We start from the raw sequence: 45,774 nt of genomic DNA, 5'->3' as shown, positions 1-45,774 counted from the left end.
CGACGACATCCACGAAGCCTTCCTCGGCCTCGCCATCTGCCTGATCACCCACCGCCACGTCCAACGGCTTTGTTAGGGCCTCTTAGTGCGGTGTGCCCATAGGGTCGTCCCATTCTGTTTCCGGCGGAGAGGTCCGTATGAGCGCTGAGTTGGGTTCCGCCGTCGTTCTGATCACTGGCGTCGGGGAAATCCACCGTCGCGAGCATGCTGGCCGCGCGGCTGCCTCGGGCGGCGCATGTGCGTGGTGACGCCTTCCGCCGGATGATCGTGTCCGGCAGGCAGGAGCTGCTGCCCGAGACAACTGCCGAAGCCACGGCCCAACTGCGGCTTCGTTACCGGTTGTCCGCAATGGTGGCCGACGAATACGCGCGCGACGGATGGACCGCCGTTGTGCAGGACGTCATCCTCGGGACGGACCTGGACGAGTACGTCACCGCCGTGAACACTCGCCCGCTGTATGTCATCGTTCTCGCCCCAACCCCGGCAGCCGTGCAGACCAGGGAACGCCTGCGGCCGAAGACTGGATACGGCGCCTGGACCATCGAAGCCCTCGACCAAGCCCTCCGCGAGGAGACGCCGCGCATCGGGCTCTGGCTGGACAGCTCGGAGCAGACTCCGGAACAAACAGTTGCGGCGATCCTCGACAACCTTCCCGCCGCCCGGATCCGGATCGCGCCGTGAAGAAACCGCGCCGCCGGTTGCCGCGCACGTCGGAACCACGGGTGGGCAGTGGCGCGTCGGAGAACGAAGGAGGCGGCCATCAAGAAGAGGACCCCAGCGACAGCCGACGTCGGCCCAGGCACAGCCCGCAGTACAACAGCCCCTTCCGAAGGGAGAACTGGAGGAGGGACGCGAACGGGCAAACGACATGGACACGCGGGCGCCTTCCCGGAATCTGCGCGCTGCTGTCCGCGTCCGTCCTGTTGTTCCCTTCCGCCGTGCCCAACTCCCTCGGCAACCTGGGCAGCCTGATCGAGAACTTCCTTCCCTGGCTCGGACTTGCGATCCCGATTCTGCTACCCCTCGGCGTCCTGCGCCGATCGGCAACCGCGCTGCTCGCGCTCCTGGCGGCCGCAGCGGTCTGGGCGGCCCAATACGGCCCCTCCCTGCTGCCCCAGGGATCCGTGGAACACGACCTGACAGTGGTGCAGCACAACGTGAGCGACGAGAACGACAACCCGTCAGCGACCGCACGCACCATCATCGACGCCGGACCGGACCTCATAGCCCTCGAAGAACTGACCGGTCCCGCCGTCGCGGTCTACAAGGCCACGTTCAGGAGCCGATACCCGCACCACGCGGTCATGGGCACCGTCGGGCTCTGGTCGCGGTATCCGCTGGTGGAAACCGAGGTGATGGACATCAGGCCCAGGGCGATACAGCGCGACTGGAGCCGTGGCCTGCGGGCAACCGTACGCATCGATCCGCGGCGCGACATCGCCGTATACGTGGCGCATCTGCCCTCGGTCCGCATCAGGCCGAGCAACGGATTCGACGCACAATGGCGCGACGAGAGCGCGGCGCTGCTGGGCGACGCGATCACGGCGGACAAGACGGCCCATGTGCTCCTGATGGGCGATCTCAACGGAACGACCAAGGACCGTGGCCTGTCGCCCATCACCTCACAACTGAGCTCCTCGGACGAAGAGTTCGAGTTCAGCTGGCCCAGAGCCTTCCCCGTCGCCAGAATCGACCAGGTCATGGGCCGCGGGACCACTGTCACCGAGGTATGGACACTCCCGGCGACCGGCAGCGATCACCTGCCTCTCGCCGCACACATCAAGCTCCCGGGGCTGTCTGATGAGCCTGCGGTCACTCAGCGGTGAGCTTCGAGACGTCGGGGGCGTAGACGGTCATCCAGTGCGGGCGCAGCCGGTAGAAAACGACCTCGTTGTCCCAGTCGAAGGCGTCGTCGCCGTAGAAGTCCTTGAAGTACGCGAGCAGGTCCGGCCAGTCGACGGTCGGCTCGCCGTCCTCGGGGTTGAGGGTCTCCACCGTGCCGTGCGTGAACACGCCCAAGTCCTCGCCACGCATGTGCGCAACGCTGGCGGCCGGGCGGGCGGCGAGGTGGCGGGCCTTGGCGGCGCTGCGCGCCGTGCCGAAGTACCACTTGCCGTGCAGGAAATGCCCGTCCACGCCGCTGATCCGCGGCTCGCCCTTCGCCGTCACGGTGGACAGGGCGAGCGTGCACATGCCGGTCAGGATCCGGGTGAGCTGCTCCGCGGTCAGCGTGCGCTCGGTGACGATCGAGCGGAGGTGGCTGGTGGAGCGGGACAGCGAGGCGTCGAGCAGGGCCTGGAGCTCGTTGAGTTCTTCGGGCGTTTCACGCATCGGGCAACTGTATCCAGAGCCAGGCCGGCCCGGGCGGGGAGAGCTTTCGGACCTGAGCGCCAAGGCGGACACGAGAGGTGACATCGGCCGGCAGGTGACATCGGCGGCTGGTGACACGAGGCCGGCCCCGGGCGGCCTGACCAGCAAGATTCATCTGGCAGGGGAACTGCCTCGCGGAGCGCTGTCAAGACGTTGATCGAGTGGTGGCGCCGACGACACGGGCGTACCGTCGAACGGTGGACTCAGCGGTGGACGGAGCGTCCACCGCCCCCTCCCGAGGGTTCGACCCCCGAGAGTGCGACACGCCATGAGCAGCCCGCAGCCGTCCTCAGCACCGCAGAGCACCGCCCGGGAAGCGGGCGGTGACGGAAACGCGATGGCGCTGCTGGTCATCGCGTCGTGCCAGCTCATGGTGGTCCTGGACATCACCATCGTGAACATCGCGCTGCCGCACATTCAGCGCTCCCTGGAGTTCTCCACCACCAGCCTGTCCTGGGTGGTCAACGCGTACACCCTCACCTTCGGCGGCCTGCTGCTGCTCGGCGGACGGGCCGGCGACATCCTCGGCAGACGGCGCGTCTTCGTCTTCGGGATTCTGCTCTTCGTGCTCGCCTCCCTACTCGGGGGACTCGCCCAAAGCTCCGGCCAACTCCTCGCCGCACGCGCCCTCCAGGGCGTCGGCGGCGCCATCGCGTCCCCGACGGCCCTCGCCCTGATCAGTACGACCTTCCGGGAGGGCCCGGAGCGCAACCGGGCCTTCGGGGTCTTTGCCGCCGTCTCGGCGGGCGGCGGTGCGATCGGGCTGCTCGCGGGCGGAATTCTCGTGGAGTGGCTGAACTGGCGGTGGGTGCTCTTCGTCAACGTCCCGATCGGGCTGCTCATCGCCTTCGCCACGCCCCGCTGGATCAAGGAGTCCGAACGCCACCCGGGCCGTTTCGACGTCACCGGCGCACTGACCTCCACCGTGGGCATGGTGCTGCTGGTGTACGGATTCATCAGGGCCGCGCAGGACGGCTGGCGGGACGCGCTCACGCTGGCCTCGTTCGCAGCGGCCGTCTTCGTACTCGCGGTGTTCATCCTGGTCGAGAGGGGGTCCAGGCAGCCGATCACGCCGCTCCACATGTTCGCCGACCGCAACCGTGCGGGCACCTACGGGATCATGCTGTGCCTCGCCGCCGCGATCTTCGGCATGTTCTTCTTCCTCACGCTCTTCGTGCAGAACGTGCTGGACTTCAGCCCGCTGCAGGCCGGGCTCGCCTTCTTGCCGGTCAGCGCGGTCATCGCGATCGGCGCAGGGCTGGCCTCGCGATTCCTGCCCATGTACGGCCCCAAGCCCTTCATGGTGGTGGGCGCCATCCTGGCGGCGGCGGGCCTGGCCTGGCTGACCCTGACCGATGTGCACTCCACCTATGCCGGCAGCGTCCTGGGCCCGATGCTCGTCTTCAGTTTGGGCATGGGGATGGAGTTCGTCTCGCTCACCCTGATGGCGCTCTCCAACGTTTCCGTCCAAGAGACGGGCGCGGCCTCCGGACTCCTCAACGCCACCCAGCAGGTGGGTGGTTCGCTCGGACTGTCCATCCTGGTCACGGTGTTCGGCACGGCCAGCGCCAACGAGGCGGAGGAGCAAATCCCGCGCTTCCTGGCGCAGGCGACCCCGGCCGAGCGGCTGAGGTTCGAACGCACCGGGGAGCTCCCGCGGCCTTGGGCCGACGAGGTGCTCACCTCCGGTGTCTCGGCCGCCTTCATCATGGCGGCGATCTTCACGGTGATCGCCGCTCTGATCGCCGTCCTGGTCATCCAGGTCCGCCCCTCCGACCTGGAACGCCTCAAGGGCGGGATGGGCCCCGGGTCGGTCTGACTTGTCGCCCTCCCCTCCGAGCCGCGCTCAGAGCAGGGTGCTGGGCTTGTGTCGGACCGCCGAGCCAACCATCGAGCCCACCGGCACCGGTGGGTAGTTGGCTGCAAGGCACGAGCCCACGCCGGACGTGCCGCGCTCAGCCGGCCATGTCGAACCGGGGTTCCCCGGTCCGGGTGCGCTTGACCTCGTAGAAGCCCGGAACTGTGGCCATCAGCAGAATTCCGTCCCACAACTGTCCGGCCGTCTCGCCGGTGGGGGTGGGGGAGACGACCGGACCGAAGAAGCCGACCCGTTCGCCGCCGAGCCCGGCGAACGACACGACCGGGGTGCCGATGTCGCCGCCGGCCAGGGCAACAGCCCGTGCGTGCGAGGACCGGATCGCCTCGTCGTACGCGGTGGACTCGGCGACCTCCGCGGTCTCTTCCGGCAGCCCGGCATCCGCCAGGGCCGCCGTGAGGTTCCCCCAGTCGCCCTGGAGATGGAAGCGGGTGCCCATCGCCGTGAAGAGGTCACCGAGCGCCCGCTGACCGAACCGCTCCTCCACCGCGGCACACACCCGCACCGGTGCCCACATGTAGTCCTCCCACTCACCCTCCGGGTTGTCGTCCCGGTGCTCGTTGAGCACCGACAGACTCATCACCTGCCAGTGGACGGTCACCGGCCGTACCTTGGTGACCTCCAGCATCCACCGCGATGTGATCCACGTGTACGGGCAGACGGGGTCGAACCAGAAGTCGACGGTGCGCTGTTCGGTCATCTGATCGGCTCCTCAGGCAGGGGGCAACGCGCCCCGGGCAGGGGCGCCCGGGGCGTGTGATGCTGCGGCCGCGGGGGCACCGGCGGTCTCGGCCAGGCACCCTGGTTACGCGAACTGGCCGGGCTGGTAGTCACCGGCGGGCTGCTGGACGATGACGTTCCCGCGGTTGAAGGCGTTGATGAGAGCGATGGCGCACACGAGGGCGGCGAGTTGCTCCTCGTCGTAGTGCTTGGCGGCATTCGCCCAGGCCTCGTCCGTGACGCCACCGGCCGCGTCGGCGATGCGGGTGCCCTGCTCCGTCAGCTCCAGGGCAGCGCGCTCGGCATCGGTGAACACCGTGGCCTCCCGCCAGGCCGCGACCAGGTTGAGGCGCGTCGAGGTCTCCCCGGCGTGCGCGGCATCCTTGGTGTGCATGTCGACGCAGAAACCGCAGCCGTTGATCTGGCTGGCGCGGATGTTCACCAGTTCGCGCGTCGCGGCCGGCAGCGTCGAGTCCTCGAGCACCTTGCCCGCCGCGACGATGTGCTTCCCGAACTTGGCTGCGACCGGGCTGGCCATGAGGTTCAACCGAGCGTCCATGGTGCACTCCTGAGTCGTCGTGTTGGTGGTTACACCCCTTCGACGGAACAGCTCCCGCAAGTTGTGACACGAGCGCATGTGACCTGCGTCTCCCCTCCCGCGCCGCGGCAGGAACCACCCATGACGACCTCCAGGTCCTCCTTCAGTGACACGATCAAACTTTGATGGCACAGGACACCATGCCGCCTGCCAATCGTCAGGCGTCACCGCTCCGCACGACATTGCATCAGTTCGGGTTAAATTTGCAGGTTAAAACTGAGGCTAAAGACTGCTAGTGTTTCGGGTGGAGGTAGACAGAAATGGCAACAGAGGAAGAGCTGTTCGCGTCTGTCGACGCCCTGCTGGAGGAGGAGCCGCAGCTCCCGCCCCCGGCGGAGCGGGCGAGGCTGCGCGAGGCCGCCGGCATCACCCAGGCCCGCCTGGCTCAGGCTCTCAAAAGCACGCTGCAGACGGTGAAGAACTGGGAGAACGGGCGCTCCGAGCCGCGGCCGCCGCGTCTGCAGGCGTACCAGCGGCTGCTGGAGGGCTGGGCAGCGAAGTACCCGAAGCCCAGTACCGCCGCGGCCGCCGCCACGCCTGCGCCTGTGCCGGAGGCCGTGCCGGCTCCGGAGACGTCCACCGGTCCCACGCAGGAGCAGACCGCCGCAGCGTCCGAGGTACCCGCCGCAGCAGAGCCGGCAGCCCAGGCCGCGTGGGAGCCCGCAGCCCAGGCCGCACCGGACCCCGCAGCCCAGCCCATGCCGCAGCCCGCCGCCCAAGCCGCCCCCCACCCGCCGCGCCCCGCCGCGCCCCGGCTCCCCTCGTCGCGCCGCCCCGCCCGCAAGCGCGTCGTACCGAACATCGCAGCCGCCCCGTACCAGCACGGGCCGCTGGCCGTCCTGGACGGCGACGGGCAGGCGTACGGCGTCGAGGGCATCGTCCTGGACTGCACGGCCACCACCATCCCGGAGCTGGCGGAGTGGACCCTGCACGAGTCGGGCCTCGGCGCGCCGAAGCTGCACCGCAACGGCCGCGACTCCGACCCGCTGATCGTGCTCACCCCACAGGCCGCCGTGAAGCTCGGACTCCCGGAGCGCCTGGACGGCCACGAGCAGCGCCGCAGCCTGCGCCTGGAGGACGGCCACCCGGTCCTCAAGCAGATCACCCGAGCGAAGTGGAAACTGACTCAGCGCGGCTTCGGCCCGTGGGCCAGGGTCTATCGTCCGGCGCAGGGCAGCCGGCGCCAGTGCGTGCAGCTCGCCGTGTTGTCCTGGGGCGCGCTGGACGCCCGGGCCTGGCCCGGTGTCAGCGAGATGGAGCCGGCCGACATCGCCCGCGTCCTGGGCGTGTATGCCCAGCGTGTCATCACCCCGCGCGGTTCCACCGCGGTGTCCGGGCTGGAGCTGATGACCGCTCTGCGCCCGCCGACCCGCGCGGTGAAGGACGACGCCACCGGTCAGTGGGGCTCCGGGCACAACCCGGGTTCCCTTGGCACCGAGCCCGTCGACCCCGCCCCGCCGGAGGCGCCTGCCGAGCACCCCGTTGCGCAGGGCTGGACCGGCGGTTTCCTCGACGAGGAGGCCTACCAGTGGGTGCGCGATGTGCAGCTCCTCTCCGATGAGGAGTGCCTGCTGCCCTTCGCGATCGGCCTGGACATCAACACGGCCTTCCTCGCCGCGGCCGCGCGGCTGGTGGTCGGACTGTCCGGCCCCGAACGCGTGCAGCGGCCGGTGTTCGACAAGAAGATCCCCGGCTCCTGGTACGTGGACCTCTCCCACATCGAGCTGGACCCGCGCCTTCCTTCCCCGTTCACCCCAACCGGCGAGCGCCCGACGGGGCCGGCCTGGTACCAGACCCACACCGTCGCCTACGCCGTCGAACTCGGCTACAACGTCGCCCCGATCGAGGCATACCTGCGGCGGGAGACCGGCGCGTACCTGGACCCGTGGCACGACCGCCTCAAGGCCGCGTACGTCGACACCATGGCCGACCTGGGTGTCAGCAAGGAGTTGGACGACCACGCGTTCCTCGCCGCGATGGAACGGCACAAGGACGTCGACCCGGGCCGGGCGGCCGCCCTCGCCGCCATCAAGGCCACGGTCAAGGGCGGTGTGGGCAAGCTCAGGGAGCGGCCGCAGGGGCGCCACTACCGCGACGGCGAGCGCTGGCCGGCGCTGGAGCGCCCGACCTGGCGCCCTGACATCCGCGCCGCCGTCATCTCCAAGGCGCGCGTCAACATGCACCGTAAGATGCTCAACACCGCGAAGGCGACCGGCCTTTACCCGCTCGCGGTGCTGTCCGACTGCGTCGTCTACCCGAGCGGGGGCCCCTCGCCGCTGGACTTCCTGCCCTACACCACCTCCGGCAAGCCGCTGCCCGGCTCTTTCCGCCTCGGTCTCTCCCCTGGATTGGCGAAGGTCGAAGGCGTCCAGGAGATGGCCTGGGCGGTCGACCTGATGGAGCAGGGCTACAACCCGGCCCGCCACATCAAGGGCGGCGACGCCGTCATGGACGAAGGAGAGTGAGACGGTGGGCGACATCGACGACGCCCTGGACCGTGCCGATCAGGAGGCGTTCACCCGCGAGCCCCCCAAGAGCCTCAAGGCCCGCATCAACTTCCTGCTCAAACAGTTGAAGACAACCAAGGCCGTAGCCCAGGAACTCGGCGTCACCCAGCGGTCGGTGGAGCGCTACCGCACGGGGGAGCGCAAGCACCCGCCCAAGGCCATCGCTGACCGGATCGACGCCGCCGTACGGGCCCGTTGGCAACCGCAAGTCCGCAGGCGGCGCCAGAAACAGGCCGCCACCAGCACGGGCATCACCGTGGAGACCCGCGCCCGCTTCGGGTACACGGCGCCGATCGGCACGACCGACGACGGCCGCATGCGTCGCCTGACCGTGCACCTTCCCCCGGAGTACGCCCGCCGTCTCTTCGACGCCCAGCGGCAAGGCGTCGGCGACCAGCAGTTGCGCGAGATCGTGGCCGAAGGACTTCAAGAGGTCTATTTCAAGGACAACGGACGCCGTGCCCAAGACCTCGAGGTCGCCTTCACCGACATCGACTATTTCGACGTCTCCTTCTGACCAACGAAACGGCGACGTCGACCCTGCCCTCTCCTTGACGAGATGGTGGGGCCGCACCCGGCGAGGTGGAGCTCCAGCGGGTCGTCGTCACCGGCTTCCGGTGGGAATGTGGGGGGCGATCCGGCGGCGCAGCCGTGCGGGCATGACCTTTCGACGGTGATCAGGTGCTGAGGTGGTCAGCGCGCGTGCTGTCTTCGGAATGACGCCGACATTGCCCTGAGAAGCGGACACATCCTGACCTCTTTCCCTGCGACTGTCGTTTTGTGCCAGACAACGAGAACGACCAGAGCGACCAGGAGGACCCGATCACTGTGACCGCCACGACCACGCCCCGCTCCACCCTCGACACTGTCGACGACGAGCGGGGGGCGGCCTGCTCCCCGCGCTCACGGTCGCGCGACTGGCCATCATCGGCCCCCGCGCCATGGAGCAGCCTGGAGGATCTCCTGGCCGGTGCCGCGACCACTCGACGACGAGGTCCTCAACCGGATCGACCAGTTCGCGGCGCCCGGAATCGAGCTCGACCCGCTCGATGCGTGTTGCGCCCCGCCGGCCGTCACCCGCGCGTAGCTACGCCGGCGATCGGCCGACGAGCGCGCCGCGACGTGACACGATGACCGTTCTCGACACCCGGGCGCTCAACCGCGCGACGCTCGCCCGGCAGTTGCTGCTCGATCGCGCCGACGTACCGGTCCTCGACGCTGTCGCGCACCTCGGCGGTCTGCAGGCGCAGGAGCCGCAAGAACCGTTTGTCGGACTCTGGTCGCGGCTGCGCGCGTTCGACCCGGCGGTGCTCTCGAACCTGCTGACCGAGCGGCGCCTGGTGCGGACCCACCTCATGCGCCGCACCGTCCACCTCGTCACCGCCGCCGACATTCTGGCCTGGCGAGCCCGCCACGACAGCATGCTGCGCCAACGGGTACTCGGGGTCTACCGCCGCGAGCTCGACGGGATAGACCTCGACGAACTCGCCGCAGCAGGCCGGGCGGTCATGGCCGACGACGAGCCCCGCTCGATGACCGAACTCGCGCGGGCGCTGACTGAGCGCTGGCCGACGCCGGGACCGCGGGCACTGGGTGAAATGCTGATCGCCCTCATCCCAGTGGCCCAACTGCCGCCGCGCGGGCTCTGGCGGACGAGGGCAGGAGTGCGCAACCTCCTGCTCTCGTCATGGCTGGGGCGCGAGATCGACCCGCCGGCCTCCGACGGATCCGATCCGGTGGGCCAGGCGCTGGTACGGCGTTATCTGGCCGCTTTCGGCCCCGCCGCCTCGGCCGACCTGCGCGCCTGGTGCGGCCTCGCGGGACTGCCGGCCGCGGTCGCCGCGATACGCGAGGAACTGGTCACCTTCCGCGACGAGCGAGGCCGGGAACTGCTGGACCTTCCCGACGCGCCGCGCCCCGACCCGGACACACCCGCCCCGGTGCGGTTCCTGCCGGCGTTCGACAACGCACTCCTCGGTTACCACGACCGCAGCCGGATCATCGACGACGCCCACCGCGGCCTGTCGGTCGCCGGCGCTCGCGTCGTCCTGGTCGACGGTCGAGTCGCCGCGACCTGGAGCGTCACGGCCGACGCCGTGATGGTCACCCCGCTGCGCCGCTTCTCCCGAGCCGACCGCACCACCGTCGCCGAGCAAGGGCGGGCACTGGCGTCGTTCCTCTCCGACAACGACCGCCACCGCGTACAGATCGCCGCGTCTCCTCGCTGAACGGCACAGTCGAAGGGCCTACACCGTCTGCCCTCGGGATCAGCGAACGGTGCAGCCTGCCGGGCGTCCACTGACCGGCAGGCTGCGACATGGGCATGGCCATGGGCCCGGGTACGACCACGGTCAAGCGCTGACCGGCATGCCTCATGCCGCATGCACGGGCATGGGTCACGCGCTGCTGCCCGCGGTGAACGGCCCGAACTCCCAGCTGCGGTTTCCGAAGACCGGCGAGTCCTCGACGCTGATCCGCACATCGTCGACCTTGAGGTCGTGCTGCGTCGGGGTCATTCCCTCGGCGCAGTCGACCTCCACCGGCGCGAAGTTCACGAAGAAGCCCGGCCCCAGATCGTTCGTCTCAGTGGTGCGGTACTGGTACAGCAAGTACCCGGTCATGGGGGTGTAGTAATAGGAGGACATGCGCCGCTGCTCCTCCACCTTGAAGGCGGTGTCCCAGTCGAAGACGCCGTTTTCGTACATGCAGCCGAAGGTGCGGGACGTTTCGACGGTAGCCCGGAAGTAGGAGTTGTCCTCCAGGCCCTCGATGTAGCCGGGCTGTTCGCGCACATGGCTCAGCTTGGTGTAGATGGAGAAGCCGCCGCAGCCGGCTGTGGGCCAGTAGTCCCGGACGTACAGCTGGCACTTGTACGGCCCGAAGTAGGCGTCGGGATCGGGCGTGTAGGGCTGCGGGACGATCGCGTTGAACAGCTCCACTTCCATCTCGACGCGCGGGTCGTCCTCGGCGGCATTGCTCCCCTGGCTTGCGGCCTGCGCCACGGCCGGCCCCGCGAACACCAGCGCCATCCCCGCTAATAACGTGATCAGCGGTCTGAGCACCCTCGATTTCCGCATGAGTGTCTCCCCCTGTGTCCTTGTACGACACCGTCCATGTTGGGCGGTGTCGTGATACGACATGACATACGACTGACGGTGCGCTCGGATGGTTGCCCTGCCCTGCCGGCCTTCCCAGGCTGCTGCACGCTGCGGGCGGTCGAGCAGTGAACGTTCAGCGCGCCGAGGGCCTGACGGAGCCGACTGGCGTGAGCTCGAGGCGGGCGAGGTGGCGGTCGTGTACCCGGCTGAGGAGCAGCAGCGAGCCGGTGGCGCCGATCAGTGCGCAGAACATGTCCCACTGGGTGTCCCACACATCGCCCTGGGTGGCCAGGAACGCGTCGGCGGCGTGCCCTCCCGTCACGGCTGCGGCCCACTCCAGCATCTCGAAGACCGCGCTGAAGGCGAGGCAGGCGCAGACGGTCAGCGGGGCCAGCCAGCGGCTGCCCCGCAGCGGTGAGGTCCGGGTGAGGATCTCCCGTACCAGGACGGCCGGTACGAATCCCTGCATGAGGTGGCCGAAGCGGTCGTAGGGGTTGCGCTCCAGGTCGAACCAGTCGCGCACCCAGTCACCTGCGGGAACTTCCGCGTAGGTGTAGTGCCCGCCCACGATGAGGACCAGGGCGTGTACGGCCAGCAGGCAGCACAGCAGGTTGCTGAGCGGGAATCGCTTGCGCAGCAGGATGGCCAGCGGCACACCGACCAGCACCCACACGGTCTCCAGCAGCCAGGTGGTCGGATCCTTGGGATGCCATGCCGAAACGGCGAGCGCGACGGCGACGACGGCGACCAGTGCGGTGGGAAGCCGACGGCCTGTGCGACGATCGCTCGACTCATGGGCGACAGGGGCCGCTTGCGCCGACGGGCCGGTGGCGGTCGTGATGGCGGACATGACGGTCTCCTCGTGTCAGGGTGCCCATCATCCTGGGGCGACACCCGAACCGTCGGCATGAGTACCCCTACTCATCTGTCTCGGGAAGACAGGGCCCTGGACACCGTGACGAAGACGAACAGCGTTGTCCATCCTCAGGTTGAGCTGGCCAGATGCAGGCAGACGACGGTGGACGAGGCCCGTGATGCGGGTGGTCGAGCGACGGAGCTTGATGTAGCGGTAGGCGGTGGCGGTGCCGACGCCGAACTCGGCCGCGAGCTGCGCATACGGATGACCGTTGCGGAGATGGGCGAGGACGAGCAGGGCCTGCCGACCTGCGCTCAGGCGCCGCCATCGGGTGCCGAGACCACGGCGGTGCTCGACTACGACGTCGCTCACCGGCAACTCGGCGGCCTTTCGCCCTCGCGTGGCCCACCTGCCCGGTCAGTCCCGTGCGCGGCGCGGTAAGTGGTCCAGGCGAGGGTGAGCACCGCCGGCGCGGACGCCAGCAGCAGCAACTCCGGCGGCGGCAGCGCGCGCTCCAACACGGCCAGTAGATACGGCGCGCCGAATCCGAGGTAGGCGAAGGCCTGGAAGACAGCGGTCAGCCTGCCCAAGTTCTCGGCGCTCGCCAGGCGCTGCACCTCCATCAGGCCGCACACCAGGCAGCAGCCGTAACCCGCGCCGAGCACCAGCGCGGCGATGGCGATGAGCCACCATTGCGCGCTCGCCGCGGCCACCGCGCTGAGTACCAGTCCGCCCACGACGATGCCCAGTGCGGTGGCGATCAGGTGGGGCTTCTCCGGGTGGTGGACACGACGCGCCAGCGGCTGCACCAGGATGCCCGCGACCATGGTCAGCGTGGTCACCAGCGCACTGAACATCAAAGCCCTGTCACCGAGTTGGTCCCGCACCAGGCCGGGCAGGTAGGCCAACGCGATGGAGGACGCGCCGAACACCCACGGGGCCAGCGGCGCGACGACGGTCCAGAACCGGCGCCTGCTCGCTTCGGGCAACCGCAACCGCAACCGCAACCGGAACGTGGTGTCCTCGTCGGCTTTGTGGGTCTCCGGTGTGTGCAGCACGAACGGCAGGGCCGCCAAGGTGAGTGCCACATGCGGAATGTAGGAGGTGAGGATCGGGTTCGGTGCGGCCTGCGCCATGAGACCGGCGATCAGCGGGCCGACGGCGAAGCCCGTGGTCATGCCGATTGTCGCGCGTCGGGCACCGGCGTGCTCATCCCGACAGGAACCGCTGACGGTGAGTTCCTTGATCCAAGCGGTGCCCGAGCTGAACGCTGCTCCGCTGGCGGCACCGGCGACCAGCCGCCCGATGAACAGCCAGCCCAGCCCCGAACCCGCCAGCATGAGGAACCCGCTGGCGAGCGCCGAAGTGATCAGCGCGGGCACCAGTACCCGACGGCGGCCGTACCGATCGGAGTACGGGCCACCCAGCAGCAGCCCGGGGACCAGCCCGACGGCGTAGAGGGCGTAGGTCGCCTGCACCGTCGTCGTCGAGACGCCCAGTTCGGAGCGGTACAGCAACAACAGGGGCGCGAATTGGTTCGCCCCCCAGCCGACGGCCGCCACGCCCAGCGCGATCGCAAGCCAAGCACGGCTGCCACCGGAAAGCTGATCGTCTCCCTTCGGGGTCCTTCGGCACGTACGCGCAGTCGGGTTGGTCATGACTACGACACTGACCGGCGACCAACAATCGCCGCAACGGGCCGAAATGCCACCGTGCGTACAATTTAGGCCATGACCTCCGTCGCGCTCGCCGTCACTGACGGGATGCCTCTGTTCGAACTGGCCATTCCGTGCACGATCTTCGGCCCCGGCAATCCAGAGGCTGCCGAGGCCGGTTACGAACTAAGGATCTGCGCGGCCCCCGGGGCAAGTGTCGGGGGATGGCTGCGCTCCGAGACACCGCGCAGGCTGGACGACCTGGCAGAGGCCGACACGGTAATCGTCCCCGCCTGCGACGACGCCCTGGACCACCCGCCTGCCGAACTGGTGGAAGCCGTACGCGCGGCGCACCAACGGGGCGCGCGGGTCGCCTCCATCTGCACCGGAGCGTTCGTGCTGGCTGCTGCCGGGCTGCTCGACGGACGCCGCGCGACCACCCACTGGATGCACACCCGAAAGCTGGCCGAGTCCTATCCGGAGGTCGAGGTGGATCCCGGCGTGCTGTACATCGACGACGGTGACGTGCTCACCTCGGCGGGGCAGGCCGCCGGGATCGACCTCTGCCTGCACATGGTCCGCAGCGACCACGGCGTGATCCTGGCCAACACGCTGGCAAGGCGGCTCGTCGTGGCTCCGCATCGCGCGGGCGGGCAGGCGCAGTTCATCGCCGACCCTTTGCCCGGCGGCGACAGCGGAGATCGCGGTGAGGGGCGGTACGGTCTGTCCGGCCTGCTCGACGAGACGAGGCAACGGCTCGACGAGCCGGTCACGGTCGCCGAACTCGCTCGCCGAGCGAACATGAGCCTGCGCCATTTCAGCCGACGGTTCATGGCGGTCACCGGCACCAGTCCACTGCAGTGGCTGCTCACCCAGCGAATCCGTCGTGCACAGGAACTGCTCGAAACGACCGACAACAGCATCGAGAAAATCGCCGAGCAGGTTGGAATGGGCACAGCCACGACCTTGCGTCGCCACTTCAACCGCATAGTCGGCATTTCGCCAACCGCCTATCGGCGCGCATTCACCGAGTCCCGTGGCCTTGGCCGTTCTCGGCCGGGGCTCGCACAGACGTCAGACCGGCCCTGATCCATCGCGTCACTTACGCTCAAACCGCCCGCGATGGGGAAAGGCTCAATCGCCGATGTCCGGTCAGCGGGCGGGGCTTTCCCAGGTCAGCGAGTACCGGCGGAGCACATGCCGGCGGTAGCGCACACCGGGCAGCAGATGTCGCGCCGCAGCCCGCACCTGCCCGTAGCTCATCTGCGGGTCGGCGATCGGCATGCCCTCCGGGCCATGCGCGCGGCGCAGCGCCTTCGTGATCCGCACGACCGGAGCAGCCGCGATCGTAGCCGCCCACTCCGGCACGCTCGCCTCGCGGGCCAGACCGACTACCACCAGCGTGCCGCCAGGCCGAAGCAGTTCGCGCATGCGGGTGAGGGCCCGTTCGAAGTCCATGTGATGGATCGTGGTCACCGAGCAGATGAAGTCGTAGCCCGCGGCAGGGAGTTCGGAGGTGAGGAAATCGCCCTCGATGAAGCTGAGATCCTGACAGCCGACGGCGAGCCGACGCGCGCAGGCGATCATTTCCGGCGACTTGTCGATCCCGGTGACGCCCTTCGCCCGCCCAACAAGCTTCCGTGCCAGGAGCCCGTCCCCGCATCCGACGTCCAGCGCATCGCCGCAACCCGCCGGAACCGCGCGCAAGATGCCCGGGTGCCGGGCAACGTTGGTGTTCCAGTAGGGCTCCGGGGCGGGCTGGCGCATCGGATCATCGTAGGGGCGTGGCGAGGTTCTCCAAATGCACACCTCCTGGGCCGACGCACCGCGCCGTACGAGGCGCGCCGCCGCTTCGCGTGGAGGTCGTCCGTCCAGAGCGGACGAGAAAAAGGCAAAGGCAAGGAGGTTACCCGCTCCTTGCCACTCTCAACTTATAGCGCACTGGGGGGCTTGCCGCAAGGCCCCGGTCATGCCGCAGAATCTCCGGCCGAGGCCAGAATCTGCGGAAATGGAGTCGCAAAGTGCGTGTGTTGTTGTCGACGTATGGGTCGCGCGGGGATGTCGAACCACTGGTGGGACTCGCGGTGCGGTTACGGGAACTCGGCGCGGAGGTGCGGGTGTGCGCGCCGCCGGACGAGGACTTCGCGCAGCGGTTGGCCGGCGTCGGCGTCCCGCTGGTGCCGGTCGGCCCTTCGGCGCGTGCGCTGACGAAGGCGGCGCCGCCGCCGTCATCCCTGCCGCAGCGCGCGGCCGCGGTGATCGCCAGCCAGCTCAGCGCGGTCACCGCGGCGGCCGAGGGGTGCGACGCCCTGGTGGTGACCGGCATGATGTCGGCCGCGGCCGGTGCGCTGTCGGTGGCCGAGAAACTGGGCATCCCTTCCGTGTCGGTGACCTTCCAACAGCTCACCCTGCCCTCGCCGCAGCGCCCGCCGCTGGCGTATCCGGGCCGGCCGCTCCCGCCGGAGGTGACCGACAACAGCGTGCTGTGGGACTTGGACGCCCAGAGCATCAACGCGCTGTTCGGTGAGGCGCTCAACACGAACCGGGCGTCGATCGGCCTGCCGCCTGTGGACAACGTTCGCGACTACGTCATCGGCGACCAGCCGTGGCTGGCGACGGACCCGATCCTGGACCCGTTGCAGGAGATGCCGGACTTCGACGTCGTCCAGACCGGCGCGTGGATCCCGCTCGACGAACGGCCGCTCCCGGCCGAGTTGGTGGCGTTCCTGGAGGCCGGCGAGCCACCGGTGTACGTGGGCTTCGGCAGTATGCCCATGCACGCTTCGGCGGACGTCGCCCAGGTGGCCGTCGAGGCGGTCCGTGCGCAGGGTCGCCGCGCGCTCGTCTCCCAGGGCTGGGCCGACCTGGCCCTGATCGACGACCTGGACGACTGCTTCGCCGTCGGCGAGGCCAACCACCAGGCGCTGTTCGGCCGGGTGGCCGCCGTCGTGCACCACGGCGGCGCGGGCACCACGATGACGGCCACCCGGGCCGGCGCGCCTCAGGTGGTGGTACCCCAGTTGGCGGACCAGCCGTACTGGGCCGGCCGGGTGGCCGAGCTGGGCATCGGCGCGGCACACGACGGTCCGACTCCGACCTTCGAGTCCCTGTCCGCCGCGCTCAGGACGGCCCTGACCCCCGAGACCCGCGCACGGGCGAGGGCGGTGGCCGGCACGATCCGCACGGACGGGGCGACGGTGGCCGCAAAGCTGCTGCTCGACGCCGTGAGCTGAGCGGGGCCGCCACTGTCCACGTGAACCACGTGGCCTGGAGAATGGCCTCTGCATCCTGTTGCTGGCTCTGACAGGTCCATGCGGCTCACGACCTGCACCTTTCGGCCTCCCGGTCCGACGAGACCTGCGCCCGGAACCCGTCCCACTTGAGTCGTGCGCTGTTGAGCTGTCCACGGACTATCGTCCAGCGCATGTCGATCACGGGTTGGCGGGTCCACTTCACCCGCCGGGACCCTGCGTGGCCACGCGAGACGGGCCCGTTTATACGGGCGTTCAGCGCGCTGTTCGCCGGTCTCGATGAGCGACTGGACGACCTTGGCGTGCCTGATGGCCAGCCGTTCCTGGTCAGTCCGGAGGGCCGATACGACGTGGCGTTGAACCGCTACTTCTCCATGTGGTTGGCGTCGTCGCTGTGGAACACCCAGGCCGCGCATGCCCGGGATCTGCGCACGTACTTCGACTTCTTGTGGTTCGGGCGAGGCCAACGCGACTGGCGCGATGCTTCCGTGGACGATCGGGCGGCGCGGAACGCGGCGTACGCCGACTCGATGGTCCGCACGGGGCTCCGGCTGTGTGAGCACTCAGCGCTGACAGTGTTCGAGCTGCCGGCGCCAGGGTCCGGGATCGTCAACGCGCGAGCGATGGTGCCGCACTCAATCTCCAAGGGGCACTCGGGGTGGGCGGTGTACTGGCCGGTCTCGGTGCTGCGGGATGTACGTGACTACATGGAATGGGACCGGGCCGGGGACGGCGGTAGAGGCCCTCGTCGACGGTGCAGGGGTGCGCGACCTGCCCGCCGAGCTCGGTCCCCCCGGCGCCCGCATGAGCGTCGTACGCGCGCCGTGGTCGCCTTGTCACCGCGTAGGGAGCGGGGGCTCAAGAGGCGCTCCAGAGGGGGTCTCGGCCGAGGTAACGCAGGAGGACCGCCACGTCGTCGTCGCCCTCGTCGGGGGCCAGGGCGGCGGTGTACGCGCCGCGGGGGCGCAGCGGCTCGACGATCTCCCTGGCGACCTTGAGGAGGGGGCGGGCCAACTCGGGCGTGAGCGGCGACGGCCGGCCCGTCGCCCGGGCGATGTCCCAGGCGTGGACCGCTGCGTCCAGCCCGCACGCTGCCGAGCCGGACCACGGGGACAACTTGTGCGGCGGTGGCGGCACGGGCACCTCGGCGGCGTCCCGGTCGGCCCCCGCCCACGCCTTCGCCGCGCGTGCCAGGGCGTCCTCCAGGAACGCCGCCGGGTCCACCCCTTCCATGTCGCCCGATGGGGCGAAGGGGTTGAAGTCGGGGCCGGGTTCGCCGGTCAGCGCGGCGGCGTAGCCGATCTGGTCGCCGACGGCGTGCTGGAAGACCTGGGCGACGGTCCAGTCCGCGCAGGGCGTCGGTAGGTGCCAGCCGTCGGCGGGGACGGAGCGGACCGCCGTGCGCAGTGCTTCGTGGGAGGCGTCCAGGACGTCCCAGCCGCTGGAGATCACGTCATCGCTCATCGGAGAGCCCCCATTCGTGGTGCCCTCACAGTGAAGAAGGTTGTTGTCATGCGTCCACTCTCGGCTTGTGGCGACAGGAGAACCAGTGCCCTCTGCGACGGGAGGACTGCCAGTACCAGGCACAACGAGGTGCCGGGCCTGCGCCGGGGCCGGCCGGTCACGGCCGCAGTCGATCCGCAAGCAGGCCGCGGCGAAGAACCGGCCGGCGGACCTGATCAGCTCGCCTTACCGGACCGAGCACATCAACCGGTTCGGCGAGTACTCCACCCACGAGTTCGGCATCCAGCCCGAGGCGTACGGCCCGAAGCCCGGCGTCGACTTCACCCCGCTGACTGAACAGGACCTGACCACCGTCGGGTTCGGCCGGGCCGTTTGAGGCGAGCTGGAGGGCTGCGGAAGTTCTGCACGCGTACCGGCGGGCCGTGCTCAAGCCCTCGGTATGACGATCGTTATAGGTCGATGCAGCCTACCACTATAGCAGTCGTTATAGGAGGTAGTCGTGACTGTCATCACCGTGAACACTTCGAAGGGCTGTCTGAGCCTGGAGCAGCGCCGCAAGCTGGCCGAGACACTGACCGACGCGGTGCTCGTGCCCGAGGTGGGGCAGTTTGCCCCGCCCACGCGGGTCGGGTTCCAGGTGCACTTCGTGGAGCACGAGCCGGACATGATGGCGATCTGCGCCCGCCTCGGCGCCTGAGGGGACTCACACCAAAGCCCCCGGCGATCAACGGCCGGGGACTCGGGTGTTGGTGCCTGCCCTTTATGTGGCGGCGGTGATGAGCTTCTTGAAGTCGGCGTACATCTCGTCGGCCGCCGCGTCCACGGAGGGGATGAAGGTGTCGAAGGGAGGAAGACGTGAATCAGCCCGGGGGTAGCGGTGCAGGAGTACCGTCACCCCGGCCGCGCGAAGGACCTCGGCATGAGTTCGCCACTCTGAGCCCTCGTCCGTGCCGGGCACGCCCCGAATTCAGGGGTGGATCACCAGGCCATCTCACCGTGACGGTCGCGGAAGGTTCCGGTCGGCCCGTCCGGCCCGATGGTGGCGAGTTCGACGATCGCGTCGGTGCCCTCGGTCACCGTCTGCGGGCCGCTGTGCCCGTTGAAGTCGGTCGCCGTGTAGCCCGGGTCGGCCGCGTTCACTTTCACATCCGGCCAGGACTTCGCGTACTGCGTGGTCAGCATGGTCACCGCGGCCTTCGACGCCGTGTAGAGCGGCGCGAGGTTCCTCGACTCGACGCGCTCGGCGTCGTGGGTGGCCGCGAACGACCCCATGCCGCTCGACACATTGACGATGACCGGGTGCGCGGACTTGCGCAGCAGCGGCAGGAACGCGTGCGTGACCCGGACGATCCCCACGACATTGACTTCGAACACCCCGCTGGCATCAGCGGCTGTGATCTGGTCGGCGGGGTTGTGCGTCCCGAAAATACCTGCGTTGTTGATCAGGACGTCGATGCCGCCCTCGCGGGCCTCGATATGGGCGGCGGCAGCGGCCACCGATGCGTCGTCGGTCACGTCGATCTGGACGAAACGGGCCCCGAGTGCGTCGGCGGCCGCCTGGCCGCGCTCCGGATCACGAGCGCCGATGAGGACGGTGTGGCCGGCCTTGATCAAGCGGCGGGCGGTCTCGTACCCGAGGGACTTGTTGGCTCCTGTGATGAATGTGGTCGTCATGCGTCCACTCTCGGCCCGTGGCGAGAGGCCAGCCAGTGCTCTCCGTGACGGTAGGACAGCCAGTACCAGGCACGACGACGGCCCGGCGGACACAATGGCCGAGTGGACGAGACCCTGGGCACGGCACTGCACCGCTGGCGCGACCGCCTTTCTCCCGCCGACGTCGGACTGACCTCACGGCCCGGACGACGTGCGGTGGGGCTGCGCCGCGAGGAACTGGCCGAACTCGCCGGGCTGTCGGTCGACTACGTGGTCCGCCTGGAACAGGGACGCGCCAAAAGCCCTTCGGCGCAGGTCGTCGCGAGCCTGACCAGGGCACTGCAACTGCAGCCCATGGAGCGCGATCACGCCTACCGGCTGGCCGGCCTCCTGCCTCCCCAGGAGGGGACGATCTCCACGCATGTTCCGGCCGGGGTCCAACGGATGCTGGCCCGCCTCGGGGAGTTCCCCGCGGGCGTGTTCAGTGCCGACTGGACCTTGCTGTCCTGGACCCCCGCATGGTCAGTCCTGATGGGCGACCCCAGCGCACGGACACACGACGAGCGCAACCTGGCACGGGCGGTATTCGCAACAGGGCCCAGCCGGCTCGCGTCCTGGCCCGTGCTCCAGGACGACGACGCCCTGAAACCCGCCCTCGTCGCCGACCTGCGCACAGCTCTCATCGACTACCCCCGCGACCGCGGCCTGACCAACCTCGTAGAGGAACTGCGGTCCACCAGCGTGGAGTTCGCCCGCCTGTGGGACGAGGGCACGGTCGGCCCGCACGTCTCGGCCCGCAAGACCGTCGTACACCCCCAGGTGGGTGAGGTGATCTGCGACTGCGACGTGCTCACCGTCCCAGGCTGCGACATCCGCCTCGTCGTCTACACGGTGGCCGCGGGTTCCACCGACGCGGAAAAGCTGGAGTTCCTACGGGTCACCAACGGCGTCCGCGCCGACGGCCCCACGCCTCCGGGGCCCGGCCTGTTCTCCACGCCGTAACGATCGGGCCGGCCGGATCTCGTCCAGCAAGCAGAGATCAGGTTTGCCAGTGAAAACGACCGCTCACGGCCACTTCGACTCGGTGACGGCCGCAGGAACTTACCGCACCTTAAGGGCGGGGCCTCACGGTGGCGATTCCCGACCTCCAGTGGACAACGGACAGCGCCAAGCCCTGACCACAATTTCGGCTCGGCGTGGGAGAGCAGCAGCTCGTGCATCGGACAAACCCCGCTCAGGCGGGACGACGGGGGAAGCGAACCAGGGCGAGCCGTCGCCGAGGGTCAGGTGTTCGTCGGTGGCGGTGGGCGACCGTTCGAAGTCGCGATCACCCTCACGATGCTGCTGATGTGGATGTCACCTGTATTGCACACACGGCCTAGGAACGCCCCCGCATCGCCATCGCAACGGCCGTCCCGATCCCGGCGATAACCAGCCCGATGCCACCGAAGATCAGCGGCAGGAGCCACAGCGAGGCGAACCCCTTGATCCGCGCATCCTCGGGGGAATCGGCGCGGTACAGCACCTCGACCCGCTCGCCCTCCTTGTACGACGGTGGATTGGAACCCGTCGAGCTCCGGAATGTCCTCGGAGTGCCGTCCGCCGACGTGAACTCGACCACCGGGTACGCCGCGGGCTTGTCGTTCTCCCGCTTCTTGCGCGATGCGCCGTCGTGGTCGTTCCGCCACTCCAGCGCCACCACCGTGCCCCGGGCACTCTCCGCATCCGCCAGGAACGAGACCGACACCCCCGCCAGGATCAACCCGACGACCAAGAACAGCGCCCCGAACGCGATCGCCCCGAACGTGATCCACCCGGCGGGCACCCCGCCCTACCTGAACCTGCACGACGTCCCTCTCACTTGTCCTCGGTGAGAGGGACGCTATCCCAGGTACCCTCGGTCGCCATCTCCCGCCCCGGGCGCTTCGGCGTCGTGCCGCCGTTCAGGAGTCGTCCGACCCGCCACCGGCCAGCACTTGACGCAGCGGCGCCGCAGGAGTGCCGAGTTGCTCGGCCGGGAGTCGGCCGAGCGCGGGATCCGGTACCGAGCAAGGACGCACGCGCCTGTAGGACATCCCATTGGTCTCTTCACCGCACGGGCAACGACGAACTGGCCGACTAACGCTAGGGCTTGTGCCGGTCTCGCCGGGGCCAGGTCGCGCCGCGCTCGCAGGCGGAGAGCTCCGGCCCCGCGGGGGTGCGCCACGGCGCTGCGCAGGCGTACGCCGACGGCATCTTGACCCGTCGTGTGCTGCTCGACCCGGCCCCGGGCGACCGGCTGCTCGACGGTCATACTGTTACGGCCGATGACCTGTGAGAGTCCTCTCCGCCTGTCTCACGTACTGTGGCTTCGCATGACCGACTCCGAGATCGAGATCACCGCAGAGCTGGTGCACGATCTTCTCAAGGACCAGCATCCGGACCTCGCAGGGCTGGCCATCCGCGAGGTAGCGGGCGGCTGGGGCAACCAGATGTGGCGCCTTGGGGATGAGTTGGCCGTGCGCATGCCGCGCACGGAGGGTGCCCCGGATCTCCTGCGCAAGGAGTGCCGGTGGCTGCCTGTCCTGGCCCCGCGTCTTCCGCTCCCGGTTCCGACGCCTGTGCGGATCGGCGAACCGTCCCCGCGCTTTCCGAGGCCCTGGAGCGTTATGACGTGGGTTCGCGGCGAGCCACTGGACTACACCTCGATCAGCCGCGGTGACCACGCGGCCGACACTCTGGCGGGTTTCCTCAGGGCGCTCCATGTGGAGGCGCCCGCTGAGGCGCCCACCATGTCGGACCGTGGCGCGCACCCCAAGAAGTGCACGCGCGGCTTCGAGAAGTTCTTGCAAGCCATTGCCCCCGGCGGCTTTGCCGCCGACGTCCGGGCCGTCTGGGACGTCTGGGACGATGCTGTTGCGGCCCCCGAGTGGGAAGGCCCGCCGGTATGGCTGCATGGTGACCTCCATCCCGCGAATGTCGTCGTCTCGGACGGGACGCTCTCGGGCGTGATTGATTTCGATGCCATGTTCGCCGGCGATCCGGCGTGGGACCTCGCGGCCGCGTGGGTGCTGCTTCCCGCGGGCGCGGGCTCACGGTTCTTCGAGGTGTACGCGCATGCGGACGAGGCGACGATTCGGCGCGCCCGAGGGTTGGCTGCTCTGAAAAGCCTTTTCCTCATCCTTATGGGCCAGAACGGGGAGCAGGGCCTTCCTGGCGGCAAGCCGACATGGGGACCCGCAGGCCGGGCGGCGCTCGATCGTGTTCTGTTGAGATCACCCTCAGCTGGTCGTCGTTGATGTCGTTGATGTCGTTGACGCGGTCGGCGCCCACCCCGTGCGGGTCCCTGCTCGTGGACACCGAAGGGTGGTTCTGGATAAGGACCGTTGGCGCGCCGCGGTACGGCGAACCTCGTGATGGCGAACTGCACCGGTCGATTCGCGAAGGTGTCGCGTTCGCGGCCACTCAGTCGAGACAGAACTCGTTGCCCTCGATGTCCTGCATCGGGATGCACGAATCATTGCCGTCATACAGCGTTCGCACGTGTACCGCGCCGAGCGGGACCAGTCGTGCGCACTCGGTCTCAAGTGCGGCGAGACGCTCTTCACCCACGAGTCCGGTGCCGACCCGCACGTCAAGATGCAGCCGGTTCTTGGCGGCCTTCCCTTCGGGGACGCGCTGGAAGTACAGTCGCGGGCCCACACCTGAGGGATCAATGCAGGCAAACCATGCGTCCTGCTGCTCAGGTGGCAGCGAGCGCTTGAAATCGTCCCAAGTGGCAAACCCCTCCGGAGGCGGCGGTACGACGTACCCCAACACCTCGCACCAGAAACGAGCGAGGCGCTCAGGTTCCGCGCAGTCGAAGGTGACTTGGAACTGCTTGATCGACCCCATCTGTCCATCCTAGAGGCGGGGCACCACCTCGGAAGGCGGTGATCGGCGCGGTCATCGGCTCCCGGGAAACTGCGCTCACCCTCCTGCTCGGCTGCTACGACGATGCCGGTGACCTACGAGCTGGCGCGCAACCACCACAACCCGATGGAGCCGCACGCCACCATCGCCCGCTGGGATGGCGACAAGCTGACCGTGTGGGACAAGACGCAGTGGGTCCTGGGCACACGGGATGAACTCTCCACGGTGTTCGACGTGCCCAAGGATTCGGTGCGCGTCATCAACCCGTTCGTCGGAGGGGCCTTCGGCAGCGGGCTGCGCTGCTGGCCGCACACGATCGTCGCAGCCCTGGCCGCGCGGGTCACGGGCCGTCCGGTCAAGCTGGTGCTCAGCCGCCGGCAGATGTACTTCGGCACCGGCTTCCGGCCCTCCTACGCGTACCGGTTGCGGGTGGGCAGCGACAGGCGGGGACGCCTGACGGCCATGGCCCACGACATGGACGCCGAGACCTCGTCGTACGAGACCTTCACCGAGACGGTCATGCCGGCAGGGCAGATGCTCTACAGCATGCCCAACGTCAGCCAGGCGTACCGGCCGGTGCCGCTGGACGTGAACACCCCGATCTGGATGCGCGGTCCCGGCTTCGCCTCGGCGTCGTTCGTGATCGAGTCGGCGATGGACGAGCTCGCGCACAAGCTCGGCATCGACCCGATCGAGCTGCGCCGACGCAACGAACCGAGTGAGGACGAGTCGAACGGGCTGCCGTTCTCCACCCGCCGGCTGCGCGAGTGCTACACCGTCGGCGCCCGGGAGTTCGGCTGGCACGAGCGCTCGTCCCGGCCGCGTTCGCGACGCGAGGGGGAATGGCTGATCGGTATGGGCATCGCGGTCGGCGTGTACGAGACGCAGCGCAATGCGGCTCAGGCCCGGGTGCGGTTGGACGCCGACGGCACCGCCCTGGTCGTGACCGGCGCCAGTGACATGGGGCCGGGCACCTACACCTCCCAGACCCAGGTCGCCGCCGACGCCGTCGGGCTGACCATGCGCACGGTCACCTTCAAGCTCGGCGACTCCCTCTACCCGCCTACTCCGCCGCACGGCGGCTCTCAGACCATGGCCAGCGTCGGCTCCGCCGTCCTCGACGGCTGCAACCAGGTCCGCCGCCAGGCGATCGCACTGGCCGTCGACGACCGCGAGTCGCCGCTGTATGGCGTACCGGCCGCCGACATCGTCGTACGGGGCGGGCGGCTGCACGTGAAGAACAACCCGGCGCGCGGTGAGACGTACCGGAGCCTGCTGGCCCGCAACGACCGCCCTCACCTGGAAGCCCTGGGCTCATTCGCCGGCGCGCCCAGTCCGGAACGGCACTCCTTCTACGCCTACAACGCCACCTTCGCCGAGGTCGCCGTCGACGCGACGCTGGGCCTGGTGCGGGTGCGGCGCATGCTCGGGGTGTACGACGCGGGCCGCATCATCAGTCCCAAGCTCGCCGAGAGCCAGGCGATCGGCGGCATCGTGGGCGGTGTCGGCACGGCCCTGCTGGAGCACACGGTCACCGATCACAGTGACGGCAGGATCGTGAACGCCGGCCTGGCCGACTACCTGGTCCCCGTCAACGCCGACGTCCCCGAGGTGAATGCGATCTACCTGGACGGCGAGGACCGTGAGGCCGACCCGCTCGGCGTGAAGGGACTCGGCGAGGTGGTCCACGTCGGCGTGGCGCCCGCGATCGCCAACGCGGTCTTCAACGCCACTGGCCGCCGTGTCCGCCAACTTCCCATCACCGCTGAGGCGTTGCTCTGACTTGAGCCCGCCCTTCGACCGGTCCGGGAGAAACGTTCATGCTCAACATCGCGGAGACACTGCACCGGTGGTGCAGCGAGGCACGCCCCTTCGCCCTGGCGACCGTCGTGGACGTTCGTGGCAGCGCACCGCTGCCCGTCGGCACGTCGGTCGCGGTGGACGAGGACGGCAACGCAGTCGGCGGCATCTCCGGCGGCTGTGTCTAGGGCGCGGTGTACGAACTGTGCCGACAGGTGCTCCACGATCGGGGCGCGACCCAGCGGGCCTGGTTCGGCTACTCCGACGAGGACGCCTTCGCCGTGGGCCTGACCTGCGGTGGCGAACTCGATGTAATCGTCCAGCACATCGCCCCCGCGAACCAGCGGCATCTCGGTGCGGCCCTCGCGGAGGCGGCCGGGGGCCGGCCTGCTGCGGTGGCGCAAGTCGTAGACGGCCCCGACGGGCTTCTCGGCTCCACCGTGAGCGTGCTCGGTGACGGCCGGGCGGTCGGCGGGACGCTGGACGACCGGCCGATGGCACGGGCGGTCACGGACCGAGCCAGGGCTCTGTTGCGGGCCGGACGCACAGCGCTCGTCACGCTCGGCGGGGACGCGGACACTTGCCCTGAGCGGCTTTCCGTACTCGTCCACGTGGCCGCCACCCGCCCCCGCATGCTCATCTTCGGCGCGATCGACTTCGCGGCCGCGCTCAGCCAGGCCGGCCGCTTCCTCGGCTACCACGTCATCGTCTGCGACGCCCGTCCCGTCTTCGCCACGACCGCCCGCTTCCCGCACGCCGACGAGGTGGTGGTCGACTGGCCCCACCGCTACCTGGAACGCGCCGAGGTGGACGCCCGTACCGCCGTGTGCGTGCTCACCCACGACGCCAAGTTCGATATCCCGCTGCTGCGCCTGGCCCTCGGCCTGCCCGCCGGCTACGTCGGCGCGATGGGCTCCCGGCGCACCCACGGCGAACGCCTGAGCCTCCTGCGCGAGACCGGTGTCACCGAGGCCCAGCTGGCCCGGCTGCGCTCCCCGATCGGCCTCGACCTCGGCGCGCGTACCCCCGAGGAGACGGCGATCTCCATCACCGCGGACATCATCGCCCACACCAACCGGGCAAGTGGCCTGCCCCTTTCTCAGCGCACCGGACCGATTCACGAACCGACCGCACATGGGCTCGGTGATGGGCAGGCCATCGGCGAAGAATACGGAGCCGTACCCTCGTCACTGCCTGCTGGGCATGGTGGAGCAGTACCGTGATCACCGCTGGCCGACAGTGCGCAGCAGTGGGACACGAGTTCCTGACCTCGCGGCGCGCCAAGACCACCCCGGGAGCGGGCCGGGCTGCCGGCCGGCGCCCGGCGTTGCGTTACCGGCTCGCGCCGCAGCGGGATCGCGGCGCCGGCCGACCTCGGTGGCGAGTACTCCGCGAAGGCCATTGCACGCACGACCTCGGCAAGCGCGGGGGAGTCCCGACCAGCTCACCGCGCTCAATCACCACACAGGCAGACAGGAGAGGACTGACATGGCAATGATTCTGGTGACCGGGGCAGCCAGCGGGCTCGGGCGCAACACGGCGAACGCGCTGGCCGACGGCGGGCACGACGTGGTCGTCCACATCCGCAACCCGGCCCGTCTCACCGAATCGGAGGACACCGCCCGGTGGAAGGGCGTCGTCACCGGGGATCTCGCCGACCTCGACGAGATCCGCGACGTCGCCCAGCAAGCCGGCGAGTTCGGCCGCTTCGACGCCATCATCCACAACGCCGGCACCATGAACTCCCGCGATGAGAGCACCGTCAACACGGTCGCGCCCTACCTGCTGACGGCCCTGATGGACAAACCGGCCCGACTCATCTACCTCAGCAGCTCCATGCACCGAACCGGCTCCACCGACCTGCGGCGGCTGGCCGCCGGCACCGCCTCCTACGACGACAGCAAACTGTGGGTCACCACCTTCGCGTTCGCCCTCGCGTCCCGGTGGGAAGGAACCACCAGCCATGCGGTCGACCCCGGGTGGGTGCCCACACGGATGGGCGGTGCCGGCGCACCGGACGACCTGACCGCCGGTCACCAGACACAGGTGTGGCTCGCCACTCACCCCGACGTGACCCCGAGCACCGGCGGCTACTGGTACCACCGGCAGACGCAGACACCACACCCAGCGGTGCAGGACGAAGAGTTCCAGGCCCACTTGATCCAAGTTCTGGAGAGCCATACAGGTGTCCCGCTCGAATGACGCGATCTGCCTGTGCTCGAGTGCGGCGTATGAGTGGCGGCGTCGATGAGACGAGCACGGACTGTGGCGAACTTGTTCAGGACCGCGCGCACCGTGGTCTCCTCCTGCCTTGGTGCCCGCTCAACCGACGCGACCGTAGGGGGATCAGGGCGGCATCCATGCGCGCCGCCGGGGCGCACCTTCACCGCCAGCGGGGTTCCGGGCTCTTCGGACACAGTGGCAGGTTGCCGGGTCGCTGACGTGCGGAGGTGGGCGCCTGCACCATCTTGCGGAGCAGAGCGTCCCTGAACGCCTCGACGAGACGTGCCGCGCGGGGGATGGACGACAGCGGGTCGGCGCTCGACGGGTCGTTGGTCGGGGTCATGCTTGTCTGATCCTTGTGAATGGGGGGCCGCCGAGGGTGGGCATGGAGCCGGTGGCGCCGGCCTTCACGCCGGCAGGCCGAGTTCCTTGCGGATGGCGGGGGCGACCTCGGTGGCAAGGAGTTCGATGGACTCGTGGAGTGGACGGTGCAGCAGGAGCGGACGCTGGGTCGATGAGCGGAGCGATCGCTTTCGTCCGCGGTTTCGGAACCGGGCTTCTTCTGTCCGGCGGGGTGAAAACGGCGTACTCCGCGGATTCATCCGATGGTGTAGATCATCCGCCGTTTGGCCGTCTCGCCGTTCTTGCCCCGCTGATGATCGGGGAGCGTCCGTTGTCGTCCAGGGAACGTTGTCCGTGACCTTGGCATGTCCGGCCGCGCGTACCATCCGACCAACAGAATTGACCAACTGTGCATTTGACTCCGCATGAGCAGGAGCGCTTGCTGATCCACGTCGCGGCCGACGTGGCAGGCAAGCGCCGCGACCGGGGGCTGCTTCTCAACTACCCCGAGACCATGGCCCTGCTGACCGTTCACGTCTTCGAGGCAGCGCGTGATGGTAAGACGGTCAGCGACATCATGGACTCGGGCCGACGAGTGCTCACCCGTGACGACGTGATGGACGGCGTCCCGGAGATGATCAAGAACGTCCAGGTGGAGGCGACCTTCCCGGACGGCACCAAGCTGGTCACGATTCACGACCCCATCCCGGAGGCCACGGAGGAGCCCGAGGTCTACCCGGGCAAGGTCGAGCATCCCCAGCCGGCACGCAGGCCGGAGTGCCCGGTCGACTGCGACGACACCGACTCGCCTGCCTGTTGCGATGAGTGCGACGACGCGGCGTCCTGGCATGAGGCGATCGCGTTCAACGAGAACCTGCAGCGCGACAAGAGGACGATCAAGGTCAGGAACACGTCCGACCGTCCCGTCCAGGTCGGCTCCCACTACCACTTTGCCGAGGTCAACCCCGGCCTCGAAGTGGTCGAGAACCCCGTCGGCACGTCCGTGACCAACGAACCGCTCAGGGACTGCGCTGAGGCCAAGGGACGACGGCTCAACATCGCGGCAGGCACGTCCGTGAGGTTCGAACCAGGAGATGTGTGCTGCGTTGAGCTGGTGAAGATCGAGGGCGATGCCAAGAGCGACACCAGCAAGATTCAGGGACTGCGTGAGGGGATCGTCCGATGAGCAGCCAGGTGGGGCAGACGGGCCGGCAGAGGCCGAGCAACTTGCTGAAGCGCACGGACTACGCCGCTCTGTACGGGCCCACCACCAAGGACCGGGTCCGCCTCGCCGACACCGATCTCACCGTCGAGATCGAAGCTGACTGGAGCGGTGGACCGAAATACAGCGGCAACGAGATGATCTTCGGTGGCGGGAAGGTGATCCGAGAGTCGATGGGCATGTCCCACATCCCGAGGGACGGGGGCGGCAAGAAGGGTCGCATTCCCATGGACACGGTCATCACGGGGGCGCTGATCCTCGACTGGTGGGGTGTGGTCAAGGCCGATGTCGGCATCAGGGATGGCAAGGTTCATGCCATCGGCAAGGCTTACAACCCCGAGACGATGGACCCGATCTCGGCGTTCGAGAAGTCCGCTCGTGAACAGGCGGGCGAGCGGCTACCGGTGACGGCGACGAACTTTGTGGTCGGCCCGAGCACCGAGGTCATCTCCGGCAACGGCCGGATCCTCACCGCGGGGGGTGTGGACACCCACGTTCACTTCATCTGTCCCGAGGAGATCCACGAGGCCCTGGCCTCGGGCGTGACCACTCTCATCGGCGGCGGCACCGGCCCCGCTGAGGGCAGCACGGCCACCACCGTGACCCCGGGGGAGTGGCATATCACCCGAGTCTTCGAGGCCCTGGACGAGTACCCGGTCAACATCGGTCTGCTCGGCAAGGGCAGCACGATGAACGTCCAGGCCCTGAACGAGCAGGTGGACGCCGGTGTCATTGGCTTCAAGGTGCACGAAGACTGGGGTGCCACGCCCGCGGTGATCGACAGGGCGCTGGCAGTCTGTGAGAAGCGCAAGGTCCAACTCGCCCTGCACGCCGACTCGCTCAACGAGTCCGGTTTCCTGGAGAGCACCAAGGCTGCTTTCAAGAAGCGTTCCATCCATATCTTCCATGTCGAGGGCGCCGGAGGAGGTCATGCCCCGGACATGATCGAGCTGGTCAAGGAGCCGAACGTCCTGCCCGCCTCGACCAACCCCACCCGGCCCTTGACGGTGAACACCGTCAAGGAGCACGTCGACATGATGGTCGTGTGCCACCACCTCAACCCGGACATTCCGGCGGACATGGCCTTCGCGGATTCCCGCATCCGACCGTCCACCATGGCGGCGGAGGACCTCCTCCACGACATGGGCGCCATCTCGATGATGTCCTCGGATGCCCAGGCGATGGGGCGCATCGGCGAGATGATCATGCGCACCTGGCAGACCGCGCACGTCATGAAGTCCCGCTACGGCGCGCTGCCCGAAGACCTGCAGAGCGCGAAAGTCCGAACGATCCGTGAGGACAAGGACCACTCCTTCAATGAGGGCAGGCTGAAGCCGAACGACAACTACCGGGCGCGCCGGTACGTCGCCAAGTACACGGTCAACCCGTCGATCACACACGGCATCGCAGGCCACGTCGGTTCCGTGGAACCGGGGAAACTGGCAGACCTGGTGCTGTGGGAGCCGAAGTTCTTCGGCGTCAAGACGCACATGGTCCTCAAGGGCGGCCAGCTCGCCTACGCGCAGGTCGGCGACGCCAACGCTTCGATCACGACGCCGCAGCCCTACCTGCCGCGTGCGGTCTGGGGGGCCACCGGTCGTGCCCCGGGGAGCAACTCCGTGAACTTCGCTGCCCCGGGCGTGGCTGACAGGTTGAACACCCGACTCGTCATCACCCAGGACAGCAGTAACAGGGTCACGGAGGCGAAGACGGAGGGGCTCGGACTCAGCAAGAAGTTCGTCGAGATCTCGGATACCCGGGACGTCAAGAAGACCGACATGAAGCTGAACGACACGGTGCCGGAAAGCCTCGAAGTGGACCACAACAGCTTCGAGGTCACCATCGGCGGTGCGACGACGAGCGACGCCCGCACCGAACTCAACGGTGCGACCGTACCGCGCTCCTACGTCAACGAAGTCCCCCTGGCGCAGCGGTACTTCCTCTTCTGATCCGACATCTGCCCGGCCGTCGGCGCCGCCGCAGCGGCCGGCCTGGTGTGCCCGTCCGGGCCACCGCATCACTGTCTACCCTGTGAAAGGCAGCCGCTCGCCCATGAGCCGCGCAGCCCTGCTCCTCCTGGCCGACGGCCGCTTCCCCGCCGGTGGGCACGCCCACTCCGGCGGGGTCGAGGCCGCGGTCGCCCACGGAGCCGTACACGACACCGACAGCCTGGAGGCGTTCTGCCGCGGGCGTCTGCACACCACCGGTCTGACGATGGCCGGGCTGGCCGCGGCAGCCGCCGGCGGACATGACCCACTGCTGCTTGACGACGCCGCCGACGCGCGCACCCCCGCCCCCGCACTACGTGCCGCTGCCCGCAGGCTCGGCCGGCAGATGTTGCGCGCGGCTCGTGCCACCTTTCCATCGGCCGAACTCGAGCATCTGGCCACCGCGCGACCTCAGGGCGCCCACCAGCCCATCGTTCTGGGCCTCGCCGCCCGCGCCGCCGGGCTCGCCCCGGTGGACGCCGCCTATGCCGCCGTGTACGAGAACATCGGTGGCCCGGCCACCGCAGCGGTGCGCCTGCTGAGCCTTGACCCGCTCGACGCCTCGGGGCTGCTGGCCCGCCTCGGCCCCGAAATCGACGACGTCGCAGCAGCCGCGGCCGACGCCGCGACCCGCGCCATGACCGAGGGCATCGACGCCCTGCCGTCGGCCTCCTCACCCCTACTGGACATCACCGCGGAGCAGCACGCCGCCTGGACCGTCCGGCTCTTCGCCTCCTGACCACCACCTGAACACCTGGATTTCCCAACGGAGTTGACATGCACCTTGGCCACTCTCTGCCTCACCAGCACATCCCCAGCGTTTCGGCGACCCGGCCCGACGGCAGCCGCCGTGCCCTCCGCGTCGGCCTGGGCGGCCCCGTCGGCTCCGGCAAGACCGCGACCGTCGCCGCGCTCTGCCGCACCCTGCGCGACCGCTGGTGTATCGCCGCTGTCACCAACGACATCTACACCCGCGAGGACGCCGAGTACCTGCTGCGCGAAGCCGTCCTGCCGCCCGAGCGCATCACCGCCGTCGAGACCGGCGCCTGCCCGCACACCGCGATCCGCGACGACATCTCCGCCAACCTGGAAGCCGTCGAGCACCTGGAAGAGACCCTCCATCCCCTCGACCTGGTGCTTGTCGAGTCCGGTGGTGACAACCTGACCGCCACCTTCTCCAAGGGCCTTGTCGACGTGCAGATCTTCGTCATCGACGTGGCCAGCGGCGACGACATCCCCCGCAAAGGTGGCCCCGGCATCACCACCGCCGACCTCCTCATCGTCAACAAGACCGACCTCGCCCCGCACGTCGGCGCCGACCTGGACACCATGGCCGTCGACGCGAAACGACAGCGCGGCGACCTTCCCGTCATCTTCACCAGCCTCACTTCCGACGACGGTATCCGCGAAGTCGCCGACTGGGTAACGGGCCACCTCGCCCAGTGGCGCGCGGGGGCAGTTGTATGAGCCCCTCCTCCCGACTCGCCTCCGCCCGAGCCACGTCGGACCTCGACGTTCCCCCAGCCGGTGCCCAGGAGCCCGCCGGCCACCCCGACGGCGTACGTGCCACGGCCCGGATCCGCGCCGCGCACAACGGACGTGTCACCACCCTCCCGCAGTTGCGCAGCGACGGCCCCTTCCACCTGCGGCGCATGCGCACCGACGGCAACGCCGCCACGGTGGGGATCATCGGCGCGATGAGTGCTCCGCTCGGTGGCGACCGGCTCACCCTCGACATCACCGCCGAGGACCGGGCCGAGCTGGAGGTCATCACGGCTGCCGCCACGCTCGCCCTGCGCGGCCCCACCACCGAAGCGGCCACCTACGACGTGCGGCTCACCGCCGGAGAACACGCCCATCTGCTCTGGCTACCGCAGCCCCTGATCAGCGCCGCCGGCAGCAATCTGAGACAGACGTACACTGTCGAACTCGCCGCCACCTCACGGTTCGTACTGCGAGAAGAGCAGGTCCTGGGCCGGGCCGACGAGGAACCGGGTCACATCGTCAGCCGGATCCTGGTCCACCGTGCCGGGCGCCCACTACTCGACCAGCAAACGGCGTACGGGGCGCCAGAACCCGGCTGGGACGGCCCGGCCGTCCTGAACAGACACCGCGCCGTCGGCCAGCTCCTGGTCGTGGACCCGCGCGTCCACGTCCGACGAGGCCCCATACTCCTCGGCGAAGGCATCAAGGACGGGTGTGCCGTCCTCGCACCCCTGGCCAACGGCCCGGCACTGCTCGCCACCGCCGTCGCACCAACCACCTCGATCCTGCGTGAACTGCTCGACGAGGCACACGCGCACGCCTTCACCCGCTAGCGGACGGGCCGGCGCACCCGGCGGGCGACGTCCCACAGCGTAGGACCAGTCCCCATGGAGGTTTGTTCATCCTGAAGTTGCAAGTCATGCGTCTGGTGTGACTCGTGCACAACGCTCGCTGCACGCCACGAAGCCGTGATCGGCCGGAGCGCACGGCGTCGACGGGCAGGACGACGTGGACGACGAGCCGGCGGCCACCGACACCCGAGCTGCTGATCGCTGAGTGTGATGACCGGGCCCGCCGTCGCTTCCCGCATCAGCCGACGAAGTCGGCGACGAGGGTGGCGAATTCGTCAGGGGTGGCCAGGCGGATGCCGAGGGACTCGGCCTTGGCACGCTTGGATCCGGCGCCTTCTCCCGCGACGACCAGGGTGGTCTTCTTGGAGACGCTGGAGGAGGCGCGGCCGCCGGCGCGTTCGATGAGTTCGTTCATCTGGTTGCGGCTGAGTTTCTCCAGCGGTCCGGTCATCGCGCCGGTCACGACGACCGTCATCCCGGCCAGCGGCCCGTCCGCCGAACCCTCGCTCTGCGCGGCGCCGCCTGAGTCATCGGCGGCGGCCGCGCTCGGTGGGGTGGCGCCGGGTTCTGTCATGTTCACCCCGGCGGCGGCGAGTTTGTCGATGAGCGGGGCGAGCTCGGTGAGTTCGGCGACGATGGACGGGGCCTTCTCGGTGCCGATGCCCTCGACCTGCTGCATCGTTTCGGCATCTGCGGTGCGTATGTGGTCCATGGTGGCGAAGTAGCGGGCGATCCGGCGGGACATGGACCGGCCGGTGCCGCGGACCCCGAGCGCGCACAGCACCCGCGACAGCGGCTGCCCCTTGGCCGTACTGATGGCGGCCAGGAGGTTGTCGGTGCTGGTCTCACCCATCCGCTCCAGAGCGAGCAGCTGATCGCGGGTGAGGGTGAACAAGTCGGCGAGATCGGCCACCAGGCCGGCCTCGACGAGTTGGACGACGCGGGTGTGGCCGAGGCCTTCGATGTCGAGCTGGTCGCGGCCTGCGGCGTAGGAGAGGGCGGCGACCAGGTGGCAGTTACGGCCGTTCGCGCAGCGCCAGCGCTGCTCGCTGGTGTCGATGCCGGCGCCGCAGCGTGGGCACATCTCGGGGAAGACAATGGGTTGTTCGGTACCGGTGCGCAGGTGGGCGACGGGGGCTTCGATGCGGGGGATGACGTCACCGGCCCGATGGACCATGACGTGGTCGCCCAGGCGCAGATCGCGGCGGGTGATGTCGGCCGGGTTGTGCAGGGTGGCGTAGGTGATGGTGGCGCCGTCGATCTCCACCGGCTCCAGCACGCCGCGCGGGGCGATGATGCCGGTGCGGCCGACGTTCCATTCCACCTCCAGCAGCCGGGTGATCTTCTCGACGGCTGGCAGCTTGTAGGCGATCGCCCAGCGCGGGGCGCGCGTCCCGGATCCGGCCGTCTGCTGGTCGGCGGCCAGGTCGGCCTTGATGACTATCCCGTCGATCCCGAAGGGCAACGTCGCGCGCAGCGCGGCGATTTCCTGCACCCGGGCCAGAACCTGCTCCACTGTGCCGGCGGTGATGCCGGGCACGGTCGTGGTGGCGGTGGTGTTCACCCCGTACGCGGCGGCCTGGGCCATCAGGTCGCTGTGCGTGAGTTCGCCCAGGCGACGGGCGAGGTCCGGCTCGGTGTCGGGCTGGGGCAGCAGGCCGTAGCCGAAGAACGTCATCGGCACCGTGTAGGCGCGCTCCTTGGCGCGCAGGCTGCCCGCTGCTGCGCCGCGCGGGTTCGCGAACGGCTGCCCGCCGTGCGCGGTGCGTACCTCGTTTGCGTGCTCGAACTGGGCGGTGGTCATCAGGACTTCGCCGCGTACCTCCACGGTGACTGGCTCGGCCAGTGTGTCGGGCAGGCCTTCGACGGTGCCGATGGCGTGCGAGACGTCCTCCCCGGCCGTCCCGTCGCCGCGCGTGATCAGCCGGTCCAGGCGGCCGCGGGTGTAGCGGGCGGCGATCGCCAGGCCGTCCAGCTTCGGCTCGACGCTGAACCGCTCCACGTCGTGGCCGACGCGCCGGGCCAGCGACGCCGTCCAGGCCGTGAACTCCTCCGGCGAGAACACGTTGTCCAGGCTCAGCATCGCCACCGTGTGCGGCACATCGCCCTCCACGGCGCCGCCGGCGACCTTCCCGGTCGGCGAATCGGGCAGCACCTGCTCGGGATGCTCCGCCTCCCACGCCGCGATCCCGCGCACCAGCCGGTCGTAGGCGTCGTCGTCCAGCGGGGAGGTGCCGCTCGCGTAGTAGGCGGCCGACGCCTTTACCGCGTCCTCGACCGCCTGCGCGTAGGCGGCGGCATCCACGATTACTGCAGCTGGTGTGGTCATGCCCGACATCCTGCCTGCCGCCACTGACAACGCCTCGGTGCCGACGTACCCGGCTGTGTATCCAGCCGGGTGCAGGTGAGATCTGGCGCCATCTACGGCGCATCAGGGTCTCGCGCAGCACTCTCACAGATGGTCGTTTGGCGAGAGACGGAAGCGGAGCTGCCGCTACCGCTCGACACAGTTCTGCCCAGATTCTGGGGGATGGCCCCGCGGGTTCACGGGTCAACTCACGGGGCGGCTTCGGGCGCGAGCCCATTACCCGGGGCTACTTCAGATCGGCGAGGAGGCCATCGAGGGCCTTGTTGAGGGCTTCGGAGTTGGCCTGGTCGAACCATGTGGTGCGGATGCGTTCGTTGTTTCCGTTCGGGGTCTCGTGGTCGGCCGCGAGCTGATGCAGGGAACGGGTCTCGTCGCTCAGGGCGCGACCGACCCCCTGGAAAAGGCTGTTATGTCTTCTCCTTGCCCAGAGCGTTCCGCGACCTCAGGTGTGTGTGGATCCATCATCTGGATTCGCAGCCTCAACCCGGGGCCGCGGTATCGGCGTCCGTCCGGCCGGACGCCGATACCGCTCACGTCAGGCCGGCGAGGTGACCGCTCGACCGAGGTGCCGGGCGAAGAACCGGACCGCGCTGTCGGCCTCGAACCGGGGCACCTCCTTGTTCTTGCCCGCGTTGGCGTGCAACGTCTTCTCCTTCGAGGCGAAGGCGTCGAACAACGCGAGACCGGACTCGCGCGGGATGTGCTCGTCGTCCCACTGGAGCACGAACTCGATTGGGACGCTGATCTGCTTCGCCGTCTCGGCCAGGGCGTCGGGCCAGTGGATACCGAAGACCGCGGCGGTGATCCTGGGTTCGATCGCCGTCAACGGAACTCCGGTCGCGGTGCCCATGCTCAGACCGAAGTAGCCGACCGGCCCTTCTGCGCCGATCTCCGGCAGTTCCTGGAGGGCGTCCAGTGTCGCCTGCCACTCGGGTACGGCGCGCTCCGCCAGGTGGGCGTTGTAGCGGACGATGATCGGGCCTTCCGGCTCGCCCGCCGCCCTCGCCCGGTACATCGCGGCGATCTCTTGCTCGTCGTGCGCCGTGCGCGGCCGGCCGCCGTGACCAGGCGCGTCGATGACGGCGACGTGGAAGCCGCAGCCGGTCACGAGGCGATGCGACGGCCCACCATTCCCGGCCACTTCTTGTGCGTGCCGCCGCCGTGCCCCATCAGTACCAGTGGCGCGCGATCGGAGCCGGAAGCCGGCGACCAGAGTACGCCGGTGATCTCGCCCACGGTGAAGTCGCGTTCGAGTACACCGGTCGACGATGTCTCCGCAGTGAAATGCAGAGAATGCATAGGTGTTGCCTTTCGGGAGTGCCTTGATACTGAGGCGCTCCCGGCGACACCTACGTCAATCGCCCGACCGTGACGAAGAGGTGGAGCACCCACACAGATACAGCGTTCATGGGTCTCACCTCCTCGGCGATGTCACGGTCGCCTGCAAGCTAGCAGCACGAACATCATCCCGCCCAACCCTTTTTCCCGCCACGTGATCGCGAGATCTGTCAGATGATCAATGGGCCGTGCTGGAGCCGCTTACGCGGGTGCAGGCTTCCGGACCCGCGCTCTACTGCCAGGTCGCGGTGTCAGGGTCGATGCTGTGGGCGCGCGCGCTGGCGTCGATGATTCGACGGAACCACGTGGCAAGGCCGGCGCGGATGCCGTCGTAGTGGGCAGCAAATCCCGGATCGGCCTCATACATGCGGCCGAGACAGACCTGCATCTGCCTGGTGAGGGGAAAGTACGAAGCAAAAACTTCGCGGTGCCGCTCGACGAGCTGATTCGCTTCTGGGCTACCAGGTGTGACGCCGGCGTCCATCGCATCCCCGAGGGCGCGGTCGAGGCCGGCAACGGCGTCGGCGATGGCCTGCCATTCCTCCGGACCGCGAGAGGCGGAGCGTTCGGCGTACTGCCGCCATTGCGTCGTGTCTCCGTAGCGCTGACGGGCTTGGGCGGGCCAGTCCGGGTTCCACTGGGGGCCGAAGATCGCGGCCTGCTGCTCGATGGTCAGCAGCAGGCCGCGATCGTGGGCGTCGATCATCCGATCCAGTCCGGCGCTGAGCTGCTGGAGGCGGTCGATCCGTTCAGCGACCTGGGTGCGCTGCGCGCGCAATGCGCCGGGCACGTCTGCCGTCGAGTCGTCCAAGATGGCCCGAATCCTGTCCAGGCCGAGACCGATCTCACGGTAGACGACGATGCGGTGCAGGCGTTCCAGATCACCAGCGGTGTAGAGCCGGTATCCGGCAGCCGTGCGCAGCGACGGTCGCGCCAGACCGATCTCATCCCAGTGGTGCAGCGCGCGGACTGTCACGCCCAGACGCGTCGAGACCTGACCGACCGTCAGGCCATCGGCGTCAGTGGCATCAAGCATGCTCCTCATTGTCGCCGCGACCGACGCCCGGTGGGGTGACACCGACGGCTTCAAGGTTCCGCGCCTCCTGACTGGCCGGATCAAAGGGCTTCGCCGCGGTGAAAACGATCCGAGCGTTCTCGGGCGTGATCACCTCCACATCGCGGGTGTTCCAGGGCGTATCCCGTGGGCCATCGACCGAGTTCGGGCGCAACGCACGACAGGCCTCGACAAGGGAATCGACTTGGCTGAGCACGCACGCGAAACTGACGCTCATCGCTGGTGCCTGCTCCGGAGCGCTCGCCGCCTGGACGAGGAGTACGTCCTGGAACGCCCACCGGCGCAGATGCACAAGGCTGCCGGGGATGCTGAACAGCTCGAAGAACCCGAGCCCACGAACCCAGAAGTCCACCGACGCCGCCAAATCGCTCGTGGGGATCGTCACGAACGCGGGCATTCCGTAGATGCCACGGAACGGCTCCGGTGGAACCGCATCCGGGCCGGGAGCGGGCACGGGACTCATCTCAAACGCGTTGTAGTAGTCGCTCATGCACCCCACCTTCCAGCCTCCCGCAACGTGAGGGTCAAGCAGGCTCCGTGCATCTCGCCCTACCCCAACGATGCGACCAACGTTGCGGCCGGGTACACCTGGTCGGCCCGGCCGTCGCCGACCCGGTCGCGTCCTGCCCGGGCGCTCGGTCGGCGAGCAGGTCGATGACGGCTGTGGTGTAGGCGTGTGCGATGCCCGGCGAACGGCAACTCGTTCACCGGGGTGAAGATTCGGACCCGCACGTCACCGTCGTCTTCCGCGGGGAGGACGAAAACAGTCTCCGACAGGTGCATCTCCTGCGCGATCTGCTGCATGCGCTCGGGGGAAATAGCGGCGGAATCCACGAAGACCGCGACCGGGTTGCCTTCCAGCGGGACGTCGGTGAAGACGTCGGCTACCACGTACTCATACGTACCCATAGGTTCCCGTTCTCAAAGTTGGGCAATCGCGGCTCGTCCGTTGAACTCCAGATGAGGATCGCGCCGGCCACGCCGCCGACGCGGGGTGTCGCAGCCTTGGGTCAGTGGGTGTCGAACAGGGTCTGGTATCGAGCGACTGCTTGTTCTGTGGCTGCACGCTCGTCAGAGGTTGCGTTGAATGGATCTGCGGCAGGGGGCAGTGCGCCAAGTTTGAGTATCGCGGCCATGAGAAGCATGCGCGCTTTAGTAGCTGTGAGGTTGTTGCCTGAGATGAACGTCGGGTCAGCCCGGTACGCCATGCCTCCGGTGTTGCCGCCGCCAGTGCGGACCACCGGCATGCCGGCGAAGATGGCCACGCTCAAGGCCGCATTCTTCGTCGGGTCAGCCATCCCGAACGGCGACATGCCTTCACATACGAAACCGGCCAGTGGCGCCGTGACAAGGTTGGCTTTGATCCGTGCAAGGATCTCCACTTCCTCGTCAACGGTGGGCGGACTGTCGGCGCCAAAGAAGTCCTGCCCAAGGCGCTCGGAATCGGGGTCTGCGGTGTATCCGCCCGACGGAGCAGCGCGGAAGAAGTCAAAGTCGGCGATTGACCACAACTCAACGGGAGTACCGTGGTCAGCAAGGCCGAACCGCTCGATCTCCTCGTAGAGGCGGCGAGCATCGGGGTAGAACGTCTGTCGACCGGCTGCCGGTGGTGCGAACGGTGTAGTCGAGGGGATAGAGACCGTCGTCGGGATGAAGTTCGACGACATACACCGGTGTGGCGTCGTCGAAAGGCTGCTCATTGTGGAATGTGCCGTCTTTGTCGAGCCATCCGTCCGGCGGGGCATACAAGTTGGCTGCATCTCGTTCGAGTGGATGCGCGCTGAACGCCTCGATGTATACCGTCACAGGTGCCGCGAGCCGCTGAGGGCGTAGGACGTCGAAGTGAGAGGGGCGCAGCGGGAGACCGTGACGTGTGCGTGCCTTGTTCGATGTGATCAGGTCCGGTGTGTTCAGAATCGTCGCCGTCGGCCCGGCGAACACCGCTATCCGCAGTCGCGGCACGCCGCCCGGAGGAATTTCACGCATCACAACGGGCGCAGGTGCTCGAACGTGACGCCGTACCGCTCGGTCAGCCGCTGGGCGACCAACGATCGGTGGCAGGCCTCAGGGTCGGCCTCAACACAGAACAGCGCTGCGGTCCCGCTGCTCGGCAGCGCCGACACGATCGGCGCGAGGTCGGCGCGGTCGAGGATCTCGCTTGTGTAGCGGCGGGTGTACCCGGCAGCGAGCTCGCGGCGCGAGCGTTTGCCGACCCCGCGGCGGTCATCCTCGGCGTACTGAAGCTGACGTAACTCGGTTGTTGGGGCGAGTTCAGGGTGGTGCTCGTAGGCGATCCGGGCCTCGGCGAGCGCTGCCTGCAGCCGACGTGAGTTCGCCCAGGCGTATTCGGGTCCGCGGACGCCGCGGCGCTGACGTACGTCGAGCAGCAGGCGAACATTCGCCTGCTGTAATCGTTGAAGGTAAGACTCGCCGTCGAAGCCATAGACGCCGATTGTCGCCATTCTGAGCACTGGAGATCTCCCGCCTGCCAATGACTCGTTCTCCCACCCGACGGTGCTGTACCGCCCCCGAGCCATGACGCTGCCCAGGTCGATTCCGCTCGCGATAGTACTACTGATTTAGTTCAACGGGGCGTTATGCGACGGCAGTTGGCGAACGCATTCAGTCGAGTAAAACGCAAAGATCGGTAGGAAGGCAAAGGCCGAGTGATCGTTGTCGCGGCTCGGCTGTAGTGGTGCTCGGCCGCGAGCGCCCCGAACTCGACCCTCCTACCGTGCGCTGCATCCGAAAGGGGCCGCTCGAGAAGTTCCCGCAACAGGTGCGGAAGGCGCGTATCCCGCTCCAGGTCGCCAACGGCTCGACGCATTTTGAATGCGGCGAGCTACCTCGAAGGCTTCCGCGCGAGGCAGCAGCGCACCGACCGGCCCGCCGAGGTCGGCGTGCAGTCAGTGGCCCACGAGATTGCGGCAATACCTCTATCCGCCCCGGACTGCACGGCGGAGCTTCGTGAGGCGCTCGTGCAGGGTGCGTTCCCTGCCGTGCTGCGTGGGGCGGTAGTAGTCCTTCCCCACCAGTGCGTCCGGCGGGTACCGCTGCTCCAGGACTCCGTCGGACGTGTTGTGGGGGTAGCGGTAGCCGACCGCGTTGCCCAGCTCCGCGGCGCCTGCGTAGCGGCCGTATCGCAGGTGAGCGGGCACCTCACAAATGCACGGTGGCCTGAGCCAGGGCGAGGCGGGCCTCGGGCATCCCGATCAGCTGGACCGTCTGCGCCGCGGCGACGGCGGCCTGCAGCGCGGTAGGGTCGGCCAGCCCGACGTCCTCACTGGCGTGCACCAACAGCCGCCGCGCGACGAACCGCGGGTCCTCCCCGGCCACGAGCATGCGGGCCAGGTAATGCAGCGCGGCGTCGGGGTCTGAGCCGCGGATCGACTTGATGAACGCGCTGATGACGTCGTAGTGCTGGTCGCCCTGCCGGTCGTAGCGCACGGTGGCCTCAGCGATGGCTCGCTCCACGGCCGGCACGTCAATCGTCGTGCCGCCCGTATCAACCACCCCGTCGGCACTCGCCTCCAGCGCGGTCAGCGCGCTACGGGCATCGCCGGCGGCAAGGCGCACCAGGGCGTCCTCGGCCTCGGCCGACAGCGAGACCGAACCGTCGAGGCCGCGCTGATCCGTCACCGCCCGCCGCAGCAGGTCGCGGACCTCGTCCTCGCTCAGAGACTGGAGCTGCAACACCAGCAACCGTGACAGCAGCGGCGACACCACCGAGAACGACGGGTTCTCCGTGGTGGCAGCAACGAGCAACACAAGCCTGTCCTCGACCGCCCCGAGCAACGCATCCTGCTGGGTCTTGGAGAAGCGGTGCACCTCGTCGATGAACAGCACGGTTTGCCGGTTCTGACGGTCGCGGCGACGGCGCGCGTCGTTGATCACCTCTCGCAGTTCCTTGACTCCGCTGGACAGCGCCGAGAGGGCGACGAAGTATCGGGTATCGACGGTGGCGAGCAGGCGTGCAATCGTCGTCTTCCCGGTGCCGGGTGGGCCGTAGAGCAACACCGAAGCCGCCTCCCCGCCGTCCACCAGCCGCCGCAGCGGCGCGCCGGGACGCAGCAAGTGCGCCTGGCCGACAACCTCATCGAGTGTGCGCGGCCGCATCCGCACCGCCAACGGCGCGGTGGCCCGCATGGCCTCAGCGGGCGGGGTGTCGGACGTCGGCAACTCGAACAGCCCCTCCTCGGCAGTCATCCCTCCACCCAGCCATCGACACAGAGCACACCTTGGTGTCGGAGTTGGCTGCGAGTCAGAGGACCTCGGTCGCCTCGGCCCACCGCGGTCTGAATGATCAGCCGCGCCCCGAGACGATCGGTGGACGATGCTCTGCTGGACACGCGCGGTGGCCCTTCCTCTATGGGTTGGTAACTCACGAAAGGACCCTACGTCTGTCCATCCGGCAGTGCGGCCAAGACGGTTGATCTGCTGTGTGGGCTGCACAGAATGGCGAAAAGTGTCGAGAACCGGTGGTGGCGAGCCGAAACACCGTTTCAGCGGGCCACCAACCCGTCTTCCGTCCTTGTCCGGGATGGTGCTGCGGAACCAATGCGAGTTGTCAACTTCCGGTGCTTGTACTTGGGGTACGGTTACCGACGTTGTTGTGAGGTCGGGATGGGGGAGGCCGAAATGACAGTCGACGTGCAGGCCACTCGAGAAGTGGTCGACATGATCACCGGTGGGTGGAGGGCGCAGGCCCTCTACACCGCGGTCAAACTCAGACTGCCGGATCATATCGAGGCCGGCCGGACCACCTGCTAAGCGAACTCGCCGAATCAACTGGAGCGAATGAAGAGGGCATTCACCGCCTGATGCGCCTTCTGGTGGCCATGGGCGTATTCGAGGGCAATGAGTCGACCGGTTACCGGAGTACCCATGTGAGCGCAGCACTGCTCGACGGCCCTCAGTCCTTACGCGACATGTGCCTGCTCTACGGCGAGGAGTTCTACTCCGCCTGGGCTCATGTCCACCACGCCATCAGCACGGCAAGCTCGGGTTTCGAAGTCGCTTACGGTCAGTCGTTTTACGACTATCTCAGTCAGGACGCGGCCACCGCCAGGCGATTCCAGCACACCATGAACGCCGGAAGCATGTTCTTCCACCAGGTACCTGAGATCTTCGACTTCTCCAGCGGCAAGATGGCCCAAGGCGCGTGAGCACCTAGCAGCCACAATCGGACTGGACCGCGTCCAACTGGTCGGGGGCGACATGTTCAAAGACGTCCCGACGGGCGGGGACGTCTACATCCTCTGCCGAGTGCTGGCTGGCTGGGACGACGACGCGGTCGTCAAGGTCTTCGAGAACTGCCGCCGCGCCATGGTGGACTCCTCGTCGCGACTGCTGATCCTCGATCGTTTTGTCGAGGACGAGGACTCCACCGTGCTGCCCGCTCTGTGGGATCTGCACCTCCTGATAACAACTGGCGGCGAGCACCGCACCCTTGACAGGATCACAGCGCTGCTGAACCGGGCCGGCCTGGACATCGCACAGATCGCCGAGTTGCCCATGGAGACGACCGCCCTGATCGCTGCGCCACGCCCACCGTCGCAACACTAGGGTCGTTCTCAATCGCCGATGAACTCCCCATCAAGGCATCAGCCTGAGCATCGACGGCAGCGCGTACGACGCCACCGAACCCGCTGGGCGGTAGTTGTTCAGCGTGCTCTCGATGGTCGCGGAGTCCGAAGCCAGCACACCCCGGGCCGAACTAGCGGGCCTGTTCCGCGTTTCTCGCGCCACCATGTGTCGAGAGCTCAAGCGCGCCGCGGCGAGCTAGGTGTATGAGGGCTCGACGTTGGTGACGCTCTCGCGGAGGCGTGCTGCTGGCGGCTTTCCGGCGGCAGCACTATGCGGCCGGTGGTAGTTGTAGTGGATGTTCCACACTGTGATCGCGGCTGACCGGGCGTCCTCGCTGGTGAACTCGCGGGCGTGGAGGACTTCCTCGGCCATGATGCGCTGGTAGCGCTCCACCTTCCCGTTGTGCCGAGGTGTGTATGGTTTGGTTCTCTGATGTCGGGTGCCTTGCCCGACGATGCGGGCGAAGTCGCCGGAGCGGTAGCAAGCGCCATTGTCGGTGACGACCCGGTGGATGTGGTTGATGCCGTGGGAGGCGAACCAGACCTTCGCCCGGGCGAGGAAAGCAGCAGCCGTCGCGCCCTTCTCATCGCCCAGCGGTTCTGTGTAGGCGAGCCGTGAGAAACCATCGACGACGGAGTGCAGGTAGACGTAGCCACGCTTCGCCCCGGCCGACTTCGCCCGACACTAGCGACCTTGGCCTGATCGCTGTCCCGGCCGTGGATCCGCCACCCGCCGCCATCAGGGATCCGGCCGACCTTCTTCACATCCAGGTGCACCATGTGTCCGGGCCAGCGGGCGATGATCTTCCCCGGCTTCCGGTTGTTCTCACCGCCTGGGTCGATGAAGCGGCGTTCGCCGAGGCCGAGCCGGGTCAGGTGTCGGCTGACAGTTCGCCGGTTGATCACAAAACCGATACTCACAAGTTCGTCGGTGATCCGTTGCGCGGACCACTTGTGCTCGCGGCGCCAGGACTCGATCCGCTCGATGACCCATGCTGGAGTCGCGTTCGGACTCCGGTGCGGACTCGACGGCCGGTCTTGCAATCCCGCATCACCGTGTAGCCGCCAGCGATTTACCCACTTGCTGGCGCATGCGCGAGAGATGCCCATCTCAGCGGCGACATGGGCGATGGGACGTGTCTGGCACCGCTTCACGAGCCGCCTACGGCCCTCGACGCTCAGGGGCGCATTCGCGCGGGGGGACTCGTCGTCCTCTCGAAGTCAGACGACGGCAGGCGCGACACCTATCGTGCGCGCCTGCCGCATTGCGGCCTTTCAGTCCTGCGGTGCGACGCGGATACGGTTCCCGTCAGGATCGGCCGCGAGGAAGGTCAGCCCGAACCCCGCATCATGAGGCTCGCGCAGGATCGTGACCCCCTTGGACTGCCACTGCTTGAAGGTCGCGTTGAGCTCGTCGGGTCCACCGTCAATGGCCAGGCAAACCTCACTGGTGCGCGGGACGTCCGGTGACAGATCCTCGAACTGGCCGGACCACAGACCGAGGTCAGCGCCTGGCCCGAGGTCGAAGGTGATGTATCCCGAAGTCTCGAACGAGGGG

43 protein-coding genes and 6 pseudogenes are annotated in these 45,774 nt (G+C 68.4%); 24 read left to right on the top strand and 25 right to left on the bottom strand.

Annotation, left to right across the window (positions count from 1 at the left end; all coding sequences use genetic code 11):
• Positions 1–204 precede the first annotated feature (204 nt).
• Together FGD71_RS02580 and FGD71_RS02575 are read left to right on the top strand one after the other, a co-directional pair.
• A complete protein-coding gene (locus tag FGD71_RS02580; protein ID WP_338120030.1) occupies positions 205–681 on the top strand; it encodes a phosphotransferase in 477 nt (158 codons plus the stop codon).
• A 257-nt stretch (positions 682–938) separates the two neighbouring features.
• Complete coding sequence (locus FGD71_RS02575) at positions 939–1,826, top strand: endonuclease/exonuclease/phosphatase family protein (RefSeq protein ID WP_240436355.1); 888 nt, start codon at positions 939–941, stop codon at positions 1,824–1,826.
• On the opposite strand, the gene FGD71_RS02570 is transcribed toward FGD71_RS02575, so the two are convergent.
• A complete protein-coding gene (locus FGD71_RS02570; RefSeq protein ID WP_119098714.1) occupies positions 1,813–2,331 on the bottom strand; it encodes a pyridoxamine 5'-phosphate oxidase family protein in 519 nt (172 codons plus the stop codon). The genes FGD71_RS02575 and FGD71_RS02570 overlap by 14 nt on opposite strands.
• A 376-nt stretch (positions 2,332–2,707) precedes the next feature.
• On the opposite strand from FGD71_RS02570, the gene FGD71_RS02565 reads away from it, so the two are divergent.
• On the top strand, positions 2,708–4,189 hold the full coding sequence (locus tag FGD71_RS02565; protein WP_119098713.1) for an MFS transporter: 1,482 nt from the start codon (positions 2,708–2,710) through the stop codon (positions 4,187–4,189).
• A gap of 136 nt (positions 4,190–4,325) precedes the next feature.
• Here the strand turns inward: FGD71_RS02565 and FGD71_RS02560 are convergent, their stop codons facing one another.
• Together FGD71_RS02560 and FGD71_RS02555 are read right to left on the bottom strand one after the other, a co-directional pair.
• Positions 4,326–4,946, bottom strand: a complete 621-nt coding sequence (locus tag FGD71_RS02560) for a mycothiol-dependent nitroreductase Rv2466c family protein (protein ID WP_119098712.1) — start codon at positions 4,944–4,946, stop codon at positions 4,326–4,328.
• A 105-nt stretch (positions 4,947–5,051) separates the two neighbouring features.
• The gene (locus tag FGD71_RS02555; RefSeq protein ID WP_119098711.1) at positions 5,052–5,525 is read right to left on the bottom strand and encodes a carboxymuconolactone decarboxylase family protein; all 474 of its coding nucleotides are present in this window, start codon (positions 5,523–5,525) and stop codon (positions 5,052–5,054) included.
• 299 nt (positions 5,526–5,824) lie between these two features.
• On the opposite strand from FGD71_RS02555, the gene tap reads away from it, so the two are divergent.
• From tap to FGD71_RS02540, 3 genes are all read left to right on the top strand, one after another.
• Positions 5,825–8,029: a telomere-associated protein Tap gene (tap, locus tag FGD71_RS02550; protein WP_119098710.1), complete on the top strand. Its 2,205-nt coding sequence runs from the start codon at positions 5,825–5,827 to the stop codon at positions 8,027–8,029.
• A gap of 4 nt (positions 8,030–8,033) precedes the next feature.
• Positions 8,034–8,588 (top strand): telomere-protecting terminal protein Tpg, encoded by a 555-nt coding sequence (tpg, locus tag FGD71_RS02545; protein WP_119098709.1) that lies wholly within the window; start codon positions 8,034–8,036, stop codon positions 8,586–8,588.
• Positions 8,589–9,201: 613 nt separating this feature from the next.
• Positions 9,202–10,299, top strand: a complete 1,098-nt coding sequence (locus tag FGD71_RS02540) for a winged helix DNA-binding domain-containing protein (protein ID WP_119098708.1) — start codon at positions 9,202–9,204, stop codon at positions 10,297–10,299.
• Positions 10,300–10,467: 168 nt separating this feature from the next.
• Here the strand turns inward: FGD71_RS02540 and FGD71_RS02535 are convergent, their stop codons facing one another.
• The 4 genes and pseudogenes from FGD71_RS02535 to FGD71_RS02520 all read right to left on the bottom strand — a co-directional run bounded on the left by FGD71_RS02535 (position 10,468) and on the right by FGD71_RS02520 (position 13,683).
• Positions 10,468–11,100: a hypothetical protein gene (locus FGD71_RS02535; protein ID WP_119098707.1), complete on the bottom strand. Its 633-nt coding sequence runs from the start codon at positions 11,098–11,100 to the stop codon at positions 10,468–10,470.
• Positions 11,101–11,302: 202 nt separating this feature from the next.
• Positions 11,303–12,019 carry a DUF2238 domain-containing protein gene (locus FGD71_RS02530; RefSeq protein WP_119098706.1) on the bottom strand — a complete coding sequence of 239 codons (717 nt, stop codon included), beginning with the start codon at positions 12,017–12,019 and terminating at the stop codon, positions 11,303–11,305.
• Positions 12,020–12,229: 210 nt separating this feature from the next.
• Positions 12,230–12,373: pseudogene (locus FGD71_RS49880) on the bottom strand (helix-turn-helix domain-containing protein); the annotation flags it as partial.
• Positions 12,374–12,393: 20 nt separating this feature from the next.
• Positions 12,394–13,683: an MFS transporter gene (locus FGD71_RS02520; RefSeq protein ID WP_119098705.1), complete on the bottom strand. Its 1,290-nt coding sequence runs from the start codon at positions 13,681–13,683 to the stop codon at positions 12,394–12,396.
• A 72-nt stretch (positions 13,684–13,755) separates the two neighbouring features.
• On the opposite strand from FGD71_RS02520, the gene FGD71_RS02515 reads away from it, so the two are divergent.
• Positions 13,756–14,769: a helix-turn-helix domain-containing protein gene (locus tag FGD71_RS02515; RefSeq protein WP_119098704.1), complete on the top strand. Its 1,014-nt coding sequence runs from the start codon at positions 13,756–13,758 to the stop codon at positions 14,767–14,769.
• 63 nt (positions 14,770–14,832) lie between these two features.
• Here the strand turns inward: FGD71_RS02515 and FGD71_RS02510 are convergent, their stop codons facing one another.
• A complete protein-coding gene (locus FGD71_RS02510; protein WP_119098703.1) occupies positions 14,833–15,447 on the bottom strand; it encodes a class I SAM-dependent methyltransferase in 615 nt (204 codons plus the stop codon).
• Between the two features lie 254 nt (positions 15,448–15,701).
• On the opposite strand from FGD71_RS02510, the gene FGD71_RS02505 reads away from it, so the two are divergent.
• Complete coding sequence (locus FGD71_RS02505) at positions 15,702–16,913, top strand: glycosyltransferase (protein ID WP_119098702.1); 1,212 nt, start codon at positions 15,702–15,704, stop codon at positions 16,911–16,913.
• A 382-nt stretch (positions 16,914–17,295) separates the two neighbouring features.
• On the opposite strand, the gene FGD71_RS47215 is transcribed toward FGD71_RS02505, so the two are convergent.
• Together FGD71_RS47215 and FGD71_RS02500 are read right to left on the bottom strand one after the other, a co-directional pair.
• Complete coding sequence (locus FGD71_RS47215) at positions 17,296–17,472, bottom strand: hypothetical protein (RefSeq protein WP_162930999.1); 177 nt, start codon at positions 17,470–17,472, stop codon at positions 17,296–17,298.
• A gap of 317 nt (positions 17,473–17,789) precedes the next feature.
• Positions 17,790–18,395 (bottom strand): TIGR03086 family metal-binding protein, encoded by a 606-nt coding sequence (locus tag FGD71_RS02500; RefSeq protein WP_119098701.1) that lies wholly within the window; start codon positions 18,393–18,395, stop codon positions 17,790–17,792.
• Between the two features lie 85 nt (positions 18,396–18,480).
• Here FGD71_RS02500 and FGD71_RS02495 point away from each other — a divergent pair, with 85 nt between their 5' ends.
• Both FGD71_RS02495 and FGD71_RS02490 read left to right on the top strand, forming a co-directional pair.
• Positions 18,481–18,771 carry a hypothetical protein gene (locus FGD71_RS02495; protein ID WP_119098700.1) on the top strand — a complete coding sequence of 97 codons (291 nt, stop codon included), beginning with the start codon at positions 18,481–18,483 and terminating at the stop codon, positions 18,769–18,771.
• Positions 18,772–18,894: 123 nt separating this feature from the next.
• A complete protein-coding gene (locus FGD71_RS02490; RefSeq protein ID WP_240436353.1) occupies positions 18,895–19,092 on the top strand; it encodes a tautomerase family protein in 198 nt (65 codons plus the stop codon).
• Positions 19,093–19,155: 63 nt separating this feature from the next.
• Here FGD71_RS02490 and FGD71_RS02485 read toward each other — a convergent pair whose 3' ends face one another.
• Together FGD71_RS02485 and FGD71_RS02480 are read right to left on the bottom strand one after the other, a co-directional pair.
• Complete coding sequence (locus FGD71_RS02485) at positions 19,156–19,353, bottom strand: hypothetical protein (RefSeq protein WP_119098699.1); 198 nt, start codon at positions 19,351–19,353, stop codon at positions 19,156–19,158.
• A 20-nt stretch (positions 19,354–19,373) separates the two neighbouring features.
• Positions 19,374–20,069, bottom strand: a complete 696-nt coding sequence (locus FGD71_RS02480) for an SDR family oxidoreductase (RefSeq protein WP_119098698.1) — start codon at positions 20,067–20,069, stop codon at positions 19,374–19,376.
• 102 nt (positions 20,070–20,171) lie between these two features.
• Here FGD71_RS02480 and FGD71_RS02475 point away from each other — a divergent pair, with 102 nt between their 5' ends.
• The gene (locus FGD71_RS02475; RefSeq protein ID WP_119098697.1) at positions 20,172–21,050 is read left to right on the top strand and encodes a helix-turn-helix transcriptional regulator; all 879 of its coding nucleotides are present in this window, start codon (positions 20,172–20,174) and stop codon (positions 21,048–21,050) included.
• Positions 21,051–21,426: 376 nt separating this feature from the next.
• Here the strand turns inward: FGD71_RS02475 and FGD71_RS02470 are convergent, their stop codons facing one another.
• A complete protein-coding gene (locus FGD71_RS02470) occupies positions 21,427–21,873 on the bottom strand; it encodes a DUF3592 domain-containing protein (protein ID WP_119098696.1) in 447 nt (148 codons plus the stop codon).
• A gap of 529 nt (positions 21,874–22,402) precedes the next feature.
• Between FGD71_RS02470 and FGD71_RS02465 the strand changes: the two genes are divergently transcribed.
• Positions 22,403–23,326: an aminoglycoside phosphotransferase family protein gene (locus FGD71_RS02465; RefSeq protein WP_119098695.1), complete on the top strand. Its 924-nt coding sequence runs from the start codon at positions 22,403–22,405 to the stop codon at positions 23,324–23,326.
• 166 nt (positions 23,327–23,492) lie between these two features.
• Here FGD71_RS02465 and FGD71_RS02460 read toward each other — a convergent pair whose 3' ends face one another.
• Positions 23,493–23,921, bottom strand: a complete 429-nt coding sequence (locus FGD71_RS02460) for a VOC family protein (protein WP_119098694.1) — start codon at positions 23,919–23,921, stop codon at positions 23,493–23,495.
• A gap of 102 nt (positions 23,922–24,023) precedes the next feature.
• On the opposite strand from FGD71_RS02460, the gene FGD71_RS02455 reads away from it, so the two are divergent.
• The 3 genes and pseudogenes from FGD71_RS02455 (at position 24,024) to FGD71_RS02445 (ending at position 27,941) form a co-directional block, all read left to right on the top strand.
• Entirely contained in the window at positions 24,024–25,721 is a 1,698-nt protein-coding gene (locus tag FGD71_RS02455; RefSeq protein ID WP_119098693.1) for a xanthine dehydrogenase family protein molybdopterin-binding subunit, read from the top strand.
• Between the two features lie 38 nt (positions 25,722–25,759).
• Positions 25,760–26,962 (top strand): annotated as a pseudogene (locus FGD71_RS02450) (XdhC family protein).
• A gap of 265 nt (positions 26,963–27,227) precedes the next feature.
• Positions 27,228–27,941 (top strand): SDR family NAD(P)-dependent oxidoreductase, encoded by a 714-nt coding sequence (locus tag FGD71_RS02445; RefSeq protein WP_240436352.1) that lies wholly within the window; start codon positions 27,228–27,230, stop codon positions 27,939–27,941.
• A gap of 181 nt (positions 27,942–28,122) precedes the next feature.
• Here FGD71_RS02445 and FGD71_RS02440 read toward each other — a convergent pair whose 3' ends face one another.
• Positions 28,123–28,305, bottom strand: coding sequence for a hypothetical protein (locus tag FGD71_RS02440; protein ID WP_119098691.1), 183 nt, complete (start codon positions 28,303–28,305; stop codon positions 28,123–28,125).
• A 408-nt stretch (positions 28,306–28,713) separates the two neighbouring features.
• Here FGD71_RS02440 and FGD71_RS49875 point away from each other — a divergent pair.
• The 6 genes and pseudogenes from FGD71_RS49875 to FGD71_RS02415 form a co-directional block, all read left to right on the top strand.
• Positions 28,714–29,010 (top strand): annotated as a pseudogene (locus FGD71_RS49875) (urease subunit gamma); the annotation flags it as partial.
• Positions 28,987–29,490, top strand: coding sequence for an urease subunit beta (locus FGD71_RS49870; protein ID WP_338120031.1), 504 nt, complete (start codon positions 28,987–28,989; stop codon positions 29,488–29,490). The pseudogene FGD71_RS49875 and the gene FGD71_RS49870, both read left to right, overlap by 24 nt.
• The gene (gene ureC / locus FGD71_RS02430; RefSeq protein ID WP_119098689.1) at positions 29,487–31,475 is read left to right on the top strand and encodes an urease subunit alpha; all 1,989 of its coding nucleotides are present in this window, start codon (positions 29,487–29,489) and stop codon (positions 31,473–31,475) included. Before FGD71_RS49870 ends, ureC begins: the two co-directional genes overlap by 4 nt.
• A 103-nt stretch (positions 31,476–31,578) precedes the next feature.
• Complete coding sequence (locus FGD71_RS02425) at positions 31,579–32,253, top strand: urease accessory protein UreF (protein WP_119098688.1); 675 nt, start codon at positions 31,579–31,581, stop codon at positions 32,251–32,253.
• 38 nt (positions 32,254–32,291) lie between these two features.
• On the top strand, positions 32,292–32,981 hold the full coding sequence (gene ureG / locus FGD71_RS02420; RefSeq protein WP_119098687.1) for an urease accessory protein UreG: 690 nt from the start codon (positions 32,292–32,294) through the stop codon (positions 32,979–32,981).
• Complete coding sequence (locus FGD71_RS02415; RefSeq protein ID WP_119098686.1) at positions 32,978–33,832, top strand: urease accessory protein UreD; 855 nt, start codon at positions 32,978–32,980, stop codon at positions 33,830–33,832. The genes ureG and FGD71_RS02415 overlap by 4 nt, the downstream gene beginning before the upstream one ends.
• A 256-nt stretch (positions 33,833–34,088) precedes the next feature.
• Here FGD71_RS02415 and ligA read toward each other — a convergent pair whose 3' ends face one another.
• From ligA to FGD71_RS02370, 8 genes and pseudogenes are all read right to left on the bottom strand, one after another.
• The gene (gene ligA / locus FGD71_RS02410; RefSeq protein ID WP_162930998.1) at positions 34,089–36,179 is read right to left on the bottom strand and encodes an NAD-dependent DNA ligase LigA; all 2,091 of its coding nucleotides are present in this window, start codon (positions 36,177–36,179) and stop codon (positions 34,089–34,091) included.
• Positions 36,180–36,753: 574 nt separating this feature from the next.
• Positions 36,754–37,517, bottom strand: a pseudogene (locus FGD71_RS02400) (alpha/beta hydrolase family protein).
• A gap of 271 nt (positions 37,518–37,788) precedes the next feature.
• On the bottom strand, positions 37,789–38,592 hold the full coding sequence (locus tag FGD71_RS02395) for a MerR family transcriptional regulator (protein WP_119098684.1): 804 nt from the start codon (positions 38,590–38,592) through the stop codon (positions 37,789–37,791).
• A complete protein-coding gene (locus FGD71_RS02390) occupies positions 38,585–39,121 on the bottom strand; it encodes a VOC family protein (RefSeq protein WP_119098683.1) in 537 nt (178 codons plus the stop codon). The genes FGD71_RS02395 and FGD71_RS02390 overlap by 8 nt, the downstream gene beginning before the upstream one ends.
• Positions 39,122–39,180: 59 nt before the next feature.
• On the bottom strand, positions 39,181–39,540 hold the full coding sequence (locus tag FGD71_RS49600; protein ID WP_276147116.1) for a PhzF family phenazine biosynthesis protein: 360 nt from the start codon (positions 39,538–39,540) through the stop codon (positions 39,181–39,183).
• Between the two features lie 101 nt (positions 39,541–39,641).
• Complete coding sequence (locus FGD71_RS02380) at positions 39,642–40,298, bottom strand: L-asparaginase family protein (RefSeq protein WP_205571076.1); 657 nt, start codon at positions 40,296–40,298, stop codon at positions 39,642–39,644.
• A 318-nt stretch (positions 40,299–40,616) separates the two neighbouring features.
• Positions 40,617–41,093 carry a DUF488 domain-containing protein gene (locus FGD71_RS02375; RefSeq protein WP_240436350.1) on the bottom strand — a complete coding sequence of 159 codons (477 nt, stop codon included), beginning with the start codon at positions 41,091–41,093 and terminating at the stop codon, positions 40,617–40,619.
• A 474-nt stretch (positions 41,094–41,567) separates the two neighbouring features.
• Positions 41,568–42,777, bottom strand: a pseudogene (locus tag FGD71_RS02370) (replication-associated recombination protein A).
• 492 nt (positions 42,778–43,269) lie between these two features.
• Here FGD71_RS02370 and FGD71_RS49595 point away from each other — a divergent pair.
• The 3 genes from FGD71_RS49595 (at position 43,270) to FGD71_RS47865 (ending at position 44,196) form a co-directional block, all read left to right on the top strand.
• Entirely contained in the window at positions 43,270–43,401 is a 132-nt protein-coding gene (locus FGD71_RS49595) for a hypothetical protein (protein WP_276147115.1), read from the top strand.
• A 116-nt stretch (positions 43,402–43,517) separates the two neighbouring features.
• The gene (locus tag FGD71_RS47870) at positions 43,518–43,796 is read left to right on the top strand and encodes a hypothetical protein (RefSeq protein WP_219925781.1); all 279 of its coding nucleotides are present in this window, start codon (positions 43,518–43,520) and stop codon (positions 43,794–43,796) included.
• The gene (locus FGD71_RS47865) at positions 43,750–44,196 is read left to right on the top strand and encodes a methyltransferase (protein ID WP_205571077.1); all 447 of its coding nucleotides are present in this window, start codon (positions 43,750–43,752) and stop codon (positions 44,194–44,196) included. Before FGD71_RS47870 ends, FGD71_RS47865 begins: the two co-directional genes overlap by 47 nt.
• A gap of 216 nt (positions 44,197–44,412) precedes the next feature.
• Here FGD71_RS47865 and FGD71_RS02360 read toward each other — a convergent pair.
• Positions 44,413–45,398: pseudogene (locus tag FGD71_RS02360) on the bottom strand (IS481 family transposase).
• 93 nt (positions 45,399–45,491) lie between these two features.
• The coding region (locus tag FGD71_RS02355; RefSeq protein WP_119098681.1) for a VOC family protein at positions 45,492–45,774 on the bottom strand (283 nt) is incomplete at its 5' end.

The organism is Streptomyces sporangiiformans (assembly GCF_005768555.2).
Taxonomy (GTDB): Bacteria; Actinomycetota; Actinomycetes; order Streptomycetales; family Streptomycetaceae; genus Streptomyces; species Streptomyces sporangiiformans.
This window is presented reverse-complemented; position numbering and strand designations above follow the sequence as displayed.

What these genes read in the sequence shown, in the direction of transcription:
- FGD71_RS02580 (WP_338120030.1), top strand. Translation starts at nt 205, where the DNA reads ATGCTGGCCGCGCGGCTGCCTCGGGCGGCGCATGTGCGTGGTGACGCC.
- FGD71_RS02570 (WP_119098714.1), bottom strand. Translation starts at nt 2,331, where the DNA reads ATGCGTGAAACGCCCGAAGAACTCAACGAGCTCCAGGCCCTGCTCGAC.
- FGD71_RS02565 (WP_119098713.1), top strand. Translation starts at nt 2,708, where the DNA reads ATGGCGCTGCTGGTCATCGCGTCGTGCCAGCTCATGGTGGTCCTGGAC.
- FGD71_RS02560 (WP_119098712.1), bottom strand. Translation starts at nt 4,946, where the DNA reads ATGACCGAACAGCGCACCGTCGACTTCTGGTTCGACCCCGTCTGCCCG.
- FGD71_RS02555 (WP_119098711.1), bottom strand. Translation starts at nt 5,525, where the DNA reads ATGGACGCTCGGTTGAACCTCATGGCCAGCCCGGTCGCAGCCAAGTTC.
- tap (WP_119098710.1), top strand. Translation starts at nt 5,825, where the DNA reads ATGGCAACAGAGGAAGAGCTGTTCGCGTCTGTCGACGCCCTGCTGGAG.
- FGD71_RS02540 (WP_119098708.1), top strand. Translation starts at nt 9,202, where the DNA reads ATGACCGTTCTCGACACCCGGGCGCTCAACCGCGCGACGCTCGCCCGG.
- FGD71_RS02535 (WP_119098707.1), bottom strand. Translation starts at nt 11,100, where the DNA reads ATGGCGCTGGTGTTCGCGGGGCCGGCCGTGGCGCAGGCCGCAAGCCAG.
- FGD71_RS02530 (WP_119098706.1), bottom strand. Translation starts at nt 12,019, where the DNA reads ATGTCCGCCATCACGACCGCCACCGGCCCGTCGGCGCAAGCGGCCCCT.
- FGD71_RS02520 (WP_119098705.1), bottom strand. Translation starts at nt 13,683, where the DNA reads ATGACCAACCCGACTGCGCGTACGTGCCGAAGGACCCCGAAGGGAGAC.
- FGD71_RS02515 (WP_119098704.1), top strand. Translation starts at nt 13,756, where the DNA reads ATGACCTCCGTCGCGCTCGCCGTCACTGACGGGATGCCTCTGTTCGAA.
- FGD71_RS02510 (WP_119098703.1), bottom strand. Translation starts at nt 15,447, where the DNA reads ATGCGCCAGCCCGCCCCGGAGCCCTACTGGAACACCAACGTTGCCCGG.
- FGD71_RS02500 (WP_119098701.1), bottom strand. Translation starts at nt 18,395, where the DNA reads ATGAGCGATGACGTGATCTCCAGCGGCTGGGACGTCCTGGACGCCTCC.
- FGD71_RS02480 (WP_119098698.1), bottom strand. Translation starts at nt 20,069, where the DNA reads ATGACGACCACATTCATCACAGGAGCCAACAAGTCCCTCGGGTACGAG.
- FGD71_RS02465 (WP_119098695.1), top strand. Translation starts at nt 22,403, where the DNA reads ATGACCGACTCCGAGATCGAGATCACCGCAGAGCTGGTGCACGATCTT.
- FGD71_RS02460 (WP_119098694.1), bottom strand. Translation starts at nt 23,921, where the DNA reads ATGGGGTCGATCAAGCAGTTCCAAGTCACCTTCGACTGCGCGGAACCT.
- FGD71_RS02455 (WP_119098693.1), top strand. Translation starts at nt 24,024, where the DNA reads ATGCCGGTGACCTACGAGCTGGCGCGCAACCACCACAACCCGATGGAG.
- FGD71_RS02445 (WP_240436352.1), top strand. Translation starts at nt 27,228, where the DNA reads ATGGCAATGATTCTGGTGACCGGGGCAGCCAGCGGGCTCGGGCGCAAC.
- FGD71_RS02440 (WP_119098691.1), bottom strand. Translation starts at nt 28,305, where the DNA reads ATGACCCCGACCAACGACCCGTCGAGCGCCGACCCGCTGTCGTCCATC.
- ureC (WP_119098689.1), top strand. Translation starts at nt 29,487, where the DNA reads ATGAGCAGCCAGGTGGGGCAGACGGGCCGGCAGAGGCCGAGCAACTTG.
- FGD71_RS02425 (WP_119098688.1), top strand. Translation starts at nt 31,579, where the DNA reads ATGAGCCGCGCAGCCCTGCTCCTCCTGGCCGACGGCCGCTTCCCCGCC.
- ureG (WP_119098687.1), top strand. Translation starts at nt 32,292, where the DNA reads ATGCACCTTGGCCACTCTCTGCCTCACCAGCACATCCCCAGCGTTTCG.
- FGD71_RS02415 (WP_119098686.1), top strand. Translation starts at nt 32,978, where the DNA reads ATGAGCCCCTCCTCCCGACTCGCCTCCGCCCGAGCCACGTCGGACCTC.
- ligA (WP_162930998.1), bottom strand. Translation starts at nt 36,179, where the DNA reads ATGACCACACCAGCTGCAGTAATCGTGGATGCCGCCGCCTACGCGCAG.
- FGD71_RS02395 (WP_119098684.1), bottom strand. Translation starts at nt 38,592, where the DNA reads ATGCTTGATGCCACTGACGCCGATGGCCTGACGGTCGGTCAGGTCTCG.
- FGD71_RS02390 (WP_119098683.1), bottom strand. Translation starts at nt 39,121, where the DNA reads ATGAGCGACTACTACAACGCGTTTGAGATGAGTCCCGTGCCCGCTCCC.
- FGD71_RS49600 (WP_276147116.1), bottom strand. Translation starts at nt 39,540, where the DNA reads ATGGGTACGTATGAGTACGTGGTAGCCGACGTCTTCACCGACGTCCCG.
- FGD71_RS02380 (WP_205571076.1), bottom strand. Translation starts at nt 40,298, where the DNA reads ATGTCGTCGAACTTCATCCCGACGACGGTCTCTATCCCCTCGACTACA.
- FGD71_RS02375 (WP_240436350.1), bottom strand. Translation starts at nt 41,093, where the DNA reads ATGGCGACAATCGGCGTCTATGGCTTCGACGGCGAGTCTTACCTTCAA.
- FGD71_RS49595 (WP_276147115.1), top strand. Translation starts at nt 43,270, where the DNA reads ATGACAGTCGACGTGCAGGCCACTCGAGAAGTGGTCGACATGATCACC.